Annotated in this window: 53 protein-coding genes and 1 pseudogene (2 of these 54 only partly in view); 6 read left to right on the top strand and 48 right to left on the bottom strand. The window is 27.1% G+C overall.

Translation table 4 applies throughout. The annotated features are described in order from the left end of the window. The 16 genes from EELLY_RS02835 to rpsF all read right to left on the bottom strand — a co-directional run. On the bottom strand, positions 1-1,338 hold the start of the coding sequence (locus tag EELLY_RS02835) for a DNA translocase FtsK (RefSeq protein WP_104205959.1). It extends 1,596 nt beyond the left edge of the window; the window shows 1,338 of its 2,934 coding nt (coding positions 1-1,338); the start codon lies at positions 1,336-1,338; its stop codon lies off the left edge, out of view. A gap of 80 nt (positions 1,339-1,418) precedes the next feature. Then, positions 1,419-3,236, bottom strand: coding sequence for an ATP-binding cassette domain-containing protein (locus EELLY_RS02830; RefSeq protein ID WP_104205958.1), 1,818 nt, complete (start codon positions 3,234-3,236; stop codon positions 1,419-1,421). Continuing rightward, positions 3,236-5,209 (bottom strand): ATP-binding cassette domain-containing protein, encoded by a 1,974-nt coding sequence (locus EELLY_RS02825; protein WP_104205957.1) that lies wholly within the window; start codon positions 5,207-5,209, stop codon positions 3,236-3,238. Before EELLY_RS02825 ends, EELLY_RS02830 begins: the two co-directional genes overlap by 1 nt. Before the next feature lie 175 nt (positions 5,210-5,384). Then, on the bottom strand, positions 5,385-7,097 hold the full coding sequence (locus tag EELLY_RS02820) for a ribonuclease J (protein WP_104205956.1): 1,713 nt from the start codon (positions 7,095-7,097) through the stop codon (positions 5,385-5,387). Between the two features lie 111 nt (positions 7,098-7,208). Then, entirely contained in the window at positions 7,209-7,859 is a 651-nt protein-coding gene (gene nusG / locus EELLY_RS02815) for a transcription termination/antitermination protein NusG (RefSeq protein WP_104205955.1), read from the bottom strand. A gap of 12 nt (positions 7,860-7,871) precedes the next feature. Next, entirely contained in the window at positions 7,872-8,156 is a 285-nt protein-coding gene (gene secE, locus EELLY_RS02810; protein WP_104205954.1) for a preprotein translocase subunit SecE, read from the bottom strand. After that, positions 8,156-8,317 carry a 50S ribosomal protein L33 gene (gene rpmG / locus EELLY_RS02805; RefSeq protein WP_104206204.1) on the bottom strand — a complete coding sequence of 54 codons (162 nt, stop codon included), beginning with the start codon at positions 8,315-8,317 and terminating at the stop codon, positions 8,156-8,158. The genes secE and rpmG overlap by 1 nt, the downstream gene beginning before the upstream one ends. 76 nt (positions 8,318-8,393) lie before the next feature. Next, positions 8,394-9,116 (bottom strand): 23S rRNA (guanosine(2251)-2'-O)-methyltransferase RlmB, encoded by a 723-nt coding sequence (gene rlmB, locus EELLY_RS02800; RefSeq protein WP_104205953.1) that lies wholly within the window; start codon positions 9,114-9,116, stop codon positions 8,394-8,396. Then, on the bottom strand, positions 9,116-10,432 hold the full coding sequence (cysS, locus tag EELLY_RS02795) for a cysteine--tRNA ligase (RefSeq protein ID WP_104205952.1): 1,317 nt from the start codon (positions 10,430-10,432) through the stop codon (positions 9,116-9,118). Before cysS ends, rlmB begins: the two co-directional genes overlap by 1 nt. A gap of 7 nt (positions 10,433-10,439) precedes the next feature. Continuing rightward, complete coding sequence (locus EELLY_RS02790) at positions 10,440-11,393, bottom strand: LytS/YhcK type 5TM receptor domain-containing protein (RefSeq protein WP_104205951.1); 954 nt, start codon at positions 11,391-11,393, stop codon at positions 10,440-10,442. A gap of 35 nt (positions 11,394-11,428) precedes the next feature. Beyond that, positions 11,429-12,925, bottom strand: a complete 1,497-nt coding sequence (locus EELLY_RS02785; protein WP_104205950.1) for a hypothetical protein — start codon at positions 12,923-12,925, stop codon at positions 11,429-11,431. A gap of 89 nt (positions 12,926-13,014) precedes the next feature. Then, the gene (gene dnaB, locus EELLY_RS02780; protein WP_104205949.1) at positions 13,015-14,367 is read right to left on the bottom strand and encodes a replicative DNA helicase; all 1,353 of its coding nucleotides are present in this window, start codon (positions 14,365-14,367) and stop codon (positions 13,015-13,017) included. 4 nt (positions 14,368-14,371) lie between these two features. After that, positions 14,372-14,815: a 50S ribosomal protein L9 gene (rplI, locus tag EELLY_RS02775; RefSeq protein ID WP_104206203.1), complete on the bottom strand. Its 444-nt coding sequence runs from the start codon at positions 14,813-14,815 to the stop codon at positions 14,372-14,374. An 88-nt stretch (positions 14,816-14,903) separates the two neighbouring features. Then, complete coding sequence (gene rpsR, locus EELLY_RS02770) at positions 14,904-15,140, bottom strand: 30S ribosomal protein S18 (RefSeq protein WP_104206202.1); 237 nt, start codon at positions 15,138-15,140, stop codon at positions 14,904-14,906. A 22-nt stretch (positions 15,141-15,162) separates the two neighbouring features. After that, positions 15,163-15,615, bottom strand: a complete 453-nt coding sequence (locus EELLY_RS02765; RefSeq protein WP_104205948.1) for a single-stranded DNA-binding protein — start codon at positions 15,613-15,615, stop codon at positions 15,163-15,165. A 15-nt stretch (positions 15,616-15,630) separates the two neighbouring features. Then, positions 15,631-16,440, bottom strand: a complete 810-nt coding sequence (gene rpsF, locus EELLY_RS02760) for a 30S ribosomal protein S6 (protein WP_104205947.1) — start codon at positions 16,438-16,440, stop codon at positions 15,631-15,633. A 169-nt stretch (positions 16,441-16,609) separates the two neighbouring features. On the opposite strand from rpsF, the gene EELLY_RS02755 reads away from it, so the two are divergent. Beyond that, on the top strand, positions 16,610-17,098 hold the full coding sequence (locus tag EELLY_RS02755) for a hypothetical protein (RefSeq protein WP_146063619.1): 489 nt from the start codon (positions 16,610-16,612) through the stop codon (positions 17,096-17,098). 1 nt (position 17,099) lies between these two features. Beyond that, complete coding sequence (locus EELLY_RS02750; protein ID WP_181021047.1) at positions 17,100-17,858, top strand: class I SAM-dependent methyltransferase; 759 nt, start codon at positions 17,100-17,102, stop codon at positions 17,856-17,858. 7 nt (positions 17,859-17,865) lie between these two features. Here EELLY_RS02750 and pth read toward each other — a convergent pair whose 3' ends face one another. From pth to secA, 18 genes are all read right to left on the bottom strand, one after another. Further along, a complete protein-coding gene (gene pth / locus EELLY_RS02745) occupies positions 17,866-18,417 on the bottom strand; it encodes an aminoacyl-tRNA hydrolase (RefSeq protein WP_104205944.1) in 552 nt (183 codons plus the stop codon). A 12-nt stretch (positions 18,418-18,429) separates the two neighbouring features. Further along, positions 18,430-19,467: a ribose-phosphate diphosphokinase gene (locus EELLY_RS02740; protein ID WP_104205943.1), complete on the bottom strand. Its 1,038-nt coding sequence runs from the start codon at positions 19,465-19,467 to the stop codon at positions 18,430-18,432. Positions 19,468-19,580: 113 nt separating this feature from the next. Next, entirely contained in the window at positions 19,581-20,249 is a 669-nt protein-coding gene (locus EELLY_RS02735; RefSeq protein WP_104205942.1) for a hypothetical protein, read from the bottom strand. Between the two features lie 84 nt (positions 20,250-20,333). Beyond that, the gene (locus tag EELLY_RS02730) at positions 20,334-21,692 is read right to left on the bottom strand and encodes a M17 family metallopeptidase (protein ID WP_104205941.1); all 1,359 of its coding nucleotides are present in this window, start codon (positions 21,690-21,692) and stop codon (positions 20,334-20,336) included. A gap of 87 nt (positions 21,693-21,779) precedes the next feature. After that, entirely contained in the window at positions 21,780-22,046 is a 267-nt protein-coding gene (secG, locus tag EELLY_RS02725; RefSeq protein ID WP_104205940.1) for a preprotein translocase subunit SecG, read from the bottom strand. Between the two features lie 39 nt (positions 22,047-22,085). Beyond that, the gene (locus EELLY_RS02720) at positions 22,086-23,429 is read right to left on the bottom strand and encodes a M17 family metallopeptidase (RefSeq protein WP_104205939.1); all 1,344 of its coding nucleotides are present in this window, start codon (positions 23,427-23,429) and stop codon (positions 22,086-22,088) included. Positions 23,430-23,488: 59 nt separating this feature from the next. Continuing rightward, positions 23,489-23,704: a helix-turn-helix domain-containing protein gene (locus tag EELLY_RS02715; RefSeq protein ID WP_104205938.1), complete on the bottom strand. Its 216-nt coding sequence runs from the start codon at positions 23,702-23,704 to the stop codon at positions 23,489-23,491. Positions 23,705-23,707: 3 nt separating this feature from the next. Beyond that, the gene (gene whiA, locus EELLY_RS02710; RefSeq protein WP_104205937.1) at positions 23,708-24,655 is read right to left on the bottom strand and encodes a DNA-binding protein WhiA; all 948 of its coding nucleotides are present in this window, start codon (positions 24,653-24,655) and stop codon (positions 23,708-23,710) included. Positions 24,656-24,681: 26 nt separating this feature from the next. Next, positions 24,682-26,049 carry a prolipoprotein diacylglyceryl transferase gene (locus EELLY_RS02705; protein WP_181021046.1) on the bottom strand — a complete coding sequence of 456 codons (1,368 nt, stop codon included), beginning with the start codon at positions 26,047-26,049 and terminating at the stop codon, positions 24,682-24,684. 20 nt (positions 26,050-26,069) lie between these two features. After that, positions 26,070-27,005 (bottom strand): NAD(P)/FAD-dependent oxidoreductase, encoded by a 936-nt coding sequence (locus EELLY_RS02700; protein ID WP_104205936.1) that lies wholly within the window; start codon positions 27,003-27,005, stop codon positions 26,070-26,072. Continuing rightward, the gene (locus tag EELLY_RS02695) at positions 26,989-28,404 is read right to left on the bottom strand and encodes a prolipoprotein diacylglyceryl transferase family protein (RefSeq protein WP_104205935.1); all 1,416 of its coding nucleotides are present in this window, start codon (positions 28,402-28,404) and stop codon (positions 26,989-26,991) included. Before EELLY_RS02695 ends, EELLY_RS02700 begins: the two co-directional genes overlap by 17 nt. A gap of 19 nt (positions 28,405-28,423) precedes the next feature. Next, positions 28,424-29,344: an HPr(Ser) kinase/phosphatase gene (gene hprK, locus EELLY_RS02690; RefSeq protein WP_104205934.1), complete on the bottom strand. Its 921-nt coding sequence runs from the start codon at positions 29,342-29,344 to the stop codon at positions 28,424-28,426. A 982-nt stretch (positions 29,345-30,326) separates the two neighbouring features. Continuing rightward, entirely contained in the window at positions 30,327-30,920 is a 594-nt protein-coding gene (locus tag EELLY_RS02685) for a hypothetical protein (RefSeq protein WP_104205933.1), read from the bottom strand. A gap of 119 nt (positions 30,921-31,039) precedes the next feature. Continuing rightward, positions 31,040-31,699 carry a folate family ECF transporter S component gene (locus EELLY_RS02680; protein ID WP_104205932.1) on the bottom strand — a complete coding sequence of 220 codons (660 nt, stop codon included), beginning with the start codon at positions 31,697-31,699 and terminating at the stop codon, positions 31,040-31,042. 22 nt (positions 31,700-31,721) lie between these two features. Then, a complete protein-coding gene (locus tag EELLY_RS02675; protein ID WP_104205931.1) occupies positions 31,722-32,822 on the bottom strand; it encodes a bifunctional folylpolyglutamate synthase/dihydrofolate synthase in 1,101 nt (366 codons plus the stop codon). Further along, complete coding sequence (gene uvrA / locus EELLY_RS02670) at positions 32,806-35,658, bottom strand: excinuclease ABC subunit UvrA (RefSeq protein WP_219818110.1); 2,853 nt, start codon at positions 35,656-35,658, stop codon at positions 32,806-32,808. The genes EELLY_RS02675 and uvrA overlap by 17 nt, the downstream gene beginning before the upstream one ends. Beyond that, positions 35,655-37,649 (bottom strand): excinuclease ABC subunit UvrB, encoded by a 1,995-nt coding sequence (gene uvrB / locus EELLY_RS02665; protein WP_104205929.1) that lies wholly within the window; start codon positions 37,647-37,649, stop codon positions 35,655-35,657. Before uvrB ends, uvrA begins: the two co-directional genes overlap by 4 nt. 58 nt (positions 37,650-37,707) lie before the next feature. Continuing rightward, a complete protein-coding gene (gene secA, locus EELLY_RS02660) occupies positions 37,708-40,539 on the bottom strand; it encodes a preprotein translocase subunit SecA (protein ID WP_104205928.1) in 2,832 nt (943 codons plus the stop codon). A 94-nt stretch (positions 40,540-40,633) separates the two neighbouring features. Between secA and EELLY_RS02655 the strand changes: the two genes are divergently transcribed. From EELLY_RS02655 to EELLY_RS02645, 3 genes are all read left to right on the top strand, one after another. Further along, on the top strand, positions 40,634-41,014 hold the full coding sequence (locus tag EELLY_RS02655; RefSeq protein ID WP_219818102.1) for an IMPACT family protein: 381 nt from the start codon (positions 40,634-40,636) through the stop codon (positions 41,012-41,014). Positions 41,015-41,095: 81 nt separating this feature from the next. Then, the gene (locus EELLY_RS02650) at positions 41,096-42,010 is read left to right on the top strand and encodes a 5'-3' exonuclease (protein ID WP_104205927.1); all 915 of its coding nucleotides are present in this window, start codon (positions 41,096-41,098) and stop codon (positions 42,008-42,010) included. Positions 42,011-42,086: 76 nt separating this feature from the next. Continuing rightward, positions 42,087-43,628, top strand: coding sequence for an ABC-F family ATP-binding cassette domain-containing protein (locus EELLY_RS02645; RefSeq protein ID WP_104205926.1), 1,542 nt, complete (start codon positions 42,087-42,089; stop codon positions 43,626-43,628). Between the two features lie 38 nt (positions 43,629-43,666). On the opposite strand, the gene EELLY_RS02640 is transcribed toward EELLY_RS02645, so the two are convergent. Genes EELLY_RS02640 through EELLY_RS02630 form a run of 3 tightly spaced genes read right to left on the bottom strand, consistent with a single transcriptional unit; the run spans position 43,667 to position 45,731 of the window. Further along, positions 43,667-44,458, bottom strand: a complete 792-nt coding sequence (locus EELLY_RS02640; RefSeq protein WP_104205925.1) for a TatD family hydrolase — start codon at positions 44,456-44,458, stop codon at positions 43,667-43,669. Positions 44,459-44,470: 12 nt separating this feature from the next. Next, entirely contained in the window at positions 44,471-44,878 is a 408-nt protein-coding gene (locus tag EELLY_RS02635; protein ID WP_104205924.1) for a hypothetical protein, read from the bottom strand. Between the two features lie 49 nt (positions 44,879-44,927). Further along, positions 44,928-45,731 carry a TatD family hydrolase gene (locus EELLY_RS02630; protein WP_104205923.1) on the bottom strand — a complete coding sequence of 268 codons (804 nt, stop codon included), beginning with the start codon at positions 45,729-45,731 and terminating at the stop codon, positions 44,928-44,930. Between the two features lie 80 nt (positions 45,732-45,811). Here EELLY_RS02630 and EELLY_RS02625 point away from each other — a divergent pair, with 80 nt between their 5' ends. Continuing rightward, positions 45,812-46,411, top strand: a complete 600-nt coding sequence (locus tag EELLY_RS02625; protein WP_104205922.1) for an FMN-dependent NADH-azoreductase — start codon at positions 45,812-45,814, stop codon at positions 46,409-46,411. Positions 46,412-46,523: 112 nt separating this feature from the next. Here the strand turns inward: EELLY_RS02625 and EELLY_RS02620 are convergent, their stop codons facing one another. The 11 genes and pseudogenes from EELLY_RS02620 to metG all read right to left on the bottom strand — a co-directional run. Next, on the bottom strand, positions 46,524-47,066 hold the full coding sequence (locus EELLY_RS02620; RefSeq protein WP_104205921.1) for an NUDIX hydrolase: 543 nt from the start codon (positions 47,064-47,066) through the stop codon (positions 46,524-46,526). Positions 47,067-47,133: 67 nt separating this feature from the next. Further along, a complete protein-coding gene (locus EELLY_RS02615) occupies positions 47,134-47,571 on the bottom strand; it encodes a hypothetical protein (protein WP_104205920.1) in 438 nt (145 codons plus the stop codon). Between the two features lie 70 nt (positions 47,572-47,641). Further along, the gene (locus EELLY_RS02610) at positions 47,642-48,829 is read right to left on the bottom strand and encodes an acetate kinase (RefSeq protein WP_104205919.1); all 1,188 of its coding nucleotides are present in this window, start codon (positions 48,827-48,829) and stop codon (positions 47,642-47,644) included. Position 48,830: 1 nt separating this feature from the next. Next, positions 48,831-49,799 carry a phosphate acetyltransferase gene (pta, locus tag EELLY_RS02605; protein ID WP_104205918.1) on the bottom strand — a complete coding sequence of 323 codons (969 nt, stop codon included), beginning with the start codon at positions 49,797-49,799 and terminating at the stop codon, positions 48,831-48,833. A gap of 1 nt (position 49,800) precedes the next feature. Further along, a complete protein-coding gene (gene lpdA / locus EELLY_RS02600; protein WP_104205917.1) occupies positions 49,801-51,651 on the bottom strand; it encodes a dihydrolipoyl dehydrogenase in 1,851 nt (616 codons plus the stop codon). A 12-nt stretch (positions 51,652-51,663) separates the two neighbouring features. Then, a pseudogene (locus EELLY_RS02595) lies at positions 51,664-52,569 on the bottom strand (dihydrolipoamide acetyltransferase family protein); the annotation flags it as partial. A gap of 26 nt (positions 52,570-52,595) precedes the next feature. Further along, positions 52,596-53,585 (bottom strand): alpha-ketoacid dehydrogenase subunit beta, encoded by a 990-nt coding sequence (locus tag EELLY_RS02590; RefSeq protein ID WP_104205915.1) that lies wholly within the window; start codon positions 53,583-53,585, stop codon positions 52,596-52,598. Next, complete coding sequence (gene pdhA, locus EELLY_RS02585) at positions 53,585-54,703, bottom strand: pyruvate dehydrogenase (acetyl-transferring) E1 component subunit alpha (RefSeq protein WP_104205914.1); 1,119 nt, start codon at positions 54,701-54,703, stop codon at positions 53,585-53,587. The genes EELLY_RS02590 and pdhA overlap by 1 nt, the downstream gene beginning before the upstream one ends. 31 nt (positions 54,704-54,734) lie before the next feature. Continuing rightward, entirely contained in the window at positions 54,735-55,736 is a 1,002-nt protein-coding gene (lplA, locus tag EELLY_RS02580) for a lipoate--protein ligase (protein WP_104205913.1), read from the bottom strand. After that, positions 55,736-57,100 carry an FAD-dependent oxidoreductase gene (locus tag EELLY_RS02575; RefSeq protein WP_104205912.1) on the bottom strand — a complete coding sequence of 455 codons (1,365 nt, stop codon included), beginning with the start codon at positions 57,098-57,100 and terminating at the stop codon, positions 55,736-55,738. The genes lplA and EELLY_RS02575 overlap by 1 nt, the downstream gene beginning before the upstream one ends. Positions 57,101-57,374: 274 nt before the next feature. Continuing rightward, positions 57,375-57,671, bottom strand: partial view of a methionine--tRNA ligase gene (gene metG / locus EELLY_RS02570; protein ID WP_104205911.1) — the 3' portion only. Its footprint extends 1,233 nt past the window's final position; the window shows 297 of its 1,530 coding nt (coding positions 1,234-1,530); its start codon lies beyond the right edge, outside the window — the gene reads right to left on this strand; its stop codon occupies positions 57,375-57,377.

Here is a 57,671-nt window from a genome sequence, read left to right as displayed (position 1 = left end):
AACTAGTGATTTTTCTTCATAAATTGAATTTAAAAAAGTTTCATCACCTTCATCATTATTTACCAAATTTTCTTTAATACTATTTTGTTCTTTTACATCCTCTTTAATTTTTTGAAGTGATTCTTTTTCTTCTAATGCAGATTCTATAGTTATAGTTTTAAACTCATCAACATTGCTAGTAGTCAAATTAGCAGTTGGTTCATTAATTGAAAAATCAGATGGTTTTTGTGAAACTGTTTTTCTAGCTAATTCTTGTTCAGTTCTTTGTCTTCTTGAAATAAACTTATATTGAGGTTGGATAAGTTGTGAAATTTCTTCAGTTTCTAAATTAACTGATGAATGTTCAATTTCATTTATTTCCTCTAAATCGTCTAATTTTTTGTCTTCATTTTTAAAATATGAAGGCATTTGAATTGTTAAATCTGAAGTTTTAATATCTTCTTCTAAGTCTATATTTTGTCCAAAAACATTAATACTTTCTCATCGACTTATTGGTTTTAAAGGTTCAACGCCTGCTTCTTTTGTTAATTCATTCTGAACTTTTGAAGCTTCTAATTTTTTAGCTTCTTTTAATCTTTGTTTTAAATTTGGATTTCTTTTCGCATTTAAAGAAAGGATTCTAAGTGATTTTCCCTTCCTTTTATTTTTTGCTTTGAATAAATAAAATGGATCGCCAGTTAAAACTCAACAAGCATGAATATAAGTAACAAAAAACCATAATGAAAAAGCACCAACAATTGAGGTATAAGCTGTAACACCAGTTAAGAAAGCACCAATTATTCCTCCACCACTTTCAAAATTAAAATAACCTCTTATTTCTGGTTTAAACAATAAATGTAAGGCATTATGAAAATTACCAGGATAAAATATAGAGTTAATAAATCATTTTTCAGAATAATTAATAAACATTAAAGAAAAAATGTCTTTTTGCCACAAACCACTAAAATCTTGTTTTTGCGATAACTGAAATGAATAAAGAATGAGTGTTATCAATCAACATAGAATAACAAAACTTAAAAACAACATAAAAATAAATCTTTTTTTAAATTTAAATCTTATTCCTGTAAAAATACATATATCTACAAAAAACAACAATAAATAAACAAAATATTTAAATCAACCAAATAAAAAATTAAAAATAATGTCATCAAAAAACTGGCCTATAACAGTTAATCTTGTGAAACTTATAACTGAGAAAAAAAGAACAGTAAATCCTGTAACAACCCAAGAAATAGAATCATTTCTTCTTTTTGTTTTTGTTGTTATGAAAGCCGATGTTCTATCTTCATTTCAATTATGATTAGCTAAAATTTCTTCTTCTTTTAAAGTTTTGGGCATAAGTTCCTTTTCAATTTCCTATATTATACCAAAATTGATATTTTTCACAAATAAAAACTAGCATAAAGACTAGTTTGTAATTATTTTTTCTTTAAATGATTTATTTCTCTATTGTTTAAATAGACAAAATGTTTTTTAGATACTTCTGTTCATTTTGGTAAATCAATATTATAATCATGATGTTCTGACCATGGATTATATATTAATTCATTCAAAGCATCTTCACTTTCAACAGATATTGTTGAAGAAATAAGTGTTTTTGTGTAAGGGTGTTTCGGATCATTAAAGATTTCTTCTTTAGGGCCTAATTCCAAAAGCTTACCATTAAAAATGATTGCTACAGTATCAGCTCATAACTCAACCACGTTTAAATCAGTTTCAGCAATTATGAAAGTCGAATTAAATTTTGATTTTATTGTTTTCAATAGTTTAATTGCTTTAACTTTAGAAAAAGTATCAAGGTGTGAAAATGATTCGTCCAAACTAATGATTTTATTTGGTACAATTGCTGAAATTGCTATAATTAACAACTGCTTTTCTGAAATAGATAATTCAGTAAGAAAAACTTTTAAATAATCATTTCCTAAACCTACTGCTTTTAAAATTGACTCAATAATAAGCAATTTGACTTTTTTTCGTGATGGTTTTTTTGAATTAAAATGAGAATCAAAAGAATCATCTTGACTTATCATGTAATCTTTATAATCTTTAATAATAATTTCATTTTTTAAAATTGATTTATTAAGGTCAATATACTCGTTTAATAATTCCCCAACAGTTATTCTTTCAGAAAGCAACTTTGTTGAGTCTTGATTAATAATATTAATCATTTTTTTCAATTCTTTTAATTCAGAATAGTTTGGTGTTTGATATTTTGGATTTTTACTAATAATTTCTTGTATGCTTGGAAAATTTAGTAATTGTTTTATAATGACAAGATTGTAAAGTTCATCTTCATCAATAGAAGAATCAATTTTTTCATCTAACCAAGCTTCTCATTTTTTTCTTTCACCACCACGAGATAATGAGGCTGATAAAAGAATTTGATTCTCATCAATTTCAATAATAGTTTCATTAATTTTAGTCACATTTTTTTCAACTTTTTTCAAAACTGATGTTAAATCCTTATAGAATTTTGATATTGAAGTATACTCTCTAGCCTGAACTAAATTTCTAATTTCTTCAATAATAGATATTTTTTTCAAAATATCTATCAAATTTGAAAGGATAAAGTGAACTTTTTTTTCACATTTGATAATAGTTTCTAACATTTTTTGCAGCAATCCATCTTCACCAATGTTATCGTTTTTTAATTCTTGTAAAAATGTTTTTTGTTTATTATAACCCGAAATGTTTTGGTATATTAATTCAATACCATCATCTAATAAGGTTTCTATATTAGTAAGTTTAATATCTTTTTTATCTGATATAACATCATAATCTTTAATGTTTTCACCTTCTGAAATTTTAAAGTTTTTTTTGTCTGGATAACTTAATGACTGTTTAGACTTAACATCAAAGTATTTGTTCTCAACAAATTTAAAATATGATTCTTCTAATTCATCACTGTATGAATTTAAAGATTTTTCAATATCATTAAGAACTGTTTTAAAATCTTTTTGAATTTCTAAAACTTTTTTATTTCAAATGTATAAATTGGGTTTTTCACCTAAGGCTAATGTTTCTTGAAAGTAAACTGAACCAGATTGAATTGCAGCGTTACCTAAAATAGAATTGACTAAGTTAGATTTACCTGAATGCATTTCACCTAATATTGCAAATGTTTCACCTTCATTTATTTCAAATGAAATATTTTTGATTTGGTTTGATTCTTTTAGAGAAGTAGTAATTAAATTTCTAACTTTCAAAATTGGTAATTCGTTAACTAATTTTGGCATTATTTTTTACCTCTTCTTGCTTTAATTTTAAATTCTTCTTTTACAAAATGTGATTTTGTTATTTTAGAAAACTTGTTAGGAACTAACTCATATTTTTTTTCAGCATAATTTTTTCTTAATAATTTTTCATTAAAATTATTAAATAAATTGTCTGAAATATTATCATGATTTTCTTCTTGAAATATTTCTTTTATATTTAATTTTAATGCAATCGATTCTGGGTGAATTGCATTATTAATAATTTCTTTAGTATTTCCATACTCAACAATTTCACCATCATGAATAACAGCTATTCTATCAGCTATTTTTGAAGGAATTTCAAACGACTGTGTAAATAAAATCACAGTCAAATTCAGTTCTTCTTTAAGTTCTATAATTAATTTTAATAGCTGATTTTTAATGTTTGATCCAAGTAAATTTGCTGTTTCATCTCAAACTAAAACTTTTGGAGAAGATGAAACTGATTTTGCAATTACGACTAATTGATTAATAGTGTCAGAGCATTGTGATGGCAGCATATTAAATATTTCTTCAGCATTGACAAGACCTAACCTATGTAATAACTCCAAAGCTTTTAAGTGAGCTTCAGATTTTGAAAGTCTTTTTGTTGAAGCAATAATATCAGAAATTTGATGTCCTATCTTAACATCTGGTTTTAAAGATTGGTTTATGCTTTCAAAAATTGTGCTTATAACCTCTTCGTTAACAAATTTTAAATCTTTTTGTGACTCTGACCTATTTTTAGAAGGTTTATGTTTTTGAAAGTTTCATTGTGCCAGAACTTTATTAATTTCTTCTTTTGAAACTTTTTTTTCAACTAGTATTTTTGAAACTAAATTAATTAAGTTGTTTTCAAAATCTGTTAAAAATTCTTTTTTTCCCAAATATTCTAATCCGTCTTCTATTAAACTTTTTTCAACCATTTTAATAGAATCTTTATTTATTTGAATATCTTGCATTAATAAAGAAAGGTTTTCAATAGAACCATCACTTAACTTTTTGAAATTTGAAAGTTCATAATTAGCTCTTCTAATAATTTCTAATTGATCATCTATTAACTTCATTTTTAATAAAATCACTTCATTTTGATCCAATTTTAAAATTTGGTTGTAGTACTTCATTTTTCTTAAAGAAGCTTTCCTTGTCTCAACGTTTAAAAATTCTTCATTATTTAATAAAAACTTAATATCACTTTTTAACGATTTCATAAATGTATAATTTGTTTTTGCTACACTAATTTGAATTTGAGAAATTGCTGATTTAATATTTTTAATTTCATTTTTATGATATTCTATAACTTTATAATGCACTATTTCTTCTTTTTGGTCTATTGTATTTGCAAGAATTAAAAATGATTTATCAATTGCATTTTCATGTTTTTGAATTCTTTTTAATAGCTTATTGATGAGAGGCATTGATGGAGATGTGTTGTTATTAATTGACTCATTCTTGTCTTTTAAATAAGTTGATGAGTGTAGCTGAGTTTTTTCATATTGAGACATTCTGACTGTTTTATCTAAAATAGATTTAAACATTACAGTTTGTCTATGTGCTTCTTCTTGTTGTATTTTTGATATTTCTTGTCTCAATTTGTAAATTTTAATAACCGCTTTATCAATTATTGTTTTATTTGTAAGAGTAATGATATTTTTTGTTACATTAGATAAGTTACTTTTTTGATAACTCACTAAATCAATTGGAGATAATATGTGGTCTTTGCCTTCATCAATAGTTGCTTTTGTTGGATAGTACATAATAGTCCCGTTTGAAACATAAGAGTTTTGATTTAGTGAATTACTTAAAACTTTTGTCAATACAGTTTTACCTGTATTTGACTTTCCAACAATAGCTAATATTTCATTTGCATAAACATCGAATGAAATATTTTTAATTACGTTTAATGTTTTACCTCTTGTATTGGTTTTTACGATAACATCATTAAATGAAATTATAGTTTCTTGTTTGTTTTTCATCTTTGTAATTTCCTATCTATTTATTTTTTTAAATGGTCATAAAAATGCTGTTTAAAAACATTAATTATTTATAATGATACCTTATAATTGCATTGAAATCAAGATGTTAAATATCATTAAATGTGACTTTTTAAAACAAAAAGTAAAAAAAGTAAAAAAAGGCAAGTAAATTGTACTAAACCTTATTTTTTTTATTTTTAAATACAAAATTTACACCATTGAATTCGTTAATTATGCAAAGCACAATTGGTTGTTTACCAGACTCTTGTTTTATCGAAGTTCTAACCTTAGTTACAATTTCTTTTTTAATTTCATTTAAGTCATATTTCTTAGGGTTTTCTTTAAATAGACTTTGCCCTTGTTGTATTGATAACTCAATATCTTTTTGAATAATTTTGAATATTGGGTTATCTTCTTGAATATAAACAACACCGCGCATTTGAGTATCAATCATTGAAACTAATTCCTTGTTTCTTGAGTCTATTGTAGCACCAAGTATAATAACACCATCTGTAGCCAATTGTCTTCTTTCATTTAAAACTATTGTTCCAACATCACCAATACCTATCTCATCAACATATGTATTACCAAAATCAACATTTTTCTTCTCTATAGTTAAAACTTTTCTTGTTAAATCAAGAACTTGACCGTTATTGATAACAGCAATATTTTCTGGTAAAACACCAGCTTCAATTGCAGCGCTTTCTGCTTTTAAACCATCTTTAAATAAAGATTTAACTGGTATAAAATATTTTGGTCTAACAATACTTGTTAAAACTTTCACATCCTCATAAGAAGCATGCATTGTTCAAATATTTCTGTCACTTAAAGCTATAAGCCTTGCATCTGTTCTTGCCAATTCATCTAGAATTTGAGCATGTTTTTTTTCTATTCCAGGGGCTGGTGGAGTTGCTAATATCATTAAATCTTTTGATGTTAATTCAACTACATCATCATTTCCAGTTGCTACTTTAGTTAATTTAGAATAAAGTACATCCACAGTTCCAGAAATTATCAAAACACCATTGTCTGATTTCATGTATTCTTCAATAGATATAATATCTTCCGGAAGAATATTAAGATTTTTACTAATTAAATTTGATTTTAATACTTGTGCCATCAAACGCCCATAAACAGCGATCTTTCTATTATTTTCTTTAGCAACTTTACATATTTCACCAAGTTTAAAAATGTCTTCTTCAAAAATCCCAATAGCTATTCTTGTTTTCTTTTCTTTAAAAGGGATCGAAATAAAGTCTTGAATTTTATGATTTGGAGCTGTGAAACCACTTCTTGAAGCATATTCACTATCTGCTATTAAAGCTAAAACGCCTTTTTTACCAATATCTGATAAATGGTTAAAATCTGTTGAAAAGTAAGATTGTTCTTGACCATCAATTATATAATCCCCAACATATACAACAACACCTTGTTCAGTGTGAAAAGCATAACCAAAAGATTGTGGAGATGCAGACGTTGTTCTAAAAACTTCTACTTTTACATTTCCAGCTTCCAATACGTCTTTATCTTTTACAACTTTATAATTTTGATCTTTATTATTTTTAATTCTCATTCTAGAAATTTTAATTGATGATATTAATTTTGTAATTTCATTACAATAAACTGGTACATCCATGTGCTTTAAAATATATGGAACAGCCCCCATATTATAACTGGCAGAGTTTGTTAAAAAAATTCCTTTAACTCTTTTTTTGTTATCTATGATGTAATCTAATTTAGGAATAACTATATCTACTCCTAAAATACCTTTATCAGGGTATTTTACACCTGCATCTAATATAAATAATTCTTCACCAATTTCTAAAACAAAAAGGTTTTTACCTCTTTCATCTTGTCCACCAATTGCCATAAATTTTATTTTTGACATTAATTTTCTCCTATTCAATTTTTTATTTAATCGCGATAAACGTTAGATTAATCAGTATTTATTTAAACTAATTTTAACACAAAAAAAATGAGCTTTGCTCATTGATTAAAATTAAAGTTCTTTAAGCGGCTTCACATCACTAAATGAAATCTCTAAATTTGTATATCTACCAAACATTTCAATAAGAATAACTGCTACGCCCTTTTCATAATCCATATCTTTAACTTCACCTTCTTCACCAGTATTGATACCAGATATTACTCTAACCATTTGACCAACTACAAAATTAGCTGTAAATAAAGGTTTTTTAGTAACAGGTATCGCTACTCCTGGGATTTTCTCATTAATTGAAGGTGCTTTTTCATTTTCTTCAACAATTGTTTCTTCTTTTGGCATTAGCATTTTTAGTACTTCTTCAACAGTTAAAGGGAATGGTTTAGCACCACGTCCTGATGAACCAATAAATCCAGTTACTCCAGGTGTATTTCTAACTATAAATCAAGTTTCTTCATTCATAATCATATTAATAAAAATATAACCAGGAAATAAATTTTTTTCTTTTTCTTTTCCGGTTTTTGTTAAAACAATGCCTTTAGATATTCTAATATCAAAGACTTGGTTATCATGTTTTTCAGATTTAATTTTATTTGTTAAATCTTGAAGAACTTTATCTTCATGCCCCGTTTGTGAGTTAATAACAAATCATTGACCTTTTGCATTTAATATATCTTTTTCTAATTGTAAAATTTCTTCTTTATTCATTTTCTCTCCTTGTTAATAAATTTTAATTCATTGAAATAATTGTTGTATACCCAGTCCTATCAGAAAGAATAGTAGTGCAAAAATGATCATAAATAATAAAACTATTATATATTTTTTCTTTAAGTTATCTCAACCAGATCATTTAATTTTATGTACTTCTTTAACAATTTTTATTGGGTATTCTTTAAAAGCTTTACCACGATTTTTAGATTCCTTTTGTTTTTTGACTTTTAATGCCTTTTTAGTTTCTTTAGAAACTTTTATTTTTTCTCTTTTTTCAAGTTTATCTTTTTTCATTATCTTGTTTCCTTGTGAAGTGTATGATGATTACATGAGTTACAAAATTTTTTGATTTCTAGTCTTTGTTTTTGAGTTAATGTGCTTTTGTTGACAGAATAATTTCTTGCTAAGCATACTTCGCAAACTAATATAATTTTTCTAGATGATGATTTCACAATTGCCCCCAATAAAATTCTAATTAAAAAGGAGGAAACCCTCCTTCTAACTATTTATTTTATTATATCAATAAAATTATTAAATTAGTTTAATTTGGTTAGAAACTCAAAACATAATTATTGAACCAGCCACGTTTGCATTAAAAGAATCAATATTTTTGTTTGATGGAATATAAAAATTTACATCACTATTTTTAGTTAGTAATTCACTAACACCACTATGTTCATTGCCAATTATAATAGCTGATTTATTAGCAAAACTAACATTTCTAATATCTTGTGAATTCTGATTTAAATTAGTGCTGTAAACTCAAAAACCTTGTTTTTGAAGTTCTTTTACAACATTAGACAAATTAGATACTTTTGATATGTTTACATCATATACAGTCCCAGCAGAAGTTTTAACAACAGTTGAAGTGACAAATACTTGTTTACGATCTAATATAACAATATTTTGAATATTTAATAAACTCGCAGTTCTTATTAAAGCACCAAAGTTATACGGATCTTGAATTTGATCAAAAATTAAAACTATATTTTTGTTTGTTTCTAAAAGCTTTGCTTTCATTTCGCTAAATGGTTGATAGTTGTATTCTTTTACTTCTGCTACAATATTTTGATGATTAACTTCATATTGAAACATTCTATCAAGCTTGTTTTTAGTTACGATATTTATTTTCAGATCAAGTGTTTCAAAAATACTATCCATGTTTGTTGTTCAAATATTTTTAATTAAGTTAGGGTGTTTTTTAATGAACTCATATATAGAATGTTTACCATAAATTAAATTTTTATTTTCCATTATAATAACCCTTCTTTAATTAAAATTGCTCTAATTTGATCTGCTTCAACAAATTCTTTGTTTAATATATGTTCTTTTTGTTTCAAATATAACATCTTGATTTGATCATCAACATTTAAATTAAACTCAAAACTAAATCCCAATACTTGTAAAATAATTTTTAATGTATTAAATTGTAATATTTTAATTTTAAAATTATCTTCTTTATTTATGTTTGAAATTAAAAAGTTAATCAGCATTAAAACTTGAGGAGTATTCAAATCATCATTCATATATTTATCAAACTTGTTTAAAATATGTTCATCTACTTGTTCTTCTACTTTAGCTTCATTAATTATTAGCCATTGTTTTAATTTTTTTATGCAATTATTAATTTTATCTTCAAACTTAACACCTTGCTTTAAAAGATCATCAGTTATATTGATAGGTTGTTTATAGTGAGTTGTTTGAAATAACCATCTTAAAACATTCACACCATAAGTTTGTATAAAATCTTTTAAATGCGTAGTGTTATTTAATGACTTACTCATTTTTACATTATCTACAGTTAAATGTCCATTATGCATTCAAATATAAGATAATTCTTTGTTATTTTTTGCTAAAAATTGTATTCTTTCATTTTCGTGATGTGGAAATTGCAAATCAATTCCACCAATATGAATATCAATAGTTTCATGATTAAAATAATTATCAATTAAAGTTACACATTCAGTGTGTCAACCTGGTCTTCCTTTTTGTTTATGAAAATCTCAATTCAACCCTACGTTTGTTGTTTTTCATAAACTAAAATCCGCTTTTAAATTTTTATCTTCAAAAAAATCTTCAGCTGTTTTTGATATTAAATCATCAACTTTTATATTTGACAATTTACCATACTCTGACTTAAATTTATTAATATTAAAATATATACCACTTTTAGTTTCATAAGCTGATTGATTTATAATTAAATTATCAATAAATGATTGCATAAGTTTTATTTCATCACTTATGCATACTATCTGATTTGGCATTCTAACTTTTAATTCTTTTAAATTTTTAAGGTATGCTTTTTTAAAAAAGTTAGTTAACTCTATTTCTGGTGTATTTGTTTCTAAGGATTTACTAATTATTTTGTCATCTATGTCTGTAATGTTTTGTAAAAAATTTACTTTTACTTTTTTAAATTCTAAAAACTTTATTAAAGTATCAGTTAACAAAATAGGTCTCGCATTGCCTATATGTATATAGTCGTAAATGGTTGGACCACAACTGTAAATGTTAGCTTGAGGATTTTTAATGGTTTTATATTTTCTTGATAATGTATCAAATATTTTCATATACTACCTACTTATTCTTTATCAAGGGTCTTAAAACAAAATAAACAGTTGATAATAAACTAGTATTAAATATAATTTTAAGAGGCATTTGAGCTACTCTTAAAGCAACCATGTTGATATAACCATTTTCGCTCTCTTTAGCTAATAATTCAGCATCCCCTCATGAAGCAGTTAGTATTGACACTAAAATTTCTGTAACTAAACAAATAAGTATTATAGGCATTATAACGTTTATATATTTTTTCTTACTTGTAAACATAAGAATAGCAAAAGTTATATAAATTAATATTAATATTACGCCCATTAATATCATAAAAACTCTAGGGACCATTTTTCTTGACATACTTATGCCGAAAATACTTACTTTTTCAATATATCCAGGTGGTGTGATTTCCCCTTCATTTAGCGGATTTGAAACAGGTAATTTATCTAATGTTAGAGACAAAAATAAAGTTGAAATAATTACAAATACAGTAATTATTATTAATGTAATATATTGCTTATTATCTTTTAATTTAAAGCTAAAAGAACAAATTCCTGCTCAAAAAGCAAAACCTATAGCAACAAAAAAATATGCTGGGTGAATAAACGAAGGAATAAATAACATTGTTAACAATTCAGTTACCAAACCTACTATTAGACCCACTATAGGCCCAAATATCATTCCTGTTATTTTAATCATGATGCCTTCAAAAGCTACTCTTATTGGTGGGAATACAGTAATTGGCACAGTCATAGATATAACAACAGTTACAGCAACTGAACATCCAATCATAATACCCATGTAAGCAATGTTACGAGTATTAAATTGTTCATTTATAATGAAAACACCTTGTGTTATAAGATGTTTTTTTTGAATTCATTTAAATAATATATATAATACAAAAATAGTAAATGTTAAAGCAGACGAAAGATACGCAAGGTGAGAACCCTCCATAATTCATTCTAGAGTTTTTTGCATATGTTCTCACCTCCTTTTTAGTTTGTAATTAATTTTTAATTTGTAACTTTTGTTTCTTGAATTGCAAAATCTGTAATTGCCATTTCATTATATTTGTTTTCCCAAAGCGGAACATTTTTACTCACATTTTTTCTGTCAGATGCATTTAAAGCTTTACCGTCAGTTCCATATCCAAGCATACTTGATTTGTTAAATTGATATCCAGCTAATCTTCAACCAAGATATAATTTTTCTTTATCTTTTAAACCATCTGTAGTATCATTTGTTATTGTTGATAATATTGGTGCATATGAGGCGTATAAACCATCAACTGTTAGGTTAATTTCATAATCTTTTCCCAAATATTGTTCTTTTCCATCTTTATCTTTTTTAATATTAATATCATCATTATAAATAATTTTTAACTTTATAGGATCTAGTTTTACTAATTGATAACCATAAGTTTTAGAAGAAAAAGTTTTTGTAACTTTCTCATTTGCATCCTTTATTGAAACTAACTTATATTCAAATACAGGATTAGGTAATGTATTTAATAATATGCCAGCTTCTGGTGTTGTTTTTGATCAGTCTGCATTATCTTCGATTTGTTGTAAGGTTATGTTAGTATTTTTAATTTCTTCTTGTGTAGTTGAAATTAAAGTTTGAGCAAAAGGATCTAATGATGTTACTGGCCCACCAGCTATGTATTGTTTATAGTTTTCACTATATTTTGCTTCTTCAGAATAATTAGACTTAGTTTTGTTAATTCATGAAGTTTCATATTCAGTTATTTTAGAAGTTTTTAATTCTTTAGTTATTTCTGCTTCATCAGATTTTACTTCAAAATCAGCAAGTCCTATATTTCCATTTACAAATTGTTGTTCATTTTCAAATTCTATACTTCTAATACCTTGATTTTTAGAAGCATTGTACATTTTATCAATTAATTGAATATCTTCAGAAGTTACAATTGGTATATTTGAACTTTTTTCATTTGAATCAGATGATACATATTTTGAATATTCAACCAAACCAAGAATTGAAGCAATTCCACTTTTTGATTCTTTGTAATTTGCATAATATTGTTTAATGTCTTCATCATTGTTTGAATTGAAACCAGCTGTTCTTGATTGCCCATCCACATAAATTTTATTTTTTTCATAATTAGTACTAAAAACATATTGTTGATTTGTTAGAGATTTATTATTGTTAATAATAGTATTTTTTGCATTGTAAAAAATTACATTTAACAAATCTTGAACAATTGCATTACCTTGCCCCAGTGAACCATTCAAACTTGATTTTACTTCAGATAATTGCTTATCTTTAATTTGTTGTTCAGTAAGTTTTTCATTATCTCACCCATCAGAATTATTTATATATGAATTGGTTGTAGTGTCTCAAATATATCGTATTTGCTTGTTAAGTTCATCATGACTAGCCAATTTTATAGTGTAATTATTTGTAATTAGCTTTGTTGAGCACGCAGTTAAAGAAGTTGCAGAAGTTGCAGTTAAAGACATCGCTGTTAACGTTGTTAAAAGTTTTTTCATTTTATAAATTCCTTATTGAAGTTTTCTATACATATAATTTTAATTTAAATAGATTATAACAAAAAAAACATGTATTCACACGCTTTGACTTAACCTTTATCTAAAAATTTACCATGTCTTTTATCAAAAGAAACTTTAACAACACCAGTAGCTCCATTACGGTGTTTAGCTATAATTACATCAGTTGGAGATATAGCTGATGGTTCATTGTTTGGAACATGATTGTTATTTGCATCTTTTGTGTAAGTATAATAATCTTCCCGATATAAAAACATAATCAAATCAGCATCTTGTTCAATAGCACCAGAATCTCTTAAATCTGACATTATAGGTTTTTTGTCTTCTCTTTTTTCAACTGATCTTGACAGCTGAGATAAACAAACAATAGGGATTTCAAGTTCACGTGAGATTCTTTTTAAATGACGTGAGATGTTTGAAATTTCATTTTGTCTATCAATATTTAAATTGTTTGAACCAATCAATTGAAGATAATCAATTACGCAAAATTTGATATCATGATCTCTTTTCAATTTATATAACTTAGATTGAATTTGTTGAACAGTAATACCTGGTGTGTCATCAATGTAGATTGGAAGTTTTGATATATTCTCTTTTGAATACATTAAAGTTTTTCATTCTTGATCAGATATGTTTTTACCAGTTCTTAATTTTTTAGAGTCTAAGTGTGAAACCATAGTTAACAATCTTTGTGTAAGTTGTTCAGCTGGCATTTCTAAAGAAAATATTGCAACTCCTTGATTTTCTTTAGCTGCTCTGTAAGCTAAATGAAGTGAAAATGCTGTTTTACCCATACTTGGTCTAGCTGCTAAAATTATTAAATCTCCTTTTTGTCAACCCGATGTAATATCATCTAATTCAAAAAGACCTGTGGGAACACCAGTTAAAGTATCATTTCTTTTTTGAAGCCCTTTTATTTTTTCAATTAATGAATCTGCTGATTCTTTAAAGTGTTTAACATCACTTTTATTCTGATTTAAATCAATAGAAATTAATTCTCTTTGAATTTTATTCATTGCATCTTCGACGTCAAGTTGTCCATTATTTCTTTCATTTTGAATAATTTTAAGAGTCGCATCAAACTTCCTAGAAGCAGATGCAAAAAAAACTGTTTCAATATAATTTTCAATACCTTCATCTGTAAAAAATTCTAAAGCAATACTTTGAATCTTGGTAGCCCCACCAACTTGCTCTAATTTGCCTTCTTTATCTAAAAGGGCTACAACTGAATTAATTGTTATTTCTTTACTTTCTTTATTCAGAATTGTCAGCATTTCAAATATTGTTTTGTGTGAAGGGTCTAAAAAATCATTAAAAACCAATCCATTAAAAATATCTGGTAGTGCATTTGGAGAGTTTAAAGCGATAGCTAATATACTTTTTTCAATCGTGTATAAATTTTCTACACTAATGTCTCTTTTCATTTAATTATGCCTCTTTGATTTCTACTTGAAGTTTGGCTTCAAGTTTATATGGTAATTTAACGCTTAAATAATGAATGCCTACTTTATTTAAATTAGTAAAATTAACAATCTTTTTTTTGTCAATTTCTATTTTGTACTTATTTTTTAACTGATCTGTTATATCTTGATTAGATATAGAACCAAATGCTTTATTATTTTTTATTTGCAATTTGAACTGTAAAACTGTTTCTTCAATTTTCTTTTTCATTAAAAGTGTTTCGGCTTTTGCTAATTCATTTTCTTCAGACTCAATTTGTTTTTTTAAATTTAAACTACTTAAATTACCACTAGTAGCTAATTTAACAAAACCTTTTGGTATTAAAAAGTTTTTAGCATAACCATCACTGACTTCTTTAACTTCATCTTTTTTGCCTTGACCTTTAACATCTTTTAAAAAAATAACTTTCATAAGAACCTCGCTTTTATTATTTAAATTATAATATAATTTGTTTCATTTATTTTGCAAATAAAAAAAATCACAAAAGTGATTTGAAATATTATTCAATAACAAAAGGTAATAAAGCCATTTGGCGCGCTCTTTTAATTGCAACAGCCAATTGTCTTTGACTTTTAGGTGACGTACCAGTAACTCTTCTTGGTAAGATTTGACCTGTTGGTGAAATAAATTTTTTTAATAAGTCTATATCTTTATAATCAATATAGTTAATTTTATTTTTTTCAAAGAAATTAACTTTTTTTCTTTTTTTAACAAATTTTTTATTTGTAATAGCCATAATTTTTGCCTTTCTTAAATTATTAATCTCATAATATTGACTCATCATCACTTAAAATAACTTCATCTTGAACAATACTTGAACTTGAAGTAGCTAATACAGGTGATTCTAAATTAATATTTGATGTATTTACAGAAGTTTGACCTACTGTGTTTTCATTTTTGTTTTTTGAAGATTCTAAAAAGTTTACACGATCAGCAGTTATAGTTGTAATAGTTTCGTATTTTCCATCTTTTTGACTCGTACGAACACTTATTCTTCCAGATACTGAAACTAAGCTACCTTTTGAAAGGAATTTAACCATATTTTCTGCTGTTCTTTCAAATGCAAAACAAGGAATAAAATTTGTTATTTCTTTTTGTTGTGAATATTCACTCACAGCAACTGTAAAAGAAACAAATTTACCTTGACCATTACTGGTTGATCTTAATTCTAAATCTTTGGTTATTCTTCCCACTAAATTAACTTGATTCATAACTGCTCCTTTTATTTATTTCTTTTTAATTGATGCACTAACTTTTCTCATGTACTCTACTAATTCTTTTTTAGTCATATCACGTAAGTTAACGTCTTGCAATTTTTTAGCTAAATTATTTTCAACAGCTATTTCTCTTAATTTGTTAGAGTATTTTTGAAGTTCAGATCTTTCTTCATCTATATTGTGAGAACCATCAATTTTTGCTCTTTCTTCTGCAGAAAGTTTAGGCGCTTCAACTTTAGATTCAGTTGTTTCTTCATCATGATGAATAATAACTTCTTTTTCTAAGTGTTCTTTATATTTATCTTGCATTTTAGAAACAAAGTCATGAGCTTCTTCATGAGAAACTACAACTTCTTCTTTTACAGATTGCACAACTGCATTTGATGATTCTGGTTTTTGATAAGGTCTTCTTTCTCCAGAAAAGTCTGAACCTTCTCTTTTAACAAAGGGTTTTTTGAAATCTCTTCTAGGTTTTCTTTCTTCTTCATATTTTGACATATCAGTTTTTGATAAAATAACTGATTGTTCATATTTTTTTTCTGTTTCAATACTTATAACTAATTTTCTAATAACATTTTTTTCAATGTTTGAAACTCTTTCAAATTCTTTGATTGCTTCTGCTGTTGCTTCAACAATCACAACAAAGTAGTTTCCTTTTTTCTTGTGATTTATTTTATAAGCAAATTCAACTAATCCTAAATCATTTTGTTCAATGATTTTTCCATCTTTTTGTAAGATATCAATCATTTTAGTTGAAAGAGCTTTGATGTCTTGTGTATCTTGATCTAAGATAAACATTACCTCATATTTTCTTAACATAAATTTTTATGTCCTCCTTTTGGTCTTTGGGCACTGGGCCAAGGAGTTAATCCGTGTAATATTAACTCGCCTAAAATATTATATAAGAAACGCTATGCAAAATCAACTTAACAATCATGTAAACAATAAAATGAGCAAATTTTATTTAAAAGTGTATAATAAAATGATTATGAGAAAAAATATAAAAAATGAAACATTATTACTAATAGCGATAGAATTGTTTAGTGCTATTTGTGGGATTATTGGTGTTATATTAGGAATATTAAGCTTATTAAGTTTAGATGATTTTGTTTGAGGTAAAGCTAATGAACGTCTTTCTTTTATTTTTACAGTTTTAACTGTAGGTTTTGATTTTGCAAGTACAACTACAGCAATCATTGCATTTAAGTTTGGTGGACTTATTATTAAAAGAAAAGAAAGCGAAGGCAAAGAAATATGTTTAGCTGAAAAGTTTGCAAACAAACTAGATCTTTATAGCTTCTTTTTTGGATTATTTGGTTTACTTTTAAGTATTTTGAGTTTACTATTTTTGTATGAATTTATGAAATCTGATGTTGGTTCTGAAATAGCAACAGTTCTTTCAGTTATCTGTGATTCGGTTAGTGCACTAATTGTATTATGAGTTTTTAAAATAATGATTAAATTAAATGGTAAATAATATGTCTGAAAATAAAAATACTTATTATGGAGACTTAGCATCTTTTATTTATAATTTATCAAAACCCCCAGGAACTAGCATTGATGGTGATATTGAATTTTACACAAATGAATTAATACAATATGAAGGACCAGTTCTTGAAGCTGGTGTAGGTAATGGTAGAATGGCAATACCTTTATTGCGCAAAGGTGTAGATGTATTTGGTATTGATAATTCATTAGAAATGATTGAACTCTATAAAACTAATTTACTAAAGTACAATCTTGAAGCTAATGTTCAATTAGCTGACCTAAATAATTTAAAATTAACCCAGAAATTTGAAAACATAATATTACCAAACGGAAGTTTTTGTTCACTAAAAAGAGAATATAGCAAAAATATATTAACTAGCTTTTTAAATCTTTTACAAAATAATGGTAAATTATACATAGATTTAATTTACCCAAATTCTTTTAAAGCAGGCATTGATCATGAATATAATTTTAAAATAGAAAATGATAAATTTATAAAAATTAAAAATAGTTCTATTAGTATAAATTGAATTGAACAATCAACTTTTTCTGTTTTAAAATATGATTTAATGATTGATAATAAAAGTGTGCAACAAGAAATACAAAATTTTAAATTATATTGATATGGGGTTGATGAGTTTGAGAAATTATTGTTATCTATTGGTTTTAAAAATATAAAACAAATAATTAATTACAACAATAAAAAAATGTTAAATTTAAAAACACTTACATTCATTGCTGAAAAGTAAATGTTTTTTATATATTTTTTGTTGTAATTTTTTTACCAGCAATTCATTCTTTAATGTATTGAGAATTAATCTTTGTAGATTTTTTAATGTCATTTATATTATCTTCAGAAAATTTAGAAAGCACTCAGTCAACAATAAGCCAATTTTCTAGTGGTGGGTCGATACCTATTCTATATCTTAAAAAATCTTGTGTACTCATTTTATTTATAATTGATTTAATACCGTTATGTCCAGCTGATGAACCACCAAATTTTAATTGGTTTTTATTAATTGTAAAATCTTTTTCATCATGCATTATTAAAATATCTTCAATACCAACTTTATAAAAATCAAACATTTTTCTAACAATATCTCCAGAATTATTCATAAATGTTTGAGGCTTAATAAACATTACTTTTTCTCCATTAATTTTTGAGGTGTAAATATGTGCATCTTTATCTAATTGAACTTTATCATAACCAAATTCTTCAAGTAAAATATCTAAAGCTATTCATCCAGCATTATGTCTTGTTTTTTCGTATTGTTTACCAGGATTACCTAAAGCAAAAATTAATTTCATATAAATCCTCAACTATTTATACTTAGCTTTTATACTTAAAGCTTTTTTGTAAATTTCTTCTTTTTTACGATTATAAACTTCAGTTAACGATTCTTGATCAACTGATGCTTTAATCATTTCTGCTAATAATGGTGCAACTGAAATAATTTTTAGACCATTAAAATGTTTTTCTTCAGCAATTTGAATAGTATTTGTAACAACAACTTGTTTTACAATGCCTTCAGAAATAGCAGCATCCATTCTTTCTTTTGCTGGACCATTAAATAGACCGTGTGAAGCAAAAATGTACACTTCTTTAGCGCCTTGATCTTTTAATGCTCTAGCAGCATTAATAATAGTTCCCCCAGTGTCAATCATATCATCAATAATGAAACAATTTTTACCTTCAATATCTCCAAGCACAAATTCTATTTCAGCTTTATTAGGTTCTGGTCTTTTTTTTCCAATAACAGCAATACCACTAGTTACACCAGCTGTGTACGACTCAACCTTGTGAGTTCTAGTCATTCCTCCATAGTCAGGGGATACTAAAATACAATCATCTGGATTTCAGTTATTTTTATCAACATATTCAACTATTTCATTAGCTAATATTTGAGCTGTGTAAAAATTATCCATAGGTACATCAAAAAAACCCATTGTTTGTGGTGAGTGAATATCAATTGACATTACTCTATCAGCTCCAGCTTTTGAAATTAAATCAGCCACTAATTTAGAAGTAATTGGTTGTCTTCCTTTAGCTTTACGATCTTGTCTAGCATAACCATAATATGGTATAACCACATTTATTTCTTCAGCACTTCCTCTTTTAAAACCATCAAGTGCTATTAAAAGTTCCATTAAACTTTCATTGACTGGCATTGATGTTGACTGTATTACATAAATTGCTTTACCTCTTACAGAATCGATTGATTCAGTTAATATTTCCCCATCTGCGAATCTTCTGGTAATGATTTCATTTTTCTTTACCTTTAAAATATCACAGATTTCATTAGCTAAATCTGTTCCTTGTGTTAATCCAAAAATGTGTATGTTGTTATTGTATATCATAAATTCCTTATCTTTAGATTAATAATAACAAATTAAAATATCACTTTGCAATTCATTTTGAATAAATATAAAAACCACGAATTATTTTACGTGGTTTTGTTTTTAATGAATTTTTATTTTCTAAGTTTTTTAAGTTCTTCTTCTTGTTTAACAACAATTTCATTCACTTTTCTTAAAGCGTTATCAAAAAATAGGATTAAGTTTGATTGAAGAACTGACATGTTTGCCATGTAGTCTCTTCTTTTTTCACCAGAATATTGGCTATTTTGTAATTGATTCATTTGACGATGATATTCATTCATACCAGCTTCCAAACTTCTCAAAATATTTCTTAAAGGTATTTTGTTAAAATCTAACTCAGTGAAAGTATCTTCAGGAATTCCTTTTGAAAAATCTTCATAATCTTTAGAATCTATTTCTTGAGGATCAACTGCAAAAAATACACTATATACTTCAATAATCTTTTGAATGTTTTCAGGTCTTATTGGTGTTGAAGATAAATTAACTCCACCAATTTCAATTTCAGTTATAGTTTGTGTTTGAACCATACCTAAACAATTACCAAAAATCGCATAAACATCATCTTGTGATAACTCTTTATTTTGTAGGTCAACTATCTTAGTTGCTGAGTTTTCTTTTGGAAAACCCAATCCTAAAAGTTTATTTGGTTCATTCATATCAGGTCTTAATAATACAAATACAGTATCACCATCTATTAACTTTTCTTGTTTAACATCTACTAAGTCTTTAGCATAGTAAAAAGATCATGTATTTAATTTCATTAATTGTTACCTCTGTTTTCTTATTAGTATTATACACTATCAAAACATTAAATAAAAAATCAAACTTTAAGTTTGATTTTAAAATTATTTTAAGAATTCATAAAATGTTTTAATTAGAACTGCATTTCCACGTCCATTTTCATAAGCAGTACCTGCTATATCAAAATGAATAAATGGTTTATCTTCACTAAATTCATGTAAGAATGCAGCTGCAGTTGCACTTCCTTCCCCACCTTTAACAGCGTTTGAAAGATCTCCAAGAACCGCTCCCGCTTTCACTCTTTCTAAATGTTCTTCATACATTGGCATTCTTCATAATCTTTCTCTAGTTTCGAATGAAACAGCTTCTAAACCTTTTCATAATTCATCATTATGAGTAAATGCACCAGTAGCTGACGAACCAAGTGAAAATGCCATAGCACCAGTTAAAGTTGAAATTTCAATAATTTGATCAGCTTTTTTTTCTCTAATAGCATAAGTAATACCATCAGCTAACACTAATCTTCCCTCAGCATCAGTGTTGTTAATTTCAACAGTTAATCCGTTCATTGAAGTTAATACTGATTCTGGTAAAGTAGCTTTATAACCAATTCTATTATCAGTGAACATTGCAACGGCTACAACATTTGCTTTTGCTTTAGCTTTTGCAAGACCAATTACAGTTGAAAGAACTGTAGCAGCTCCTGACATATCAAATTTCATACCTTCCATTGAAGAAGAAGGTTTTAAGTTATATCCTCCTGAGTCAAATGTGATACCTTTTCCAACTAAAGCAGTTTTAGGTTTTTTAACATCACCACAATATTCAGCCACAACTATTCTTGGTTCATACATTGAACCTGCATTAACACCCAAAAATAATCCCATACCAAATTTTTCAGCTTCTGCTCTACCAAGAACTGTTATTTTCAAGTCTTTAATTGATTTTGTATCAGCAACAATTTTTTCAGCATAATATTCACTAGTTCCAAAGTTAGGTGGTGTATCTTGTAAATCTCTTGCATAGTTAACTTGTTCAACTTTAACTGCTGCATGTTTTTCTAATTCTTTAACATCATGTTTAGTATTTATATCAAATTCAACTGCTTTTGATTTTTCTTTTTTAGTTTCTTTTAAACCTTTATATGAAAGTTTTGTATGTGAAATATATCCTAAAGTTTCATACACTGTATTAAAAACTAAAGCTAATTTTTCAACTGAAAAAATTTCTACAAATGAATCAAGATCTACACTAATGTTTTTTGTATATAATCCTAATGCTTCTGCTAAACCTTTTTTAATTTGTCTAACCCTACATCCTTTATCCTTAACAACTAAGTAAATTGTTTTGTCTTCACTAATTAAAGTAGCAGCACCTGCAGTATCTTTAATGAAATTGTTTTTTTTGTTGTCTTTAACTGCAACAATTTTTATGTCATATTGTTTTTTATTGATTGAAATCATGTTTCTCCTTTGGTTTATTAGTTAAACCTTACATGCCTACCAAATTGGTGAAAGTAATAGACATATAAGGCTTAACTAATAGTTTTTTTATAAATAAATATTAGTTATGATACAAGCAGCAATAGCTACCAAGAAAAATATTATTCCTAAAACCGTCATCCAGTTAGATAATGTTTTATCTAAACCACGTTCTTTTGAATTTGAAAATAACTCATCATTTCCACCATTTAAAGCACTAAGTCCTGATTGAGAATTTTTAGATTGAAATATCCCAATAGTGATAATAACTATCGATACAACCATAATAACTATTTCAAAACTTAGTATTAAAATTTTTGCTGTTTCAATACTCATACAATAACTCCTTTTGTTTTATATAATGATACTACATTTTTATTTTTTTAATAGTTCAAATAAGGTTTTAACCATTACACCTTGTGCTTTTTGTTCTATATCAGCACTTCCAGCAACGTCTAAGTGTAAATAAGGTTTTGATTCTGTAAATTCATTTAAGAATGCTGCAGCATATGAAGAATCTTCTCCATATACTTTTGCACAACTAGTTAAATCAGCATACCCTCTAGCATCTTTTTGTAACTGTTTTAAATGTCTTGGTAATATTGGTAATCTTCACACAACTTCATTTGTTTTTAAAGATGCTTTGTTAACATCTTCAATTAATTTTTCATTATGTGAAAAGATTCCAGTGGTTCTACCCAAAGCATATGCAACAGCTCCAGTTAATGTTGCAACATCAATAAGTTGATCTACTTTTAATTCTTTTGCTGCATATGTTAATCCATCAGCTAAAACTAATCTTCCTTCAGCATCAGTATCTTCAATAACAACTGTTTTTCCATTCATAGCAGTTATTACTGAATCAGGGAATGTAGCAGTATAACCAATTCTGTTGTCTGTAAATAAACCAACAGCTACTACATTAGCTTTAGATTTAGATTTTGCCAGCGCCATCACAGTTGAAATAACTATAGCAGCACCTGACATATCAAATTTCATACCCTTCATGTGTTGAGCTGGTTTTAAGTTGTACCCACCTGAATCAAAAGTAATACCTTTACCAACTAAACCAGTTTTAGGTAATTTAGCATCAGAACAGTATTCAACAATCACTACTTGCGCTTCTATTAATGAACCAGCGTTAACCGCTAGTAAAAGATTCATATTTAATTTTTTTGATTCTGCTTTACCTAAAATTGTTACCTTAACTCCAGCTATTTTTTCAGCATCTTTTTTAATTTTATTTGCATAATAAACACTTGTTCCAATGTTTGGTGGGGTTTCTTGTAAGTCTCTTGCATAATTAACAGCTTCTGCTTTTGCTTTTTCATTCACTTCAAATGAACTGATTTTTTCTTTTGAAATTATATTAAATTCAAATTGTTTAATTTTTTCTTTTTTATAATTTTCCATAGCATGACCACTGAATGACAATGCTGAATATAAGTCAGAAAATGATTTTTCTAAGTCAGATTTAAAAATGGGTTTTAATGTATCAAAATCTACATTTAAATTAATTTGATATTTTTCAATAGTTGCAAAAAGAGTTTTAACTAATTGTTCATAAGCATTTTCTTTTGAATCTAATACGATAAATATTTCATTTGTTGCAGATAATAAATTGATAGCGCCAACTTCGTCATTTAATAAATTTAATTTATTTTCTTTTGTTGTAAACTTTACAGTTGTCTTATAATTAGTTGAATTTAATTTAATCATTTTCTCTCCTTAGTTTATTAATTTATATAATACCTTTTTTTGCTTTAAAAATCTAATTTCTAAACAGCAAATAACTCATTTATTGAAATATTTAACCCTTTAATAATTTTTTCAATTATATGCACTGTTATATTTCTTGTTCCACGTTCTATATCTGATAAATAATTTTTAGAAACATTACATCTAAAAGCAAGTTCTTCTTGACTTATGTTTTGAGTAATTCTTATTTTTTTAATGTTTATTGCGATTATTTCTAAAAGTGCTAATTCTTTCATATATTATAACTCCTCACTTAATTTGTGTATTATTTTAAATAAATTACTTATTCCTGATTTAGTTATTATAAAACCTTTTTCAATCATTTTATTAGTTAACTCAGAATAGCTTGCATCTGGATTTTCTATTCTAAGTTCCATTAAAGCTTGAGCTTTTATAGATAACTGGCTTGATGCTATTTTTGATTGAATTTTGCTTATTTCATCAACTTGCTTCAATCCAACTACTAAAGCTTTTTTATTGTTATAAACATCTACATTATTTGTTCTATTAATATTATTGTGAAACTCTCTAGAAATTCTTGCATTTTCAAATTTCATTACACATTGATAAGCGTCAATTAATTTTAAAAAATCTGAAACTAATAATGATTTTTTAATATAGCTAATATACAATTTATCACTTCTTTTTAAAACTTTAAATTCAAAATTAAAATCTTTTAACAACACAACTCAATATTTTGCAGAAACTAAATCTTTAAATTGTAGTTCCAAATGATAATTAGTTGTGTTGGGAGAATTTACCGAGCCAATAGCAACAAATACACCCGCTATATAAGCTCTTTTAAAATTTTTAACTAAATCTTTACTTAATTTTTTAAAATCAAAAATAAACTCTACTATTTTAATTTGATTTTTGTCAACCACATTTAATGATTGTAAAAAAACACTAATTTGTCCTTCTAAGATTATGTAATAAGTTGTAACTTTATTAGAGTTTTTTGCCTGAGTAATACCTATATTAATTAATCCTGAAAAGTTTTGTTTGCACAACTTAAAAATAGATCTTGCTATTTTATTTGAGTTAGATGTTAACCTTAATTTTTCTTTATTATTCGAAAATATTAAATCACCATTGTATTTAATAAATCCAGCTAAAAAACACTTACTTAAATTTTCATCAAATTCATGAGCTAATACTTCTGATTTCACTTCTAATGCAAAAGACATGATATTGCCCCCTTCTTTTATTTTAATTAAATAGTGAAATACTCTTTTTCGTATAAATATCCATTTTTTCTAAAATATCTTGGTAGTAAATATTGACAAACTAACATACCAACTAAACCAATCATCATAGTTAAAAAAATTAATATTAAAGATATTGTTTTTGAACCATTTCAAAATAAGTGATCATCTGGTCTTTGCAGTTCCAAACAAAATCTAACTAAATTTCATAAAAATACAAAACTGAATGCTGCAATTCCTGATTTGGTTGAGCTGTATTCAAATAAGTTATTTGCTTTTGAGATTCTTAAAGATTCTTTATATTTATTTGAGCTTTTATTTTCAGATAAATATAATGTTTTATTATTGTCTTCACTTCTATAATATGCTTGATTTCAAACTATATTTTTATTTGAGTACCCAAACTTATTTCTAGTTATTTCATACTTTATAGGGTCTTCTTTTCAAGGTTTAACACTTATTCATTTACCTATATTAGGAATTATAAAAACTATAATAAATCAACATATTAAAAGAGCTAATGATTCTCAAAAAAATATTGGGTTCATTTGTAAGAGATCTCCAGGATTATAATTAACACCATCAACACTTCCACTTGAAGAAGCTACCATTGTAGTATTATTGGTAATTCATTTTGGAAGTCACATACCACTTGATTCTATATTTGTTCAGTTACTATCCCAGCTTTTTGCTAAAACTTTTAACGGTTTCCCCATAACTTCATGGTTGAAGAAATTTCCTCATCTACCAATAACTTGCCCAAGTAATACGTTAGGCAATATTGCATCAGCATAAACTAAAACTGATACTTTTGATCTTCTAGAAAAATAGTAAAACAATGGTATACCAGATAACATAGCTCCAATAAAACCACCATGTATTGCCATCCCACCATTTCAAAAGTAAAATAATTCAATAAACGATTCACTACCTCTTCCGTATTTACCAAAAAAACTTGCCATAAAAAGTGCTGAAGGCATAACGATTATTACACCTATAGATAAGTGGTTTATATCTAAACCTTTTTTTAAAAAGTTTTTAACTGAAAATGCAGCAGCTACTATTATACCTAACGTCATGGTAATAGAGTAAGGCCTTAACTTACCATCAAAATATTCAGAAGTAACACCTTTATACTCAGGTGTTATTGTTCCAATACTAGATTCTTTTCAATCAACTTGTTTTGTTAATGTAAAAAAAACAATAAATGATACAAATAAAACAATAAACAAAATTCACAAAGTTAAAGATGTTATTCACCTTTTTTCTTTTTTTGGTTTTATATTCATCAATATTTTTGATTTTAAATTAAACTGAACAGAACCATCCATTCATTCCAAGTATTTGCTTTTAATTCTTTTTTCTTCTTTTTTCATAATAATCTCTTTTCAATTCATTACATTTCTTGAATGTAATTAACAGCCATTTGACCTGCAAGAGCCCCATCTCCAGCAGCAATAGCAATTTGCCTTAAAGCAACATCTCTAACATCACCAGCAATAAATACACCTTTAATGTTTGAGTGCATTTTTTTATCAGCTTTAAAATATTCACCATTTTTATGCAATTGTAAGTTGTCTACAAACTGAGTAATTGGACTAGCCCCAATATATGGAAATAAACCAGTTATTTCAATTTTTTCTAGTTCATTTGTTTTAGTGTTCAAAATTTCTAAACCTTCGACTTTATTTTCACCAATAACATTTGTAGCTATTGTATTAAATCTTACTTCTACATTTTTTAAATTAGTTAACTTCTCTAAAGTTTTTTGATCAACTCTAAAAAAATCTTTTCTAACTAGTACATATAATTTTTTTACTAATCTAGATAAATATATGCCTTCTTCAACTGCAGAATATCCACCCCCAACAATTGCTACAGGTTTTCCTTTGTGAAAGTTACCATCACAAACAGCACAATAACTTACACCTTTTCCATAAAGTTTATCTTCACCATCAATGCCTAATTTATTTTCTAATGTTCCTGTTGCTATAACTATTGCTTTAGCACAATAAACATTTTGATTGATAGTGTTAACTATAAAAGTATTTTCATTTTTTTCTACTTTTATGACTTCATCAAATTCAAATATTGCTCCCAAATCCATTGCTTGTGAAAACATTTGCGAAGATAAATCAGCTCCGTTGATAGATAAGAATCCTGGATAGTTTTCAATTAAATCAGTTTTCACCATTTTTCCACCTGGTGCTTCTTTTTCTATTATAGTTGTATGCAAACCTGCTCTACTACCATAAATAGCTGCAGTTAGTCCAGCTGGACCTGCACCTATTATTAAAATATCAGTCATTTTAATATTAGTATGATTTTTCATATAGTCATCCTACTTCCCTTCATTTTTTTGGACTTATAAATTGATTTATGCAAATTATAAAAATACCTATTGTTAAAATTAATGATAACACTATAAAGTCTGCTATTGGATGGTTTGAGATTATATATTCAGTAGGTCTTCTGGTTGTTTCTAAAACTATTCTTATTAATCCATAACCAAATATATAACACCCAGTTAATACACCAGACATTATGACTTTAAAATTTTCAGGATTATTAGCTTTTGTAATTTCCTTTGAATAAGGGTTTATATTAAAAATTCTTATTTGAATATTATATTTATCTTTAAACATTTTTTTAGATAACTTTTTCTTATCGATGTTATATTGTTTTTTTCATTCTTCGTTTTTGTTAAATAACTGCACATTTTGCTCATAATCTGGAGTTTTTCAAAAAAACGCTTTTTTTCAAACATTTTTTAAATTTAAGGTTAACTCACCTTCTTTTGTTTTTTTGTATTTTATTGTTGAAAGTGTTGGTCATTCTACAATTTCTTTTTGGGGTAATGATTTATAATTTTTATTTCAGTGAATTGGGAAAGCCTTAGGTTGAGTTACTCAAGGGTTATTTTTATAGTTTATTACTTTGTGAATATTTTTTACACCAAAAGTTAAAATCAACCATAAAGTTATATTCAAAATTCCCTCAATTAAAAAAATTGGTGCTTTAAATTGAATTTCCTTTTGTACAACTTTTGATAATGGTGTATTTGATGCATTTACATAATCTGTTAGAAAAGCAGTATTCTCTTTGTATTTAGAAACTCAATCTAGTGGAAGGTATTCTCCATTAATTGTTTTGAATTCTCCAAAATTAGGAAAATAAAATAATCTGTTTCTTATAAAACTAGGTAACCATTTAATTTGATCATAATCAACATCTCATCCCATAATTTCATGATTATATAAATTACCTCATCTACCAATTGCTTGACCAATTAAGATATTAACTATTATAATATCAAAATAAACTCATGTAGAAATTCTTGTTTCTTTGCTTCTATAACTAAATCAAATTAAACCAGAGACTACCCCAAAAAAAAGACAACCAAAAAAAGAAGTTCCAGGTTCTCAAAAAAATACTATTTTAAATACATTACTTCATTGTTGGTAATTTGGTAAAAATATTTTACCAAATATACTAGCTCCAAGAACAGCTGCTGGTACGACTATAATCAAACCTATTTCAAAATCCCTTGTTGGTATTCCTTTAACTTTTAATTGATACATACAAATTGCTATTACAGTAAATACAGCTAAAACCATAAACACTGGGTATGCACTAATAATGCCAAAAAGAAGACTTGAGTCTCCTATTTCTTTATTCATACCTTGCAAGTACTTTATATAGTCATCAATAGTCATACCTTGTTTGAACATTTCAAACCTCTTCTTTTGTTTATTTGTTTCTTTCAGCTAGTAATTTTATAATATCAAAATCTGGTTCAGCATCTTGAACTTTTAATTGACCAACAGCAGATTCAATAATGTTAGCTAAATTTCGACCAGCACTAACAGGTACACTTAAGTAAGGGATTGTGATTCCTAAAAACTCTTTTTTATATCAATCACTACCTAATCTATCAGTTGTATCTGCTTCTTTGTTATCAAATTTAAACAACTCAATTCCCATATGAATTTTTGTTTCATCCATTATTAACTGATGCCCTTGGATTTTAGATACATCAATAATTCCAATTCCCCTAACTTCAATAAGGTTTTTTAGCATTGGGTGAGACTTACCAAATAATTCACTATTTTTGTTAGTTAATATGATTCTGTCATCCCCTACAAATAAATGATTTTTTTTCATTAATTCAAGAGAGACTTCTGATTTACCGATTCCTGATTGGCCAAATATTAAAACACCTTTACCAAAAATATTCATTAAAGTTGAATGAGTTTCAATTGATGGCGCAAAAAAGATATCATATACATCTAATATTTTTTGAGTAACCTCACTTGTCGAAGGATTATTAGTTTGAAGTAAAGGAAAATTGTATTTTTTGGCAACTTCAACTAGTCTTATATCTTTAAATTTTTTAGTTATTATAATTACAGGCGACCCCATTTGTAAAAGCAATTCGTATTTACTAAATGCTTCTTGGTCATTAAACTGTTTCATGTATTCACTTTCTTTCGAAGACAATAAAATAGCTCTTTTGTGTTTTTTATCTTCGTTTAATGTTATAAAACCAGTTAACTCTAAACCCGCTCTATTTAAACCATAAACTGTAATCTCTCTGTCTAAATGATCTTTACCACTTAACACTTGCATTTTAATTCTTTCTAATAAGTCTTTAATAAAAAAATGTGACATCGCTATCCTCTTAGTTTCTTTTTATAATTTTACTATAATGTTAGAAAATATAAAATAAAAATCTTATTCGATCATTAACAACCTTAAAGATACCATTTTACTTACGTAAATCTAATTGGTTTCTTTTTTAGCAGAATATTCTTAATTTTTTAATTTATAAATAGAATTAACCCACATTTCTTTTTTTGAAATTGTTTTATGATTATTTATAATTTTTAACTGAGATTTTTGTAACTTTATAGCCTAATTTTAATGAAAGTTTTTAGAATTGAATTAAAAGTTTTTTTCATTTTGATATTTTTCTAAAACTATTTTATTTAATTTAGAATTAATTAATTTGGCATAAAAATAACAACCTTTTAACTAAATTTTGTAATTTCTTCAAGGTTGTATATTTTTTAATAAAACTTACTAAATTTTATATTTACATTTATTTTTTCCATTGTTATTAATTAAATTTTGTAGCAAATTATTTTTAATATTTTTATCTAATTTAATTAAATAAACTTTTTCTATTTTGTAATTGAAATATATATACAAGTTGCATACTATATTAAAGACTAGCTAAATAACTAATCAAAATATCATTATTATTCTGTTAATTTCTGACAAATTATTCATAAAAGACAATCCAAATAACAAACTTAAACTATTAATTTATATTAAACACACATCCAATGTAAATTAAGTGTGTTAATTTTATATTTTATTTTTTTTGATCTATTGTAGATTAAATGATTTTTTAAAAATGTTTTTAATTAGCATATTTTTTGTTTTAAAAGACAGCAAACGAAATATACTATTTCTAAAATGATAAATAAAATTCCTATAGATATTAAAACAATATTATTATAAGTAAATGCACTTCATACAAAAATTGGAGAACAAATAATTAAATGAAGAATATAGATAACTGAATTGAACTTAAAAATGAAATTACATTTAGGTTACTTTTAAAATTTTTTTCTATCAAGGCTAAATCTTAATTTTCATGCTGTTTTTCATGTTGATCATTATAATTAAATGTTTCATAAACACTATAAAAAGTTCCAAAAACAAAACTAAAAAAAGAAAGGTATTTAATATATTTTCATAATTTAGAATCGAACTGATAATAAAATGCAAGGGTTAATATACTAAAAATAAGTCCTATAAGTCCTATAAAGAATCATAAAAACCCTAAAAATAAAAGAATTCAATTTTGTTGTAAAGAAGAGTCATTAGGAAATACTTTAAAAAAGAATAATAATGTTATTAGCCCTATGCCAAGCCAAAAAACATTGAAAAATAAACTTATTACATTTAAATAAAACATATCTTTATATTCTGTAGGTTTACGATTTGGGTAAATATATTTAATATGTTTTCACTTAATAATTTTCTTTTTGAATAAATAAAAACCTAATAAATAAATAAAACCTAAGATAGCAAATATAGAAAATATAATAGGGTCAGCTAATTTAAATTTTTCATTACCTCAAATACTTAAAATAACCATAAATGGAAATAGGGTTGTTATATTTATAATTAGTGTTATTCATGCTGCACCAAGTTTTGTTATACCAGTTCTTTTCATAAAATTCCTTTTTATAGTTTATAAAATAAGTATATTCTTTATTTCTGAAATAAAGCTAAAATAAAAAAATCTTTTTAAAGAAACTTTTTGGATTTTTTCATTAAGGTTGTTTTTTTTAATTAAGATCTAACTTTGATTTTTTGATTTTTTAAAAATCAGGGCCTAGAAATTTTATTTGCTTCACTTTTTAATAAGATATAAGAAATATTCAAAGTTGAAAACGAAAGAATCGAATATACAATAGTTTGCGAAGGTATGATTATTAGTTTTTTTGGAAATGTTAATAAAACATATTCTCAACCATTTACTGAAGCTAAAGATATTGGAGTAATTACAAGCGATGATATCATTAACCCAACACATAAATATAGAACTAATCTTAATTTTCATAATTTATTTGTTTGAGGTAAAAATACTAATCCTCCAAAGAAACCTAATAAAACTTTTGATAGCATATAACCAAAATGAAATGATGATCCAATAAATAATAAACTACCAGTTAAATCAGAGCAAAATCCTGAAACTATTCCAAAAAATGGTCCGAATAAAACTCCACAAGTAAATATTATGAAATTTCCCAACATCATTTGTATTCCTAAAATTCTAATTCCGTACCCAATAAAATTGGTTAAGACTATACTTAAGGCTACAAACATTCCTATAATTACAATATTTTTAATGCTTACCCTTCTTAAAAAAAGCCTTTGTCAATAAGTTGTTGTAATAATAAGTAATAAAACAGTTATTAAAAAGCATATATTAGATATTGTATAAAACATATTAGATCCCCTTTTTTTTTAATTATTTTTGTTTAATTATAAACTCATATACCAAAGGAACAAAGTACAAACTTCCACAGATAAGTAAATTTTCTTTTGATGTTAATATAAAGTTTTCAATATTCTTTATTTTTAAATTATGATTAATTTTATTAATATCTCAACTTTTAAAATATTCAAAGTTGGTTATATAAACTTTCTCAAAATTGTTTTTAAGTGTATTTAAAATTGTTATATAATCTTTAGTTTCAATACTTGCATACACAACTGTTCATTCTTTTGTGTTTACACTATTTATTAATTGATTTATACCATCAACATTATGCGCTCCATCTAAAATTATTTTTATATCTTTAAATTCAATTTGGGTAAATCTACCAAGTGGTGGTTGAACATTGTTTAAATCATAGTTAATTTTAAAATGCTGTAAAACTTTATTAGCTAAACCCTTATTTGCTTTTTGATAATTGATTTTATCTTCATATGAATCAGCTCAAATTATTGCGTTCTTATTTACTAAACTTTTTATTATAATATCTTTATATTTTAAATTATCCATTGAAATAATCAAGGGCACATTTTTATAAGCTATATTTACTTTTTGGAAAATAATTTCTTCTATTGATGTTCCAAGCACTTCAATGTGATCATAACTAATAGAACTTACAACAACCAATAATTGATTACTCATTAGTTTAGTTGAATCTTTCACTCCACCAATACCAGCTTCCATGACAATAATATCAACATTATTGTCAGCAAAATACAATATTGCTATTAAAGTTCATATTTCAAAAAAAGTTAATTTATATTCAACAACATATTTTTTTGTAATCTTAATATAGTGTTTTAAATCCTCATCTGAAATAAACTTGTTATTAATTTGGATTCGCTCATTGTGGTAAATAAAAGCTGGAGATGTGAATAGACCCACTTTGTTATATTTTTCTAGTAAACCTTTTGATATAAAAAATGAAGTGCTTCCTTTTCCATTAGTTCCAACAACAGATATTGTTGGTAAATTTTGTTGTGGGTTATTTAATAAGTTTAATACCTTATCTAAATTATATATTTTTTGAAATCTTTGATTAATATCAATTATATCTTTACTTACTTGTATCATTATATAAATACCTTTTTAAATATTCACCAGTATAAGAACCTGGGGCATCAGCAACTTGTTCTGGAGTTCCTTGAGCAACAATAAGACCACCGTTAACTCCACCACCAGGACCAAGATCAATAACATGATCAACAGTTTTGATAAAATCTAAATTGTGTTCAATTGAAATAACTGAATTACCTAAATCTACTAATCTATTTAAAACAGCTAATAAGCGCTTAACGTCATCAACATGTAACCCTGTTGTAGGTTCGTCTAATAAAAACATAGTTTGACCTGTTTGTTTTTTTAATAAATATGTTGATAATTTAATTCTTTGTGCTTCTCCACCAGATAAAGTAGTTGCTGATTGACCTAACTTAATATAATCTAGACCAACTTCTAAAATAGTATCTAATTTTTGTTTTATTGAAGGTATATTTTCAAAGAAAAGTGCAGCAGTAGCAACTGTCATACCTAGTACGTCTGAAATTGTTTTTTCTTTGTATTTAACTTGAAGTGTTTCGTCATTATATCTCTTACCCTCACAAACTTCACATGTTACTTCAACACTTGGCATAAATTGCATTGATATAGTAATAACACCATCACCATAACAATGTTCACATCTTCCACCAGGGACATTGAATGAAAATCTGCCTTTTTTGTATCCTCTAATTTTTGCTTCTGGTAAGTTAGTAAATAAGTCTCTAATATCGTCAAAAACACCAGTGTAAGTGGCTGGGTTAGATCTTGGTGTTTTTCCAATTGGTTCTTGAGATATAAATATAACTTTATCAATATTCTCTAAACCTTTCATTTTTCCAAAATCACCAGCCACAATGTGTTCTCTTGAAAGATTTTTTCGAATACCTTTGTAAATTATGTCTTCTAATAAAGTTGATTTACCAGAACCGCTAACTCCAGTTATACAAACAAATTTATTTAAAGGTATAGTTACATTTATATTTTTTAAATTGTTTTCTTTAGCACCTAGTATTTCTAGTTTTCTTTGAGTACCAATACGACGTTTTTTAGGAACATCAACTTTTTTTTGACCAGATAAATATTGTCCTGTAATACTGTTAGATTTTAAAATATCTTTATAAGTACCACTAAATGATATTTCTCCACCATGTTCTCCAGCTCTGGGTCCAACATCAACAATTCAATCAGCAACTTTCATTGTATCTTCATCGTGTTCAACAACAATTAAAGTGTTACCTAAATCTCTTAAATGTTTTAGAGTGTTAATTAATTTATCGTTATCTCTTTGATGTAAACCAATTGATGGTTCATCTAAAACATATAATATTCCTGTTAATTGACTCCCAATTTGTTTTGCCAGTCTAATTCTTTGTGCTTCTCCACCAGATAAAGTAGTTGCTGTTCTAGCTAAATCCAGATAGCCTAAACCAACTTCATTTAAAAAACTAATTCTGTTAGTTATTTCGGTTAACACTAAATTAGCAATTTTTGCTTGATTTTCAGATAGTTGAACATTAAGTATAAACTCTAACTCATCAGAAATACTCATACTTGTAAACTCAAAAATATTTTTGTTATTTACTTTTATACTTAAAGCAGTTGGATTTAATCTTGACCCACTACAAGTTTCACAAATTGTTGATGACATGAACTTTGTATATCATTTTCGAATCTCTTCTGATTTAGTTTCAAAATATCTTCTTTGGATTAAATCTGCTACACCTTCAATTTGCTCATATGAATCATATCTTCTTCCACTACTACTAATTAATTTGATTTCTACAGCCTCATCACTACCTTTTAAAATAGCTTTTTTTTGTTTTGGTGTAAGGTTTTCAATTGGTAAGTTTAAATCAATATAGTAATAATCACACAAAGTTCTAAATCTTTGTCATTCTAAATTATCTGTTCCTAAAAAATTTTTAAAATATACTACCCCTGCTTGCATAATAGATAAACTTTCATCAGGAATAATAAGTTGTGGATCAGCTTTTAATCTCACTCCTAAACCATCGCAATCTTCACAAGCACCTAAAGGTGCATTGAAAGAAAATAACCTTGGCTCTAGCTCGGGTATATTAAAACCACAAACACTACAAGAGTATGATGTTGAGTAAGTTTTATCTTCCTTATCTTTTGTTTCAGGGTATTTTATTTTTACTAATTTATCTGAATATTGAATTGCAATTTCAATAGCTGAGTAAATTCTTGAATATATTTCTTCATCATTTTTAAAAATTAAACGATCAACTACCAAGTCAATATCATGTCTTGTATTTTTTTCCAAAATTATTTCTTCGTCAAGCATTCGAATTTCGCCATCAACAATAATTCTAATAAAACCTTCATTTGAAAGTTTTAAAAATAAATCTTTTTGACTACCTTTTTTACTTCTAACAATTGGTGCTAAAATATAAACTTGTTCATCTTCAACAGTTTGAGATTTAATATTGTTAATTATTTCCTTAATACTTATAGCATTAATTTCTCCATGACCATTAACACAAAAAGGTGTTCCCACTCTTGCATAAAGCAGTCTTAAGTAATCATATATTTCAGTAACTGTTCCAACAGTTGATCTTGGGTTATGAGATGTTGTTTTTTGATCAATTGATATTGCTGGTGATAATCCATCAATTGAATCAACATCAGGTTTTTCATTACCTCCCAAAAATTGCCTTGCATAAGCTGACAAAGACTCTATATATCTTCTTCTACCTTCTGCATAAATTGTAGAAAATGCTAAAGATGATTTACCACTACCTGATAAACCTGTAAATACTATTAATTTATTTTTTGGAATTTCTAAATCAACATTTTTTAGATTGTTTTCTCTAGCTCCTTTGATTATTATTTTATCTTGCATTATTTTACCTCGTTTTTTTGCGCTTCAAGTTCAATTATTGTATCTCTTAAAATTGCTGCTTTTTCAAAATCTAAATCTTTAGCTGCTTGTAACATGTCAACTCTTATAGAATCAATAGTTGCTTGATAAACACCCTTTTTATTTTTAGATTTTTTGATCATTGATAATTGTTTTTTAGTTGAATCACTCATCAATGAATCTGTAATTTTTTTAGTAATAGTTTTGGGTGTGATATTATGTTTAATATTATAAGCTTCCTGAATAGTTCTTCTTCTATTGGTTTCATCAATAGCTTCTTGCATAGCTGTTGATGTCGAGTCAGCATAAAATATAACTTTACCATTAACATTTCTAGCAGCACGTCCAGCAGTTTGAATTAAAGACTTAGTATTTCTTAAAAAACCTTGTTTATCTGCATCTAAAACGCAAACTAAACTTACTTCTGGTAAGTCAAGCCCTTCTCTTAATAAATTAACCCCAACAACAGCATCATAAACACCTCTTCTTAAATCATTCAAAATTTCAGATCTTTGCAATGTCTTAAGTTCTGAGTGTAAATAGGCTACTTTTATATTTCTATTTTGCAAGTAACTAGTTAAATCTTCACTCATTCTTATTGTTAGTGTTGTAATAAAAACTTTTTCATTATTTTTTTTACGTTCATGTATTTGTTCAATAATATCTTCAATTTGATTTTCTGTTTTTTTGATTTCAATTACTGGATCTAATAAACCTGTCGGTCTGATTATTTGTTCAACAACTTTGTTATCTACTTTTTCTAATTCATATTCTCCAGGTGTGGCTGATGTGTAAATAACTTGTTTTAATTTTGACTGGAATTCTTCAAAATTTAAAGGTCTATTGTCTAAAGCTGATGGTAGTCTAAAACCATATTCAACCAAAGTTGTTTTTCTAGACCTATCAGTATTATACATTCCTCTTGTTTGAGGAATCATTATATGTGATTCATCAATAATTGTTAAAAAATCACCTTTGAAATAATCCAAAAGAGAATATGGTGTTTGCCCTGATTTTCTAAAATCTAAATGCGCTGAATAGTTTTCAATTCCTGAAACAAAACCAAACTCTTCTAAACTTTCTAAATCAAATCTAGTTCTTTGATCTATTCTCTCTGCTTCTAATAATTTTCCTTCATCTTTAAATTCCTGAATTCTTTCAGTTAATTCTGCTCTTATGTTTAAACAAGCTTGTTTAAGTTTATCTTCTGGCGTTACATATGCTTGAGCTGGGTAAACTGTTACAGTACTTATTTTTTCGATTAAACTTCCAGTTGTAACATTTAACATATCAATCATTTCTATTTCATCTTTAAACAATGACAATCGATACATAGCATTCATAGTTCAACCAGGAACAATTTTGATAATATCTCCTTTCGCACTAAAAGTACCAGGTAAATTTTCAATATCATTTCTTGTATAACCTGTTTTAATTAAATAAAGTAAAAGAGTTTTTTTTGAAATTTTTTGCCCAGTTTTTAACTCAAAAAAACTAGAAGCATACTCAATTGGATTTTGTGATGGATAAATACAAGCAACAGATGCAACAACAATTGTGTCGTTTCTTATTGATAAAGCATTCATTGCACTCATCCTCAACATATCTAATTCCATATTAACTCTTGCATCTTTGTTTATATATAAGTCAGTTGAGGGTTTATAGGCTTCAGGTTGAAAGTAATCAAAGTTAGAAACAAAGTACTCAACTCTATTGTTTGGGAAAAATTCTTTTAATTCATAATAAAGTTGCATAGCAAGTGTTTTATTATGCGCAAGAATCAAAGTAGGCTTATTTATTTGTGTAATAACATTAGCCATTGTAAAAGTTTTACCAGTTCCAGTAGCTCCAAGTAGAACTTGATGTTTTTTATTTTCATTTATTCCTTTAATTAAATCATTAATGGCTTTTGGTTGATCACCAGATGGTTGAAAGTCACTTTTTAATTCAAATTTATTATCTTTAATGTATTTCATGCAACCTTCTTTCTTTGTAAAAATACAAAACCACTAGGATTGAGCCTAGTGTTCTTTCTTATCCAATTTTAGCTTTTGATATAACACCACCATCATTATTGTCATCAATAATTGATTTTTTGTTATTAATATCTTTTTTTATTTCTTGTATTTGTTTATTCAAAGTTAATGCAATTTCTTTAAAAGTATTTAACTTTTGTGCTTCTTGCTCGTTTGAAACTGTTTTTAATTTTTTTTCATATAATTCTAAAATTTCTTGTTCAGAAATATTTGCAATATCTTTAATTTCTAAAGTTGCTAAAATTTGCTGCATTTCTTGTTCAGAAATATCAACTGTACGATTTCTAGAATTTTCTTGTCTTCTTTGGAGTTCAATGACTAAACCTAATAAAATATCTCTTTGCATATTTAATTTTTGAAAGTGTTTTTCATCACTTGCTTTAGGAATTAGAGTGTTGAATCTATTATTTATATCTTCTTTATTTAATTGTTGAACGCTCAAACCAACTTCTTCTAATATCTCATCAATTATGGCATCTGTAATTTCAATTTTTTTAACTTCTTCTTTAACCTCTGGTGCTTTTAAAACAATTGATGATAATGTATTAACTACATCAAAAGCAATATCAACTTTTGTTTTATTAAATAATACTGTTGATTGCTCAATATAAATTGATAATGGGTTATTTTGAGCATATTGTTGTAAATATACTCCGGCTTTAAGTTTAGAAGCAACATCAATATGATTTGTTCAGTATTTGTCAAAAAACTGTAAAATGTTTCTTCTTTCCATTTCTAAAACTACATCATTTGGAATATCTATAACTCTTGCTTTATAGAATTCTAGCATTGCATCAGCAATTTCTTTTGCTAGTTGGAATTTTTCTTTATTATAAAAATCTGGAATTAAAAAACGTCTATGTGCAACTAACTTACCATCAATTTCATTCATTAACTTTTCAGCATTAATTGCTTTTTCTCCATGAATAACTTCTGAATTTAATTCAATCAATTCATAAGCTACTGTTAATTGCAATTTGTTAATTACAACTTTTAAATCTTCAGCTTCTAAAATATCATCTCTTTGTGCATACATAACTTCACGTTGTTGAGCTAAAATATTATCATAATCTAAAACATTTTTACGCTGATCAAAGTTCAAACCTTCAAGTTTTTTTTGTGCATTTGTAACAGCTCTAGTAAATATTTTTGATTTAATGTGATCATCACCTAAACTTAAAAAACTTTTTCTAGCTCTTGGCGAAGCAAATCTAATCATTAAATCATCTTCCATTGAAATATAAAATCTCGACATACCAGGATCACCTTGTCTCCCACTGCGACCTCTTAATTGGTTATCAATACGTCTAGCTTCATTTCTTTCAACTCCAAAAACACACAAACCACCTAAAGCTCTAACTTCATCATTTAACTTTATATCAGTTCCACGACCAGCCATGTTTGTTGCTAATGTAATTGCTTTTAATTCACCAGCAATAGACACAATTTCTGCTTCTCTATCATGGTTCTTAGCATTAATCATCTCATATTTTAAACCAGCTTTTTCTAAGTATCTTGAAATTTGCTCTGATGATTCAACACTAGTAGTACCTATCAAAATAGGATTACCCTTTTCATTAATTTCTTTAATATCAATTATTAGTTTTTTTAGTGCTGCATTTTTAGTACCAAATGTATAATCAGATTCATCATTTCTAATAATTGGTTTGTTTGTAGGGCACGTAACAACTCTAGTATTGTAAATTTTTAAAAACTCTTCTTCTTCAGTTTTAGCAGTTCCTGTCATTCCTGACAGTTTTGCATATAAACGATAAAAGTTTTGGTATGTGATTGTTGCAAGAATTGAAGTTTCATCTTCAATTTCAACAAGTTCTTTTGCCTGAATAGCTTGCTGTAATCCATCAGAATATGATCTACCTTTTAAAATACGTCCTGTAAATTGATCAATTAATTCAACTTCACCAGTTACAACTGTATATTCTACACCTTCTTTAAATGTGTAATTAGCTTTCAATGCATTTAAAATTAAGTGGAAAATTTCAGTGTTTTCTAAAGCAAATAGATTTTCTAAAGTAAAAAAATCCTTAGCTTTTTTCATCCCTGATTCAGTTAGATAAACTTGTTTGGTTTCCAAATCAATATCAATGTCTTCATTTTCTTTAATTTCTTTTGCAAATTTATCTGCCATTTTATACAAATTAGCTCTTGACGATGTTCCACCAGAAATAATCAATGGCGTTCTAGCCTCATCAATAAGAACAGAATCAGCCTCATCAATAATTGCAAAATTCAATTTTCTTTGAACTTTATCAGAAGCTTCAATAACCATATTATCTCTTAAATAATCAAAACCAATTTCTGCATTTGTTGTGTATGTTATATCAGCTGCGTATGCTTCTCTTTTTTGATTTTTAGACATTCTTGAACCATTAAGCCCAACACTTACACCTAGTAAATCAAAAACTTGACCATTAATTTCAGAGTCACGTCTTGAAAGATATTCATTAACTGTAACTATATGAACACCTTTTCCAGTTAGTGAATTTAAATATGCTGGAAATAACCCAGTTAAAGTTTTACCTTCACCAGTTCTCATTTCAGCGATATCTCCATAATGAAGAATTATTGCTCCAAGCAACTGAACTTTATATGCGTTCAATTTTAATACTCTATTAGCTGCTTCTCTTGCAACTGCATAAGCTTCAATTAATAAATCATCAACATCTTCACCATTTACAATTCTTTCTTTAAATTCTTTAGTTTTTAAAGCAAAATCTGCAATATCCATTTTTTTCATTTCTGGTTCTAAAGCTATAATTTTATCTGCTAATTTACCATAATTTTTCAATAAACGTTTATCTGATGCCATTGTGATTCTCCTTTAAAAATTTAAAATAAGTTTTGTTTAAAACTATTTAATATTATAATCAATGTAAGTGACTAAGTAAAGGGGAAATTTTATTTTGCAAAGTATAAACAAAAAAAACGTTATTTCAAACACTTTAGTTATTAAAAAATCTACTTTTACTTCTTTTATTTACGAAATTCATAATAAACAAGAATTAGAAAAATTTCTTACTGATTTTTCAGATTCAAAAGCAGCACATAATTGTTATGCATATAAATTTATTGATCAACAAGAACATGGTGGTATGAATGATGATGGTGAACCAAAAAATACAGCTGGTAAACCAATTTTTAATGTAATTGAAAAATCACAAATTAATAATGTTTGTATTCTTGTTGTAAGAAAATATGGGGGCTTAAAATTGGGTGCAGGGCCGTTAACTAGAGCTTATGTAAAAGCTGCAAGTGAGGTTGTTAAAAAATTTAAAATGATGTAATTGTTTAAAATAATATATTTATCATGTCTAACTTTTTTATTTTTTATTTTGCTATACTTAAAAAGTAAGGAATTTGAAAAAATGAATACTATAAATGAAAAACGCACGATATTAATTATCGACGGTTATCATTTACTACATAAGGGATACTATGGTTCTCTTAAAAGAAAAAAAGTTGCTTTAAATAGAGATGGAATTCAAATTAACGCCATTTATACTTTTATCGCAAAAATTATTGAGATAGTAAATAAGAATAACTATTATACAGTGATTGTGACCATGGATATGGATCAGGGTTGTTGACGTCGAGAATTATATCCAGAATATAAAGCTAAAAGAAAAGATACACCAGAATCATTAATTCCTCAAAAGGATATTATAAGAGAGTTTTTAACTGCAGCTAATATACCTTGATATGAAATGCCAAGATATGAAGCAGATGATTTAATTGGCACTATTAATAAAATAGCAACTAAATTAGATTATGATGTTCATATCCTTTCAAACGATAAAGATATCTTTCAATTAATTGGTGATAAAACACAGGTTATAACAAACATTTCTAAAAATGATGAACATATTTTTGTTAATGAATCATTAGTTTTTGAAAAGTTTGGATGTAAACCAAGTCAGGTTTCATATATTAAAGCTTTGATGGGAGATCCATCAGATAACATTAAGGGTGTTAGACACTTGCATTACAATCAAGCAATTCAATTATTAGAAAAATATCAAACCATTGATGAAATTTTTAAGCATATCGATGAGATAAAACCATTAATATCAAAAAGATTAATTGATAATAAAGAACATATTCTTCTTAATGCTAAAATAACTAAAATTCAAGATAGACTACCAGTTGGTAGAGTTGATTTAAAACCACTAAGAATTAATTGATATGGATTTAATAAATTTCTGAAAAAGCACAAAATGTGAGCATATGTGACTCAAGTAAATAAAATTATTGAAAATAATAAAAATAGCAAAAGTAAATAACTTTAAGTTATTTTTTTATTTGATTAAGTTTTTTTGTTAGAATTAAAAATGTTAAATAAACTTGAAAGGAGATTTTATGAGTTTAATAGTATTAGAAAATGTTACACATCAAAATGGTGGTAAAAAATTATATGAAAATACTGGGTTAAGAATTAATCATGGTGAACATGTAGCTCTTCTTGGACCTAATGGTGCTGGTAAAACTACACTATTAAATATCATTTCTCAAAAAATTGTTCCTGATCATGGTAAAGTTGAATGACATCCAAAAGCTAAAATTGGTTATTTAGACCAACATCAAGAAGTGGATATGGCTGTAACTGGTGAAGAATATTTAAAAGAATCTTTTAAAGAGCTTTATGATATGGAAGCTAAAATACATAAAATATACGAAGATATGGCTGTTGAGTATAATGAAGATGACTTAGTTAAAGCTTTAGCAATGCAAGAAGAGTTAAACTTAAAAGAGTTTGATTTAATTGAAAAGAAAATTGGTAACTTAGTTGGTGGATTAGGTATTGAATTAGAAAATACAAAAAGACCTTTAGGGACTTTATCTGGTGGTCAAAGAGGTAAAATACTTTTAGCCAAACTACTTTTAAAAAATGATGATTTTATCTTACTTGATGAGCCAACAAACTTCTTAGATGTTGAGCAAGTACAATGATTAATTAGTTTTTTGCAAAATTATGAAAACGCTTTTTTAGTTGTTTCACATGATAGAGATTTTATTAATCAAATTGTTGATGTTATTTATTCAATTGAAAACTTACAAATAGTAAGATATGTTGGTAATTATGATAAGTTTTTAGAACTTTCTGCTTTAAGAGCTGAACAATATGATAAAGCTAGAGAATCTCAACAAGGTCAAATCGGAAAATTAAAAGAATATATTAATAAAAATAGCGCTCGTGCTTCCACAGCTAAAAGTGCACAATCAAGAGTTAAACAACTAGAAAAAATGGATGTGATGGTAGCTAGACAGGATTTAGTTAAGCCAACAATGGTGTTCAAATATAAAAGACCTAATTCTTCAGTTATTATCAAATCAGATAAATTAGAAATTGGTTATGATTTTGCTTTAACTGCACCATTAACTTTTGAATTACGTGAAGGCGAAAAATGTATTGTTAAAGGTTATAATGGTATTGGTAAAACAACTTTTTTAAAAAGTACTGCTGGAGAAATTCAACCTTTTAGTGGTGACATTAAAATGGGTAACGGGGTAGCTGTGAACTTCTTTCACCAAGTTGATGATTTTGAAGAAGATCAAACCCCAGTTACTTACTTATTAGCAAAACACCCTAAACTAACACCATCAGAAGTTAGAGCAAAATTAGGTATGTTTGGTATTAAAGGTGATCTGATGGTTAATAAAACTAAGTTGTTGTCTGGTGGAGAACAAACTAAAGTTAGGTTAGCTTCATTAAGCCTTGAACCATGTAGTTTACTTATTTTAGATGAGCCAACTAATCATATTGATGTTTTAGCAAAAGAAGCTCTTTTAGAGGCTATTAAAGTTTTTGAGGGGACTGTTTTAATTACAACTCATGATATTAATTTTGAAACACAATGAGCTGATAAAGTTTTAGACTTTGAAAAAATGCAAGTAGAATAAAAAACACCTTTATAGGTGTTTTTTTAACATTTGATTAACTACTTATTTCAAAATAACTTTTTAGCATTATCAGCTGTTATTTCTGCTATATTATCTTTACTAAGTTTTTTAATGTTTGCAATTGAATCAACAACTAACCCAATGTATTTAGGTGCATTTGTTTTTTTAGCATAAGGTTTTGGTGTTTCATATGGGGCATCTGACTCAACAACTAAAAAATTCATTGGTATATCTTTAACAACTTTTTGTAATTGGTTGTCTTTTGTCACATGCCCATTTATTGCTATAAAAATTCCTTTTTCCATAAACATTTCAGCAACTTCTAAAGTAGAGTGGAATGAGTGAACTACAGCTTTGAAATATTTCTCTTCTTTAAGAACTTTCAAAACATCTTTATAAGCTTCAAATGAACCTTCTTTGTCTTTAATATGCAAAGATAAAGCTAACTTCATTTTTTTAGCAATTTTAATGTGCGCTCTTAAAAATTTAATTTGTTGTTCTTTATACTTTTGACCTTCTCTAAAATAATCCAAACCAGTTTCACCAATTCCAACAACTTTGTCTGCATGAGCTAAAGTGTTTAATGTTTCTAATGCTTCGTCTGTAAATAAATGAGCTTGTGTTGGATGGATCCCAACCAGTGCAAAAACATTTTTATTTTTTTGCGCTTGTACTAAAGCTACTTTTGATGATTTAATATCATATCCAACATTATTTATGAAATCAACTCCATTAATTTTAGCTTCTTTTGCCATTTCGGCACTTGATATTTCATTTTCAATGTATATATTATCGTTTAAATGACAATGTGTATCGTATATTCCTGCCATATTTTCTCTTTTCTATCCACAGCTAAATTTGCGCGCTTTAACAAATATTGTTTTTGTGTTATCAATTTTAATAAAATCTAGACTATATTCTCTTTCTAAAATACCAACATCTTCTAAATGTCATATTTTTTCTCAAGCTTTGAATATATCATCTGGCATTTCCATACCAAAATCTTTTGATTTATCACCTAAAACGAAAGGTATATATCCAGATTGATTAATAATTAATTCTTGGTCATTAACATCTTCTACACAAATTAAAATTTCAACTTGCTTTGTGTAATCACCTTTGTAATCTCTATATACAATAAAATATTGTTTTAAGTTTGTTGAATTTAATAACTGTTTTATGATTTCTTCATTACCAGGCTGTTGATCAATAATTAATGACTTAATAATTTTTAAATATATTTTTTCCATAATTTTTCTTCCTTTAAATAAATTATAAAACTTTAAAAGTTAATTAATGTTATTTATTCAAATCAAAAAGTTTAATTGCATTATTTGTTGTAGCTTTAATAACTTCTTCTTTTCTTAAATTTTTTAACTCAGCTATTTTTTCAACTGTTAAATTTATAAATTTTGGTTCATTTAAAGTACCACGGTGTGGGTGTGGTGTTAAGTATGGTGCATCTGTTTCAACTAACATTTTATCTAAAGGTATATGTATAGTTGCTTCTTGAAGTGTTCTAGCATTCTTAAATGTAACAGCTCCACCAATATTAAGATAACAACCTAACGCTAAAAATTTATCAGCTATTTCTTTATTTGCTGAAAAACAGTGAATAATGATTTTTGCTACTTGATATTTTTTTAATATATCTATAACGTCTAAATAAGCATCATATACATCTACTTCATCTCTAATGTGTATTTGTAATACTTTATTGTGTTTATTAGCTAATTCTATATGTTTGATAAAAAACTCTTTTTGTAATTGTTTGTCTTCTTTAGTATAAAAATAATCTAAACCAGTTTCACCAATGCATACAACTTCTGTGTTTTCACATAGTTTATCTAATTTATCAAAAACACTCAACTTGTGTTTAGTAACATCATTTGGGTGAATTGCAATTGCTGAATATATTATGTCTTTATATTTTTTTGCTAACTCCACGGATTTATAACTTGATATTAAATCAAAACTAGCGCATAAAAAACCACCAACATTTTCTTGTTGAGCTTCTTTTACCAATCTATCAATCATTTCTTCTTTATATTTTCAATCATCATTAAAATGAGTATGTGCATCAAATATTTTTTTGTTATTCATCTTTTTCCTTTATTAAATTATTTTAACAAATTAATGACTTATAATATATTTATAAACTTATTAAAGGAGATTATATATAGATGAGTAAAATTTTAGTTATAAACGGTTCAGTTACACCAAGTCAAAACTCAGTGTCACAAGAACTTGGAAGAAGATTTTTAGAAGAATATAAAAAAAATAATGTTAATGATGAAATCATTCATTTGGATTTGCACAAAGAAGTAGTTGGTAATAACACTTTGTCACAAGAAAATTTTGCAACATATTGAAGTGAAACAGAAGGAATGAAATTTATTAATCAATTAAAAGAAGTTGATAAATTAATTATTATAGCGCCAATGTATAATTTTAATATTTCAGGGTTATTAAAAAACTATATTGATCATGTTGCACTGGCTAACCAAACTTTTTCATATAAGTATTCAAAAAAAGGGGATGCAATTGGGTTGTTAGACCACTTAAAAGTCCAAATTCTTTCTTCACAAGGTGCACCTAAAGGTTGATATCCTTGAGGTGATCATGTTGCATACTTACAAGGTACATGAAATTTTATGGGTGGTAAAGTAGCTGATCCAATTTTATTAGCTGGGGTTAAAACCGAACCACTTTCAGCACTAACGCCATCAAAAATGGTTGATTCTATTCAAGAAGAAATTATTAAAAAAGCTGCTAAGTTTTAATAATCAAAAATCACTTACTATAAACTGGAAAAATAAAATCTACACTTCTCAAAAAGAAATGTAGATTTTTTATGATTAAACATTTAACAGAAAAACAATAGACAAAAATTTATTATTTTTTAATATCCAAAGTTCCGTCTTTGGAGTCTCTTTTAAATAATAGTTCTATTATTTCAGGTTTTCAAGCAACAAATTCTTTCTTACTAATTAAATTAAGAACTTGTTCTTTACTGGCTCATTTAACTTCTGCAACTTCTTCTGGTTGCAAGGTAAGTGTTTTTAAATCAACATCAAAATTTTCTTTAATATAAATATCAATAAATCCATCACTTCAAGTGAAACTCATTTTTGGAACTTGATTTTCAAAACTTATAATCAAACCTAATTCTTCTTTGACTTCTCTTTGAGCTGCTTGTCAACTATTATCTCCCGTTGTGGCAGAACCAGAAACACTAATATCTCATTTATCAAATCATTTGAAAATGAATGGGTATGATGGGGATTTGTTAATTCTTTGAATTAGCATTTCATTTCTAGAATTAAAAATTGCTATTTTAACAACCAGTCTGTAATAACCATTAGGTACTTTTTCACCCCTAATCATTGTTTTACCAGTTTTAATTTTATTGCAATCATATAAATCTAGAATTTCCATAAAAACCTCTTTGTTGATAATTTTACAATAAAAAAAGAGTTATTAAACTCTTGAAATAATTTTACTTTTAAAATTGTTTAACTTTTTCTGGGTTTTTTTTGCATATAGGGCAAGTTAACACATTAAACAATTTATTAGCTCTAAATTTTTTATACTCATAAGAAAAATTATTTAATTCTGGAATAACTTTATCAGCACTTTTAAAGTATTTATAATAATTAGTTCAATTAGTTTCTTTGTGACAATTCATACAATATACACCTTGTAAGTTGTATTTAATTACTATTGCATTTATTTGTGCAGTATATCATTCAAAGTTATAGACTTCTTGACTTATATCCATGTATTTATCAAATGAATTTAATAAATTTTTCTTTACGTCGTCAGCCATTGCTGAGTTTGAACTATTACGCTTATAAATTACTGGTAATATTATAGCTGTTAATAGCACTACAAAAAAGTTTAGTGCAGCAAAGCAAATGTTCAATTTTTCAAATAATGACATATTAATTTCCTCCATTTAAAATATATTTATAATTTTATAATAAAAAAGAAGCAAGAAGCAAAATTCTTTTTTATTTGATTAATTTGATTGTGTCCAAACAAATCATTAACTCTTCATTGGTTCGCATTACAATAACTGGTATTTTAGAATTTTTTGTTGATATAACTTTTGATTCATCATAATCAGCTTGATTAGCTTTGCTATCTAATTCAATATCTAATAAAGGTAACCTTTTAAGAATTTCTTCTCTAGCTGTTTCTGAGTTTTCTCCAATTCCTGCTGTAAAAACTATTGCGTCAATATCATGACCAATTAAATTTGCAAATCTGATTATATAATCAGCTGCTACTTGTGAATATTTATTTAATGATCTAATAAAGTTTGGCTTATTTTGTTTGTAACCGTTTGTAATATCACGCATATCACTTGTTTCACCAGACATACCGAGTAAACCTGATTGTTTATTTAAAATAGAGGTTGCTTCTTTAACTGTAATTTTTAATTCATTACAAATGTATTCAATAATTGAAGGATCAATATCACCACTACGAGTTCCCATCATTACACCAGCTAGTGGTGTAAGGCCCATTGTAGTATCAAATGACTTACCTTCTTTAATACAAGTGATAGAAGCTCCATTACCTAAATGGCAAATAATTGCATTAACTTTATTTAAATCTTTATTTAAGTTATTTGCTAATTGTTGAGTTATATACTGATAACTTATTCCATGAAAACCATATTTTCTAACCCCATGTTTTTCATATCATTCATATGGTACAGCATATAAATACTGCTCCTGATTTAAAGTTTGATGATAAGCAGTATCAAAACATGCTACAAGTTTTGCATTTGGCATAACTTTTTTAACTGCTTCAATAGCAGTAATAGCACCTGGATTGTGTAATGGGGCTAATTTAACTGCGTCTTTTATTGTATTAAACACTTCTGTTGAGATAACTGAGGATTCAGAAATAGTCCCACCGTGAACAATTCTAAAACCAACAGCTTTAATTGCTTCAGCACTTTTAATGATTTTCATTTCAACTAATTTCTTTAAAATGAAATCTACTGCAACTTCATGATTTGGTAAATCTACTTCAAATTTATATTTGGTTCCTTCATATTTAAATGAAACAATTCCATCAATAGTTATTCTTTCAGCTAAACCATCTAAAATATCTTTTGGTTGTTTTTCAGAAGTATCAAATAATCTAAATTTAATTGAACTACTTCCTGCATTTACTACTAATATCATCTTAAGCCTCCAATGCTTGGTAAATTGTTATTATTGCTGTGTTTATGATATCAACAAGCGTTGCACCACGACTAAGATCATTAACTGGTTGATTAAACCCTAATATAAAAGGACCAATTGCTTCAAATCCACCCATTCTTTGAGCTATTTTGTATCCTATATTTCCAGAATTAATATCTGGAAACACAAACACATCAGGTGTTTTTTTTATTAAAGAACAATTTTTAAATTTTTTGTCTCTGATTTCTTTGTCTCATGCTGCATCAAATTGCATCTCACCAGCAAAAATAAATTCTTGCTTTTCAGATTCTAATTTTGCAACAGCCGCTTTTACTCTTTCAACATCTTCACCAGCTCCAGAACCATTTGTTGAATAACTTAGCATTGCAACTTCAACATCATTAACACCAAATGATTTTGCAAAATTAGCAGTCATTTTGGCTATATCAGCTAATTGTTCACTGGTTGGTTTAATATTTAAAGCACAATCTGTAAAGAAATAATTTTCTTCACCACGGTTCATTATAAACGCACTTGCAGCTAATGCTACATTTGGTTTTGTTTTAATGATTTGTAATGCTGGTCTAATTGTGTCAGCTGTTGTAAAAGTAATTCCACAAAGCATACAGTCAGCTTCTTTTGATTTAACTAGCATAGCACCAATATATGCTGGTAAGTTCATTAACTTAGTAGCTTGTTCTAAATTAGTTTTATCTTTTCTTAATTCAATGAACTTATCAATAAATGGTTTTTTATCTAATTCATTCATACAAATTACTTTGATATCAGTTTCAAGATTTTTTGAAACTGCATTTTTATTGTTAAAAATAATAGTTACATTTGCAATTTTGTTTTTTACAAGATAGTTTGCAACTTCTTGGATTTTTGGTTCTTCACCTTCTGGTAACACTATTGTTTTTTTGATTTTAGAATCAATTAATTTTTTTTCTATTTGTTTTACTGAATACATATTAAAAGTTTAATGGTTTCCCAGACTCTAATGCTTCTGCAGCTTCACCAATAGCTTCACTCATTGTCGGGTGAGGATGAATAGCTTTTGCTAATTCAGTAATTGTTCCTTCACATTCAATTAATGTAGTAAATTCTGAAATCATGTCAGTTGCTCTGTTACCAATAATATGAGCACCTAAAAGTGTTTTAAATTCTGGTTCACAAATAATTTTTACAAAACCTGTTGTGTCTTCATCAGCTAAAGCTTTACCAATTGCTGCAAATGGGAATTTAAATGTTTCATATTTAACACCTTCTGCTTTTAATTGTTGTTCAGTTTTACCAATTGCTGCAATTTCAGGGTGTGAATAAATACAACTTGGAACTTTTGCATAATCTATTTTTAAATCATGTGTTCCTGGTTTGTTTGATTTAAATGCAATTCTATTTGCTGCAATAACACCCATATGTGATGCTACGTGAGCTAACATAATTTGACTAGTTACGTCACCAATAGCATAAACATTTTCTAGGTTTGTTTCACCATACTCATTTGTAACAATTGATTTTCTTGGACTTAATTCTAATCCAATTTCTTCAAACCCTTTAGTTACAGTTTTACGCCCAATTGATTCTAAACAGTAATCTGATTTAATTGTTTGGTCTTTTCCATCAACTTCAAAAGTAACTTCTTTACCTTTAATAGATTTAACTTTTGCATTAGTGTGAATAGTCATACCATTTTTTGTAGTTAATTCTTTTGTGATTAAAGAAATAATATCTTGATCTAATAGTGGAAGGATAGCTGGTGCTCCTTCAAGAACAGTAACTTTTGAACCAAGTGAAGCAAACAATGCTCCAAATTCAATACCAATAACTCCACCACCAATAACTGTTAATGATTTTGGTATTTTAGGAATATTTAATATTTTAGTTGAATCAATCAAGAATCCAGATTTTCTTCCTTCTTCAAAACCAGGTAATGGTAATTCATTTGGAACTGATCCAGATGCAATAATTAAATTTTGAGCATAATATTTATCACCATTAACTTCAATAATATTTTTATTAATTGCTCTAGCTTCACCAATAATTTGGTCAACTTTGTTTTTAGTTAATAACATTTTAACTCCACCAGTTAATTTTGAAACAACTCCATCTTTTCTTTGAAGAGCTTTTGTTCAATTGACTGTAGGTTTTTTATTTTCACCCATTTCAATACCAAGGTTTGCAGCTTTATGAACTATGTCTTCGAAAACTTTTGCTGTTCTTAATAATGACTTTGTGGGAATACATCCAACATTTAAACAAACACCACCATAGTATTGTTTTTCAATAATTAATGTTTTAAATCCTGCTTGTGCAGTTTTAATAGCAGAAACATATCCACCAATTCCCGCTCCAATAACAATAACGTCATACTTTTCTTTAATACCAGTCATATCAACTGGAGCTGCTTGAGCAACTGATTGTGTTGGGGTTGGTGCTGGTTTTGATGCTTGCGTTGAAGGTCCTCTTGAAGGTATTACATCATTTGAAACTGGAGTTGATCCAACAACACTTGCGTTTTCTTCAATAGGTTCATTTTTAGCAGCTTCTGGTTTAGTTTCTTCAACTGGAGTTGAATCACCCCCCTTACCATCATCAATTTCAACTACAACTTCTCCAACTTTGATTTCTTGTCCTTCAGTTATGTTAAGTTTTGCAATTTTTCCAGCAACTGGTGCTGGAATTTCTGAGTTAACTTTATCAGTTTCAACAAAAAATAAAGCATCACCTTCTTTAATTTCTTGTCCTAATTTAACAAGAACTTCAGCAACTTTACCCTCTGTTAATCCTTCTCCGATATCGGCGAATTTTACTTTATACATTCTATAGTCTCCTTACATTAATAACAGAGCTGGATTTTTTAAGTAGTTTTCTAATTTCATTAAAAATCTACCTGCGTCTCCACCATCTATAATTCTATGGTCACATGTCATTGAGAATGGCATTATTCAACCTGATTTTATTTCATCTTTAACAAAAACTGGTGTTTTTGTCATTGTTCCAACTCCTAATATAGCTGATTCAGGTGAGTTAATAATTGGAGTTGCATAATCTAAGCCAACAGCTCCAAAGTTTGAAACTGTAAAAGTTGCGTCTTTCATTTCACTCATTGATAATTTACCTTCTCTTGCTTTAGAAGCTAGATCAGCTATTTGAACAGCTATTTCAAACATAGTTAATTGATCTGCTCCTTTAATTACAGGAACCATTAATCCTTTTGGAGTATCAACAGCAACACCAATGTTAACATTGTGTAATTGTAAAATTGCATTATTTTCCACATCAGCTCTTACATTAACATTTGGCATTTCTTTTAAAATTTTTGCAGCTGCTTTAATAATAAAAGCTAAGTAAGTCAATTTGATCCCATTTGCTTCACAAGAATCTTTTAACATCGCACGCATATTGTATGTAGATGAAATATCTATATTTTTCATTCCAGTAAATGCTGCATTTTCTGTTTTAGACTTAACCATTGCTTTGACTGTTGCTTTTCTTATTCCATTCATAGGAATTGAATCTCATGATAAAGGCGCATCAATAGCTACAGATTTTGTTAAAGCAAGTTGAATATTATTTGAAATTCCAGTGTTTGCGTTTGTTGGAACGCTTGTTGAAACATTATCTAAATCTTTAACTAAAATTCTCCCATGTGGACCAGTCCCAGTTAAAGTACTTAGGTCTATATTTTTAGCTGCAGCCATTTTTCTAGCTAATGGCGTAGCTTTAAAATTGTTTGTACTCATTTTTTAATGTACCTCTCTAATTAAAATTTGTAGTCTAGTACGTTTTGCATAGCTACCAATATTTTTTGTGGGTTTACTTGATGAAAACCTTCACCTCTGTCATAAGGAATAATAACATCATATCCTGTACATCTAGATAATGGTGCTTTTAAATATTCAAAACATTTTTCATTAACTGTAGTTATAATTTCAGTTGAAACTGAAAATGATCTAACAGCTTCATGAACTACTAATAATCTACCTGTTTTTTTAACTGATTCGATTACCATTTTTTTATCTCATGGTTGAATTGATCTTAAATCAATCAATTCAATTGTTGCGTTTGGATGTGAAGCTTTTAATAATTCAACAGCTTTCATACAATCGACAGTTTGTGAACCATAAGTTACAACAGTTAAATCGTTTCCTTGGAAAATTTTAAAACCTTCACCAATTGGCACAGTATAATACCCTTCAGGAACTTCTTGTTTAAATGCTCTATATAGTTTTGTTGGTTCTAAAACAATAACTGGGTCTGGTGATTCAATTGCTGCTAAAATTAATCCTTTTGTATCATATGGGGTTGAAGGTAAAACAGTTTTAATTCCTGGTATATGTGCATAAATTACTTCTAATGCTTCAGAGTGATGTTCTAATGCTCTAATTCCCCCACCCATTGGCATTCTAATAACCAAAGGTGCAGTTCATTTACCACGACTTCTATTTCTCATACGTGAAATATTTGTAATAATGTTTTGCAGTGATGGTAAACCTAATCCTTGAAATTGTAATTCAATAACTGGTTTCATTCCATTCATAGCCATACCTAACCCAACACCAGCAAACATTGCTTCTGATATTGGTGCATTGAAACTTCTTTCAATACCATATTTTTGTTGTAGTCCTTGAGTAGCTCTAAAAACTCCACCTTCAAGTCCAACGTCTTCTCCAAAAACAATAACATTTGGATCACGTTCCATTGCTACATCAAGAGCTTCTGTTACAGCTTTAATACTATTGATAATTGCCATTAGTGGTGTCCTCCATCTTTTGATTCTGGGTATTTTGCAAAAAATTCTTTTGCCTCATTCATTTGTTCTTTTAAATCTTCAGTTAATTCAGAATATTGATAATTAAATATATCTTCAATCCCGTAGTTTTTATTTTCTTCTACTCAAGCAAACTCTGCAGCAATATGAGCTGATTGTTCTTCATCTAATTTAACTTGTTTTTCTTCACTTCATAATTTTTTATCAATTAAATATTGTTTCATTCTAATTAATGGGTCATAAAGTTTAGCATTTTCAAATTCAGGTTTTGGTCTATAAACATCTGGTGAGTCAGATGAAGAGTGAGCGCCTAATCTATATGTATCATATTCTATAAACACTGGTCCATTTCCTGATCTTGCGAATTCAACAGCTTCTTTAGCAACAGCTCATGAAGCTAAAAAATCATTACCATCAGCTTTTATTGAAGGAATACCAGTTGCAATTCCTTTTACAGCTAAGTTTATAGATTTTGTTTGTTCATAAGTTGGTGTTGAAATCGCTCATTTGTTATTTTCAGTTATAAAGACAACGGGAACTTCATGAATTTTTGCAAAGTTCATTGATTCATAAGTTTCACCTTCACTCATTCCACCATCCCCAGTAGTTGTTAAAGCAACACCATCACGTTTTTGGTATTTTTCTGCAAAGGCTAATCCAGTTGCTTGTGAAAATTGAGAACCAATAATAATGTTTGGCGGTAAAGAATTAACCCCATCTGGTGCTTTAGCACCCATTTCATTTCCAGTTCAATAAAGCATGATGTTTCTTATTGGTTGACCCATGGTTAATCATGCTGCATTGTTTCTATATCCAGAAACAAAAAAATCTTTTTTAGGATCTAAAACCATTGTATATGCAACTTCACAAGCTTCTTGACCTGTTGAAGAAAGAAAAGATAATAATCTTCCTTGTCTTTGCATTTTATTTTGATAATCATCTTGTCGTCTTGATAAATTCATGATTGAATAAGCTTTAATAAGCTCTTCATCAGAAATTTTTGGCATTAAAGTTGGATTTATAACTTTACCATCTTTATCAATAACTCTAACAACCTCATCTTTTAAAGGATCGAATTTTCCGATATATTTTGTTTTCATTTATTTTATACTCTTTCTAGTTTATTTTTTATTAGAGGATTAAACCTAAAATATCTTCTATTTCAAATGCTTCTCCAAAAATTTGTTTCAAATCAAAATCATTTAATACATTTTTGATTTGTTGGTAATCATATGAAATGTTTGTTAAATGTTTTTCAAGTTCTTCAGTTCCTTCATAACCTAAAAAATCACCATATATTTTTATTTTTGAAATATTACCTTTATCAATATTTAGCTTTATTTCAAGCAATCCTTTTGTTTCTAAGTATGCTTTTTTTGATAATTCAAAATCTTCATTTTTTCCAAATGTTCATTCTCTTAACTTATATTTATTTTCTCACAAATTAGTAACTATATCTTGTTGGTTTGAATTCAATTTAATCCACTTAACTTCTTCATTAACTGTATAACTTTTTATAACACCTTCAATAAATGCTTCTAAACTTACATCTTTGTTAATATCAGTTAATAATCTTTTAATATTTGCTACTCTTGCTGGTTTTGATTTAACTTTTTGGTGTTTTATTTTTTCAGGATCAACATTTAAATATTTAAGAATTTTAGGTAATTCAACATCAAACAATAAGGTCCCATGTTGTAAAACCTTTTCTTTACTTTTTAATTGTGCATTTCCAGAAATTTTATAACCATCAATTTCAATATCATTTCTCCCAGAAAAATTAGCATTTAAGTTTTCTGATTGTAAATATTTGATAATTGGTTTTAAGACATCAGCAAAACTGGTTTCAGTATTTTTGTCGTTATTAACAATCAATGAATAACATACATTACCCATATCATGAAAAACGGTTCCTCCACCTGTATTTCTTCTTATAATGTGAACATTATCTTTCATAGCTTCATTAATATTAATTTCAGCATATGTATTTTGATTTCTACCAACAACAATAGTGTTAGCATTTTGCCAAATATATAATATTGGGTCATTAGTTTTAAAATGATATGTTAAATATTCTTCAAGCGCTAAATTGTATGATGGGTCATTAGTTTTAGAAATAATTAAATTAATCATTATTTCTTTTTAAAGTAGTTTAAACCTAAAACCTCTAATCCCGCTAATGTAACGAAATTGTATGGTTTATTAAAGTGAGGTAAAAAGAACATATCAATCAATGGAAGTTCATCAATTGTTAAATCTTTTTGAATACCTAAAGATAACATATGAATTAATTCAGTATGATTATTTTCACCAGCTACTTGTGCTCCAATAATTTTTCTAGTTTTTTTGTCTCAAACAATTTTAATTCAAGCTTGCTTGTAAGTTGCCATGAATTCTGGTCTATCAGAATCACTAAAACTTACAGCTTCATAATCTAATCCAAGTTTTTTAGCTGAAGTTTCACTAACCCCAGTTGAAGCCATTTTAAATCCAAAAACTTCAATACCATTAGCCCCAGTAAAACCAGGTGAAGGAAGTTTATTTCCATTAACAATATTAGCAGCAGCTAAAATCCCAGTTCTAACAGCTGTTGTTGCTAATTGGATAGGTACTTCAGCATTCAAAGCTTTGTTATATACTGTTGAGCAGTCTCCAATGGCATAGATGTCAGGATTTGATGATTGGCAAAACTCATTTGTAATAACAGCTTTTCTGTCACTTAAATCCACAACACCTTCTAATGGTTTTGTTTGTGCAACCACGCCAACTGAAAAAACTACATAATCAGTTTTGATTTCTTCTTTTGAAGTAACAACTGAAGTAACTTTATTATTTGAATCACCTTTAAATTCTTTAACACCTTGATTAAGTGCAAGATGAACTCCAGCTTTTTTCATTCTTTCTTCAACGTGTGAAGTAAATTCAGCATCATAATAAACTGGCATAATTCTGTCTGCAAAGTCAACTAATGTGACTGTTTTACCATGCGATACAAATGCATCAACTAACTCAACACCAATATAACCAGCACCAACAACAGTTACATGTTTAATTGATGGGTCAATATTAGCTTTTTGGATCGCTTGAGCATGTGCATAATTTTTACAAATTTGAACGCCTTTTAAATCCAACCCTGGGATAGGTGGCAACAGTGGCCATGTTCCTGTAGCAACAATAACTTTGTCATAGTTATCATTATAAACTTCACCAGTTTCTAAGTTTTTAACTGTAACAGTTTTTGCTTTTTTATCAATAGACAATCACTCATGTTTCATTCTCACTGTGATTCCCTCTGATTTCAGAATTTCTGGGTTTGCATAGAATAATCCTTGAGGATCTTGGAATTCGCCTTTAACTCATAATGCAATACCACAACCTAAAAATGAAATAACATCGTTTTTATCGTATGTTGTTACTTCTATTTCAGGGTTTAATCTTTTTAACGTTCTAACAGCTGTTGTACCAGCATGGTTAGTACCTAAAACTATAACTTTCATTTAAAGTCTCCTTTGTTTTATTTATTTGGGTGGAATATTTTTTAAAAATTTACTGTCATTGTAGAAAATATTCTTATATAAATTATACTCCACATTATTTTTGTATAAACTAAAAAAGTAAATTATTATTTTTAGTTTATTTAAATATATAATAAAACACTTGTAAAAAATAATTTAATTTTTTAAATGAATATATATTGTTTTATGAAAACTTGATTTTAATGTGGTATTAAAATAAATAATAAAAATACACATAAAATGTTAAATTTTAAGGTTATTTAATTCTATTGAACAATATTTGCTTTGATTCAATTTTTTTAAATTTTATTTCTAAAATATTATCAAAGTTTATTATTTCAATTTGTTTATTCGAAACACCCATATCATTAAACATTTTATCTGAGTTTTCAACCAATATAGGTTTTAATAACAAAATGACTACCACTATAGCTTTTTGAAGAGTTATAAGAACTTTTTCAAGTTCTTCAAATCTCTCTTCTTTAGCTAAAGTTCAAGGAGTTTGTTCTTCAATATACTTATTTAAAGTTTTACCTAAATCTAAAACAACTCT

This window comes from Entomoplasma ellychniae, from assembly GCF_002930155.1.
GTDB classification, from domain to species: Bacteria; Bacillota_I; Bacilli_A; order Mycoplasmatales; family Mycoplasmataceae; genus Entomoplasma; species Entomoplasma ellychniae.
This window is presented reverse-complemented; position numbering and strand designations above follow the sequence as displayed.